Here is a 56105-nt window from a genome sequence, read left to right as displayed (position 1 = left end):
AGCAGCGGCATGGCCTCTCTGAGGGGTTGGACTTCGGGGGACTCCCCGGTGGTCCACCGCTTGCTGGACTGCTCCCGTGCGCTGTTTGCGTCCACGAGGGCGTACGGGACCTTGGGTGGTGAGGCTGCGTCCAGGCGCTGCGCGACGGCAGCGAGGAAGCCGTTGGCACCAGACTCGCGCTGCAGGCAGAGCAGCGGCAGCGGCTGGTCGCCGCGCAGTTCGTACTCCGGCGGCCGGGCCAGGAAGCGCGGTCGCTCGGTCAGGCCCTTGATGAGGGCTAACAGCGTTTGGGCGCCGACGAAGACGGGGCCGCTGGGTTCTGTCGCCACCGTTGATTCCCCCTGAGTCACGGAGTCCGAGCGGAAGACCAGGCGCTGTCGGCGAAGGGCGAGGCGTGGCGGAGGGCGATGCGGAGGTGCGCGGCCGTCGAGCGGTAGTCCTGTTGTCCCATCGCCACCCGTTAGGGGGCATAAGTCTTCAGCTATTAACTTTTCATCCCATCGAAGCCAGCAAATTATAAGTTCCGCTGCCGCTCATGGAGAGGAATCTACGGGGTTTTAACCCAAATGTATGGTGAGTTCGAAGATTGTGCGATTGTCACCCAGGCGGCCGGGGCATGAACGGCCCGTGTGGCGCGGGGCCGGAGGAGATTCGCTTCGAACCGGCGGCCCTGTCACCTGGCGAATGAAGAAGTGCGAGCAGCGTGAAGGCGCCGCAGCGGCGGGGGGTGGCCGGCGTTGACCCAGGGCAATTGCCAGGGCCCTCCTTCTGGGCCTTCGATGCGGGCGAAGATCAGTGGCGCTATCGGTGCTGAGCTGGTCTACCTCGTGTGCCTGACAGGGTGCAGAAGGACAGGTTGGGTCGTGTGGCTGGAGATCTTTAACGGTGCTGGTTACCTGGGGCGTGACGGCTGCCGCGGTCGCGCCGTGCCGGGAGAATGAGGAATCCCGATGGAGGCGGACTGACGGCCGTGGCACGGGCTCGGCGTGAGCAAGTCCGGCTCACAGCTGCTGACTTGATCGAAGCCGCGGCCAGTGATCGGGAGGCGGTTCGGCGGTTCAGGGTGCCCCGGATGTCGATGCATCACCGGCGGCGGACGTTGGCTTCGGGCGGTCGGCAAGCCGTGGCCTCCTCTCGAAGATTGCCGGCCACCCGGCGGCGCCCTTGGAACTCGCCCAACCCCGGAACTGGTGTCGTTGATGTCGGCAGACATGGACGTCAGCGGGACGTCGACCAGAGCCGCTGACGGGTTCCGGGGGCAGCGACAGTGGTCAGCCGCTAGGGTCGCGCGCATGGGTGCCACGACTGCCGCCATGGTCACTGCCGTTGTCGGAGTACTCGGCACGCTCCTGGCGCCTGTGATCACGACACGGGCGACGAAGCGCCAGCGGGCAGAAGAGAGGCAAGCTGAGGAGGGAAGGCGGGTCTTTGAGGAGCGACGCGCTGCGTACAGTGCTATGAATCGCGCCTCCCGCCACTTCCACACCGTGCTGAAAGACGCCCTCCATCGCATGCGAGACGGTGTCTACACGGACGACGACCGCGCCCAGGTCGAGGAGGCGCGGCGGGACTACCGGGATCGCTACGCCGAGGCTCAGATGATCGTTCCCGAAGCGGTGCTCAGGGCATCTCGCGAGTTGAACGTCGTCCTGGCCGGGATCGACGCTACTGCCAAGCGCATTGATCGGGGTCTGGCTCGAGAAGGGGAGAGCGCGGATCATGCACTCATCGACCTCAAGGCCGCGGAACCCGCGCTGACTTCCCTGCGCCGGATCATGCGTGAGGACCTGGGCGTGACTGACTGACTTTGTCTTGTCGGCGGGACTGCTTTGTCCCCAGACAACTTGAGTGAGGGCTCCGGCTTGGGCTGGGTGATTCCTCACCTGCGTTGCAGGTCCGCCGGCGTCCGTGCTCGTTTGTTGTCCCCCAACCTGGAGGCGCACCCGGACGACTTCTGTGAGGAGACCCCCCGTCGACGTGGTCCGCGCGGTCAGTAGGCCGTGGGTGCACTACCTCTACTTACGAGACCGAGGCCGTCGAGGCACTGCTCGGCCACCGCTGCTGGGCGATGCGCTCAGGACGGGCCACCGCACCGGCCGCGGGGACAAAAGCGAGGGAAAAAGCGAAGGCAAGGAGTTGACCCACTCCTTGCCACTCTCAACTTATAGCGCACCGGGGGGCTTGCGGCAAGGCCCCCATCGTGCCGCAGAATTCCCGTCCGAAGCCGAGGACCTGCGGAAACGGGAGTCGTAGAGTGCGTGTGCTGTTGTCGACGTATGGATCGCGCGGGGACGTCGAACCGCTGGTGGGTCTCGCCGTGCGGTTGCGGGAACTCGGAGCGGAGGTGCGGGTGTGCGCACCTCCGGACGAGGACTTCGCACAGCGGTTGGCCGGTGTCGGCGTGCCGATGGTGCCGGTCGGTCCGTCGGCCCGCGCCCTGACGAAGGCGGCGCCGCGGCCCTCGTCACTGCCCCAGCGTGCGGCCGAGGTGATCGCCCGTCAGCTCGACGCGGTCACCTCGGCGGCCGAGGGATGCGACGCCATGGTGGTGACCGGCATGATGCCGGCCGCAGCCGGGGCGCTGTCGGTGGCCGAGAAACTGGGCATCCGCTCCGTGTCCGTGACCTTCCAGCAGATCACCCTGCCGTCGCCGCAGCGGCCGCCGCTGGCCTATCCGGGCCGGCCGCTGCCGCCGGAGGTGACCGACAACCGGGTGCTGTGGGACCTGGACGCGCAGAACGTCAACGAGCTGTTCGGTGAGGCGCTCAACACCAACCGGGCGTCGATCGGGCTGCCCCCGGTGGACGACGTCCGCGGCTACGTCATCGGCGAACGGCCCTGGCTGGCGACGGACCCGACCCTGGACCCGTGGCAGGAGACTCCGGACCTCGACGTCGTGCAGACCGGTGCCTGGATCCTGCCCGAGGAGCGCCCACTGCCGATGGAGCTGGTGGCGTTCCTGGAGGCCGGCGAGCCGCCGGTGTACGTGGGCTTCGGCAGCATGCCCATGCACACATCGACGGATGTCGCCCGGGTGGCCGTCGAGGCGGTCCGCGCGCAGGGGCGCCGGGTACTCCTCTCCCGCGGCTGGGCCGACCTGGCCCTGATCGACGATCAGGACGACTGCTTCGCCGTCGGGGAGGCCCATCACCAGGCCCTGTTCCGCAGGGTGGCCGCCGTCGTGCACCACGGCGGCGCGGGCACCACGACGACGGCCGCCCGGGCGGGCGTGCCCCAGGTGGTGGTGCCCCAGCTGGCCGACCAGCCGTACTGGGCCGGCCGGGTGGCCGCACTCGGCATCGGCGCGGCACACGACGGTCCCACACCGACCTTCGCGTCCCTGTCGGCCGCGCTCGGCACGGCCCTGACCCCGGAGACCCGCGCCCGAGCGACCGCCATGACCGGCCTGATCCGTACCGACGGAGCAGCCTCGGCCGCGAAGCTGCTGCTCGAGGCGTCCAGTTGAACGCGACCAGTTGAAGGCGACCGGCCGAACGTGACCAGTCGAACGCGACCGGTTGAACGCGTCCGGTGGGGCAGGGCCGCGGCGCCCGCGTGAACCACGCGGCAACGGCCGGCCCCTGAACACGAGAACCCGCATCCGACCGCAAGCCGTATCACATCGGAGCTGATCAATCTGAACTCTCTGACCACCAGCGCGTTCGACCTTCCCGACCGCCTCTCCGCCAAGGCCGACCCGACGCTGATCGGCGGCGACGAGCAGCACTTCGCGGCCGTCGCGGAGTGCCTAGAGCAGTCGATCGTCGAAGTGTCCGGCCGCCTCGCAGCCGAACGCAGGGCGCCCGGCGGCACCGGGCGGCAGGCGATGGACCGGGACGCGGAGATCCACCGGCTGACCGCTCGGCTGCGCACCCTGCGCCGCTTCGGTCTGGATCTGTGCCTCGGGCGCATGGTCGGCGCGGACGACCCCGAGCCCGTGTACGTCGGACGGCTCGGCCTCACGGACAGCTCCGGTCGTCGGCTGCTGGTCGACTGGCGCTCGCCCGCCGCCGAGCCGTTCTTCGGCGCCACCCACGCCAACCCGATGGGTCTGGCGAGCCGCCGCAGGTACCGCTGGACCGGCGGCCGGATCGGCGACTACTGGGACGAGGTGTTCACCTCGGACGGTTTCGCCGGGCACGCCGCGCTCGACGACCAGTCCGCCTTCATCGCGAGCCTCGGCAGCGACCGGTCGCCCCGGATGCGGGACGTGCTCGGCACCATCCAGGCCGATCAGGACGCCGTCATCCGCGCGGGATCACGCGGCGCCCTCGTCGTGGACGGCGGCCCGGGCACGGGCAAGACCGTGGTGGCCCTGCACCGCTCCGCCTACCTCCTCCACGCCGACCCGCGCCTCGGTCACCGCCGGGGCGGAGTGCTCTTCGTAGGTCCGCACCGGCCCTACCTGACGTACGTCTCCGACGTCCTGCCCAGCCTCGGAGAGGAGGGCGTGCAGACCTGCACGCTGCGGGACCTCGTCGCCGAGGGAGCCGTGGCGGAACCCGAGACCGACCCGGACGTGGCCCTCCTGAAGTCGTCCGCGGACATGGTGAAGGCGATCGAGAGCGCCGTCAGGTTCTACGAGGAACCGCCCACCGAAGGGATGACGATCACGACCCACTGGTCCGACATCCCGCTCGGCGCCGACGACTGGGCCGTGGCGTTCGAAGCGGCGGAACCCGGGACTCCGCACAACGAGGCCCGCGACCAGGTCTGGGAGGAGTTGCTCGGCATCCTGGTGGACAAGCACGACGGCGACGCACCGACCGAGCTGCTGCGCAGGTCGCTCGGGCGGAACAGGGAGCTGCTCACGGCCTTCGGCCGCGCGTGGCCCCTGCTCGAAGCGGCCGATCTCGTCGGAGACCTGTGGTCGGTACCCGCCTACCTGCGGATGTGCGCTCCCTGGCTCGGTCGCGACGACGTCCGCAAGCTGCAGCGCGTGGCCCCCCAGGCGTGGACGGTGTCCGACCTGCCGCTCCTGGACGCGGCACGGCAGCGGCTCGGAGATCCGGAGGTGGCACGCCGAAAGCGCCGGCGTGAGGCCGTCCTCGCCGCCCAGCGCGAGCGCATGACGCAGGTCGTCGACAACCTGATCGCGGCCGCGGCCGATTCCGGGGCCGACGGCGACGACGGCGAAGGCCTGGTGACGATGCTGCGCGGCCAGGACGCCCGGGTCAGCCTGGTCGATGAGTCCGAACTGCCCACCGCCGACCCGGACCTGCTGGCCGGCCCGTTCGCGCACGTCGTCGTGGACGAGGCCCAGGAACTGACCGACGCCGAGTGGCAGATGCTGCTGCTGCGGTGCCCGTCCCGGAGCTTCACCATCGTCGGGGACCGTGCCCAGGCCAGGCACGGGTTCACCGAGTCGTGGCGGGAACGGCTCGAACGGGTCGGGTTCGACCGGATCGACCTGGCCTCGCTGAACATCAACTACCGGACGCCGGAAGAAATCATGACGGAAGCCGAGCCGGTCATCCGGGCCGCGCTGCCGGACGCCAACGTGCCGACCTCCATCCGCAGCGGCGGGGTCCCCGTCGTGCACGGATCCGCTGCGGAGCTGGGCTCGATCCTCGACTCCTGGCTCGCCGCCCACGCCGAGGGGATCGCCTGTGTGATCGGCGATCCCGCGTTCCGGTCGACGTTCCGCGTCCGATCGCTGACCCCCGAGCTGTCGAAGGGGCTCGAGTTCGACCTGGTCGTCCTCGTCGACCCGCAGGGGTTCGGCGAGGGCGTCGAAGGCGCGGTCGACCGCTATGTCGCGATGACCCGGGCGACCCGGCAACTCGTCGTCCTCACGAGCGCCTGACGCCGACCGGGCGAACGCTCGCGTCCGGTGACGGCTTCGCGGAGCCGGAGTGTCGCTGTCAGGGGCAGGGCGGTGCGTCCGGCAGGTGCTTCTTCGCCCACTCGCCGAGCTCCCTCAGGGAGGACTCCAGGGCGGCTCCCGAATCGGTCAGCCGGTAGGAGACCCGCAGCGGTGGTCCTTCGTCGACCTCGCGCACCACGAGTCCCGCGGCACCGAGCTCGGCGAGCCGGTCGGAGAGCATGCGCTCGCTGATGCCGGGGATGGCCCGGCGCAGGTCGGCGAAGTGCGTCGGCTGCCCCAGCAGGACGGCCACGATCGGGCCGTTCCAGCGCTTTCCGAGCACTTGGAAGACGCGAGTGATGCCTTCGTCCACGCGTTTGCACTCTGCCGTGCCGTGGGTCTGCTGCGCCGCCATGACGTCAGGGTACTACCTCACCGTTGGGGGATGAAAAAAAGTAAGTGACTGTGTTAGACATAGCTGAGTACGAAACCTCAGCCCCTGCGTCTCGCTACGGGCTCGTTCTTCTGGAGACCCCCATGGCCACACTGCTCCACATCGACTCGTCCCTCCTGCCGGGTGAGGCGTCCGCCTCCCGTGCCGTGACGGACGCCTTTCGCAAGGCGTGGCAGGAGCAGCACCCCGACGGCACGGTGATCTACCGCGACCTGGCGGTGGACCCCGTGCCGCACATCACCGCGGCGGCCCACACCGCCGGCTTCGCCGACCCCGCCGCGCACTCGCCCGAGCAGGCCACCGCCTTCGCGGACCGCGTGAAGCTGATCGAGGAGCTCGAGCAGGCCGACGCCGTGCTCATCGGCGCCCCGATGTACAACTTCACGATCCCCTCGACCCTCAAGGCGTGGCTGGACAACGTGATCCTGTTCGGCCGTACCGCGGGCGAGAACCCCTCTGCCAAGGGCATTCCCGTCACTGTCGTGGCCAGCCGCGGCGGCTCCTACGCCCCCGGCACCCCGCGTGAGCCCTACGAGTACGTCCAGAACTACCTGACGGCGGTCCTCGCCGATTTCCTGGGACTCGAGCTCGACTTCATCGTCCCGGAGCTGACCATGGCCCCGCACAACCCGGCCATGGCCGAGCTCGTACCCCTCTTCGAGGCCTCGCGCGAGCGCGCCCTCCAGGAGGCGGATGCCAAGGCGAAGAGCCTGGCGGAGCGCTTCGCCGCGTAGGCCGTAAGGGCCACGGGAGGCTGCGGTCGCGTGTACGTCGGCCGCAGCCGCGCTTTCCCGGGGTGGCTGACCGGGGTGGGGCAGCTGGCTTGAGGCCGGAGGTCCGGCTGCCGTGTGCAGCGGGACTGGTTGCGGCAGGGCTGAGCCGAGGTCGGCGGTGGGCGGCGTGGTACGGGTGGCGGCGACGATGTACGAGTCACGTCGGCCGCGAGCAGGTTGCCGGGCCTGCCGGGGGAGAGGGCCGTGTCCTGGAGTCCGAGGCGGGTGTCGCCGAGCACGCCCGGCGATCAGGGGGCGGGGGAAGGCGGTCCGACTCAAGCGGCATCAGCGGGAAAGTGGCCTGCGACGCAATCGAGTTCGGGCATCGGCTCTGATCGCCCCGGGCAGGTCGTGGGCGCGCGGGAGGTGGTTCGCCGCAAGCGGCATCAGTGGAAGTGCCTCGTGGCTCGATCGAGTTGCGGCGCTGCCGCTCCACTCGCCCAGGCCGGCATGGGCCGCGTGTGAGGCGGTCCGACTCGAGCCGCATCAGTGGAAGTGCCTCCTGGCTCAATCGAGTTGCGGCACCACGGCTCCACTCGCCCAGGCCGGCATGGGGCCGTGTGTGAGGTGGTCCGCCTCAAGCGGCGGCGGCGGAAAGTGGCCTGCCGTGCAAGCGAGTTGCAGCACCCCACCCCGCCGACCACCCCCGCCCGTCGGCCGGCAGCCCGGCCGCGCCGGACAGGCCGAGGCCGGCCGCCCCCGCACTGGACCACGGTTCACTGGGACTTGTGGCGCTGGTAGTGGCGGGCCACGCGCATGCGGTTGCCGCAGCGAGCGGGTGAGCACCAGCGGCGGCGTGGATGGGCGGGCAGGAAGAGCATCACGCAGTCGTCGGCCTCGCACTCGCGGACGTTCATGACCGCAGGATCGGTGAGCAGTGCGGCGGCGGCCTCCGCGAGGCAGGCGGCGAGCCGCCGGCCCGGTGAGCCGTCGCGTCGGCGCGTGGCGGTCACCGTCGAGCCGTTCCACGCCAGTTCGTCGACCGCCGGGGCGGCACGCTGTGCCTCGCTGAGTGCCCGCAGGTCGGCGGCGGGAGGCTCTTCGCCCCGGCGGACGTGATCGAGGGTGCGGGCGATGCGCTCGCGTACCGCCAGCACGTCGGCCAGATCCGCCGCGGTGACTTCCCGTGGCACCTCCTCCGGGAGGCGGTCGGCCTCGAGAGTCCACCAGTTCCGCAGGTCGCCGGGGGTCGCGAGCAGGTCGGCCGCGGTCGGGCGCGTGTTGACGAGGTCCAGCGCCAGGGGTTCTCCGGTCAGGGGCACGAGATCGCTCATGTGAGTAATGGTACATCTGCGGGTTGACGCATTAGGTGGGTCTCGCCTATACCTAATGCATAACCAGACGGACAAAGGATTAGCATGCTTGCTTCGATCGCCCGTACCGTCCACCGCCACCTCGACGTCGACGGCGTCCGCGTCTTCTACCGGGAGTCCCTGCCCGACCGCGCCGACGCCCCCGTACTCCTGCTGCTGCACGGCTTTCCGTCCGGTTCCCACCAGTTCCGCCGCCTCATCGACGTCCTCGGCCCGCACTACCGGCTGATCGCCCCGGACTACCCGGGCTTCGGCCACACCGAGACGCCGAACGGCTTCAGTTACTCCTTCGACCGGCTCGCCGACATCACGGAAGGCTTCGTACAGCGCCTCGGCCTCGACCGGTTCGTGATGTACGTCTTCGACTTCGGCGCGCCCATCGGCTTCCGTATCGCCGAACGCCATCCCGAGTGGGTCGCCGGGCTCGTCGTGCAGAACGGCAACGTCTACGGGGAAGGGCTCTCGGACGCGGCCCGGGGCCTCATCGCCCTGACGCCCGGGACCCCCGGCGCCCAGGACGCGATCCAGGGCATGCTCACCCTCGCCGGCACCCGCGGCCAGTACGAGACGGGCGTCGCCGACCCCGAGCTGATCGCCCCGGACGGCTGGACCCTCGACCAGCACTTCCTGGACCTGCCGGGCCGCAAGGAGGCCCAGGAGGCACTGGCCTTCGACTACCACTCCAACGTCGAGCGCTACGGCTCCTGGCAGGCATGGCTGCGCCGGCACACTCCGCCCGCCCTCATCATGTGGGGCAGCCGCGACCCCTTCTTCACCGAGCCCGGCGCGCACGCCTACCTCCGCGACCTGCCCGACGCCAAACTCCACCTCTTCGACACCGGCCACTTCGCCCTCGAGACCCATCTGCCGGAGATCGCCCCGCTGATCGCCGACTTCCTGGACCGCGCCTGGAAGTGATCAGTCCTCGCTGCCCAACGGGTGTCTGAAACCCTGGTCGGAGATGAGCCGGGCGCCCCGGGCGAGTTCGGCGGCGAAGCGTTCGACGGCCTCGTAGGGGAAACGGTGGCTTGGGCCGCTCAGCGACAGGGAGGCCACGACCCGTCCGGTGCGGCCGGTCACGGGCACCGCCACGGCGGTCAGCCCCTCGTCGAACTCGCTGCTGCTGACCGCGTAGCCGCGCTCGGCCGCCTCGGCCGCCCAGATTCGCAGCCGGTCGGCGTCGGTCCCGCCGCCGGGTGAGGCCGCCGCAACGCGGCGCAGCAGTGCCTCGGAGGCGTCGCGCAGGAGGATCTTGGAGGAGGCACCGGTCCACAGGGGCTGCTCGTCGCCGACGTCGACCACGTGCCGCAGCGGGTGTGGGCTCTCCTCGTGGGCGACGCAGATCCGGTGGACGTCACGGGCCACGAAGAGGTTGACCGTCTCGCCGAGCCGGTCGGCCAGGTCGCGCATGACCTTGCGGGTCTCCTGGGGCACCTCCCAGAGGCTGCGGGCGAGATAGGCCCAGCGCCACAGCCCGGGCCCGGCCGTGTAGCCGGCCGGGTGCGACCACAGCAGGCCGCTCTCCTCCAGGGTCTGAGCCAGTCGCAGCGTGGTGGTCTTCGCCAGCCCGGTGGCCTCGGTGATCTCCCGCAGCGTGATGACCGGCCGTTCCTCGCTCAGCAGGTTGAGAATGTCGAACGCCCGCCGCACGCTGCGCACCCCGGTGGGCTGCCGCTCCGGGTCGCCGCCCGCCGGCTTCGCTGGCTCGATCACCTGGTGCCTTCCGCTAGTGGCCGACCGGTCTCTCCTCGTCGCGCCGGTCCATCCGTCCCCCCCGACCGTAGTCCGCTGCGTGGAACGGGGAAACCGCACTCAGGTGGCCCCCCGCCGGAACCTGGCCTTGTTGAAGGCTTCACCACGTGGCTAGGGTGACCGCACAGTGGAACGATCGAACCGCCTAGTGGTCAGGTTGGAGTTTCCGTGACAGCACCAGTCCCCACGGCGACGGACCGGACCGGCACGGCGCGCATGCGCAAGTCGATCGCCACCGTCTGCCTCAGCGGCACCCTGACCGAGAAGCTCACGGCCGCCGCACGGGCCGGCTTCGACGGCGTCGAGATCTTCGAGAACGACCTGCTCGCGAGTCCCCTGTCGCCCGAGGAGATCGCCGCCCGCACGGCGGACCTGGGCCTGAGCATCGACCTCTACCAGCCGATGCGGGACATCGAGGCCGTGCCCGAGGCGGATTTCGCCCGCAACCTCCGCCGGGCCCGGCACAAGTTCGAGCTGATGGCACGCCTCGGCGCCGACACCGTGCTGGTCTGCTCCAACGTCTCGCCGCAGGCGGTGGACGACGACGCGCTGGCCGCCCGGCAGCTGAGCCAACTGGCCGGCCTGGCAGAGGACTTCGGTGTCCGGGTGGCGTACGAGGCGCTGGCCTGGGGGCGGCACGTCAGCACGTACGACCACGCCTGGCGCATCGTCGAGGCCGCCGGCCACCCGGCGCTGGGCACCTGCCTGGACAGCTTCCACATCCTCTCCCGGGGCTCGGACCCCAAGGGCATCGAGGGCATCCCCGGCGAGAAGATCTTCTTCCTCCAGCTGGCCGACGCCCCGCTGCTCGCCATGGACGTCCTGCAGTGGAGCCGCCACTACCGCTGCTTCCCCGGCCAGGGCGGCTTCGACCTGGCCGGGCTCCTGCGGCAGGTACTCACCACCGGCTATGAGGGGCCGCTGTCACTGGAGGTCTTCAATGACGTGTTCCGTCAGGCGGACGCGGGCCGCACCGCCGTGGACGGTCTGCGGTCCCTGCTCGCCCTGGAGGAGAGCGCCGGAGCGTCCTCCCTGCCGGCGCCGGCCGTGCCGTCCGGCGTGGCCTTCGCCGAACTCGCCGCGGCCGATCCCGAGCCCGTCGGCGGACTGCTGGCCGCGCTCGGCTTCACCCGCACCGCCCGGCACCGCCGCAAGCCCGTCGACCTCTGGGAACAGGGAGAGGCCCGGGTACTCGTCAACGCCGCAGCCGCCACGCGCCGGGCGGGTACGGCCCTGGTCGCCCTCGGTCTGGAGGCGCCGGATCCGGAAGCGTCCGTCCGCCGGGCCGAGGCCCTGCCGGCTCCCGCCCTGCCCAAGCGTCGCGGCGCGCAGGACGTCCAGCTGGAGTCGGTCGAGGCGCCGGACGGCACCGAGGTGCTGTTCTGTCCCCGCCTGCCCGGCTGGAGCGAGGACTTCGCGTACTCGGCGGAGAGCCGGGCCGGCGGCGTCACCGGTATCGACCATCTCGCGCTCACCCAGCCCTGGCACCACTTCGACGAAGCGGTGCTCTTCCACCGTGCGGTACTGGGGCTGCACCCGCACGACACCGTCGAACTGGCCGATCCCTACGGCCTCTTCCGCAGCCGTGCCCTGTCCGCCCCGGACGACGGACCACGGCTGGTCCTCAACCTCGCCCCCGGACCGACGGACGAGGCCGGCGCACGGACCCAGCACGTGGCCTTCGCCGTGGCCGACCTCGTGACGGCGGTACGCCGCTTCCGGGCGGCGGGCGCCAAGCTGCTGCCGGTGCCCGCGAACTACTACGACGACCTGGAGGCGCGCCACGAGTTGCCCGAACACGAACTGGCCGTGTACCGCGAACTCGGCATCCTCTACGACCGGGACGAGCGCGGCGGCGAGTTCCGGCACTGCTACACGGAGACGGTCGGGCACGTCTTCTTCGAGTTCGTGCAGCGAAGCGGCGGCTACCGCGGCTACGGCGCCGTCAACGCACCGGTACGACTTGTCGCTCAGCGCAGGCAGCCCGCCGGCCGGGGAGCCTGAACGGACTCCCGGGCGGCTGGACTGCGCGGGGGCGATGACTTAGCCTAACTGTCCAGAATTGGAAAAACAGTCGAGTTGCGCGGGTGGGGGACCGCCCGGAGACCCGCTGCCCAGGTCATCGGGAGGCCGTGATGGACCACCTGACGGACACCGCCCAGGCCGAGGCCGAGGAACATCTCATCCGCGAAGCGGAGAAGATCGCCGTCGCCCTGGGCCGGATGTTCCCGGGCCTGTGCGAGGTGGTCCTGCACGACCTGCGCGATCCTCGGCACGCGATCCGGGCGATCGAGAACAATCTCTCCGGCCGCCGGATCGGGGACTCCGCCACCGAGCTGGGACTGGCCCGCATCGCCGACCCGCAGTACCCCAGCGTCATCCAGAACTACCCCAACCGGTTCCCCGACGGCCGCCCCGCGAAGAGCACGTCGATCGGCATCAGGAACAGCGCCGGCGAGTACATCGCGGCCCTCTGTCTGAACCTCGACGTCTCCGTGCTGTCGCCGGTCACGCTCGCCCTGTCCAACCTCGTCGCCACCGACACCGAGCACCGCGAACAGCCACTGGAGACACTGCGCGACCGCAACGCCCGCGAGCTGCGCCAGGCGGTCGAGGCGCTCGCCGCGGACCGCGGGAACACCCCCAGATCACTGAGCCGCGAAGGCAAGAGGGCGCTCGTACGGCAACTGCACGCGGACGGCTACTTCGACTCGCGCGATGCCGCGCAGACCATCGCGGACCTGCTCGGCGTGTCCCGGGCGACGGTCTACAACTACACCAAGTGAACGGCCGTTCATGAACTCCTCCCCTCCGCCCGCGTCTTCTGCGGCCTGCCCGAACAGGCCCGCCGCATGCAGGACCTCCACCTGGGCCCGGCACTACTGAAGAAGATGGACATCACGCTGTGACCACCACCCCGCTCCCGGCCCACGTCAGGACGCTGGCCGACCCCGACACCCCGTTCGCCGTGGTGGACGCGGACAGGGCACGACGCAACATCGAACGGCTCGCCCGGCGGGCGGACCGACTCGGAGTCACCCTGCGCCCGCACGTCAAGACGGCCAAGAGCCTCGACGTGGCCGCGCTCCTGCACGACGGTGCGCCCTGCCCGGTCACGGTCTCGACCCTCGCCGAGGCCGAGGCGTTCGCCGACGGCGGCTACACCGACATCACCTACGCCGTCGGCATCGACCCGCACAAGCTGCCCCGCGTGATCGCCCTGCTGCGCCGGGGTGTCACCCTGCGCATCCTGCTCGACAGCACCGAACAGGCGACGTCCGTCGCCGACGCCGCGCGTGCGGCGGGCATCGCCGTCCCCGCCCAGATCGAGATCGACTGCGACGGTCACCGCGGGGGCCTCGGGCCGGACGCGCCGGGACTCGTCGGCATCGGCCGCATCCTGCACGAAGCGGGCTGCCTCGACGGGGTACTGACCCACGCGGGCGAGTCCTACTTCGCCCACGGCGCCGAAGAGCAGCGCCTTGCGGCGAGGAACGAGCGCGACGCCGCCGTCGCCGCGGCCGGCCGGCTGCGCGCCGCCGGCCTGCCCGTGCACGTCGTCAGCGTCGGCTCCACGCCCACCGCCCACGCGGCCGAGGACCTCACGGGCGTCACCGAGCTGCGCGCCGGCAACTACGTGTTCTTCGACCTGGTCATGGCGGGCCTCGGCGTCTGCGACATCGACGACCTGGCCCTGTCGGTGGTCGTCACCGTCATCGGCCACCGACCCGAGTACGGATGGATCATCACCGACGGCGGATGGATGGCGATGTCCCGCGACCGCGGCACCTCCGCCCAGCCCCAGGACCAGGGCTACGGTCTGGTCACCGACCTGACCGGGCGGCTCGTTCCCGGGCTCGTCATGACCGCCGCCAGCCAGGAGCACGGCACCCTCACCGCACGCGCCGGCGCGCTCCTGCCCGACCTTCCCGTCGGCACCCGGCTGCGCATCCTGCCCAACCACGCCTGTGCCACGGCGGCCCAGCACCACGGCTACCACGTCATCGACGGCGCACGGCCCCGGCACCCCGGGGTCCCCGCGCCCGCGATCCAGGCGACCTGGAACCGCGTCAGCGGCTGGTGACCCGTCCGCCGGAGACCGGTCTGCTCGCCGCCCCCGCACCCGTCCGTATCCCTCTCACCGCAAGGACTGCCATGGCCGCCGCCCCGCCCGTAACGTTCGACGACGTCCGTGAGGCCGCCGGGCGCCTCGAGGGCGTCGCGCACCGCACCCCCGTCCTCACCTCGCGCACGCTCAACGCCCTGGTCGGCGCGGAGGTGTTCATCAAGTGCGAGAACTTCCAGCGGATCGGCGCCTTCAAGTTCCGCGGCGCCTACAACGCGGCGGCCCAGCTCTCCGACGAGCAGCTGGCCAAGGGCATCGCCGCCTACTCCTCCGGCAACCACGCACAGGCCACCGCCCTGGCCGCCCGTGAACTGGGCACCAGCGCCGTCATCCTGATGCCGGAGGACGCCCCCCGCTCCAAGAGGGAGGCGACCGCCGGCTACGGGGCGGAGATCGTGACGTACGACCGCTACACCCAGGACCGCACCGCGCTCGGCGAGGCCCTGGCCGAGGACCGCGGCCTGGCCCTGATCCCGCCCTACGACCACCCGCACGTCATCGCCGGCCAGGGCACCGCCGCCCTCGAACTCCTCGAGGACACCGGAGAACTCGACGCGCTCGTCGTACCCGTCGGAGGCGGCGGCCTCATCGCCGGCAGCGCCACCGCCGCCAAGGCGCTGCACCCCGGCATCCGGATGGTCGGCGTGGAGCCCGAAGCGGGCGACGACACCAAGCGCTCCCTGGAGATCGGTGAGCGCGTCACCATCCCCGTGCCCCGCACCATCGCCGACGGCCAGGCCCTGCCCACCCCCGGCGCGATCCCCTTCGAGATCAATCAGCGTCTGGTCGACGTCATCGCCCTCGTCAGCGACGAAGAGATCGTCCGGGCCATGAGGTTCGCCTTCGAACGGCTGAAGATCGTCCTGGAACCCAGCGGCGCCACGGGCCTCGCCGCCCTCATGGCCGGACGCGTCGAGGACCTCCCGCGGCGGATCGGCATCATCGCCTCGGGCGGCAACATCGACGCCGAGAGGTTCACCGACATCGTCGGCCGCTGACACCCGGGGCGGGGCCGGACCCCCGTCCCGGCGCCGTCCCGCCGCCCGGGACAATCTTCGCCATGACCGAAGACACGGGTGACGCCCAGAACCGCCTGGCCAGGCTCGAACGGCTGCTGGAGAGCGGCGAGCGCGATCTGGTCCCCGCGTGGCGGCGGGCGACCCGCGGTGAGCCGCGCTGGGCCGTGACCGCCGTGATCCTGCTGGCGGTCGCCCTGCAACTGATGCTGCCGCACCGGCTCACGCTCCGGCCGTACTGGGCGCTGCCGGTGCTGGAGCTGGTGCTGCTGGCCGGGCTGATAGCCGCGAACCCGCGCCGGGTCGAGCCCCGCACGCGCCGGCTGCGGTGGCTGGGCCTGGCCCTGATGGGCGTCATCAGCCTGGCCAACGGCTGGGCCGCGGTCCGGCTCGTGGTGGACCTGGCCGGCGGCAGGGCGGGGACGGACGCGGTGCCGCTGCTGCTGACCGGCGGCGGCATCTGGCTGACCAACGTCATCGTGTTCGCCCTGTGGTACTGGGAGTGGGACCGGGGCGGCCCGATGGCGCGGGCGCTCGGCCGGCAGCAGTTCGCCGACTTCCTCTTCGTGCAGATGCAGAGCCCGGACGTCGCGCCGACGGACTGGGAGCCGGCGTTCCTGGACTACCTGTACCTCTCGTTCACCAACTCCACCGCCTTCAGCCCGACCGACGTGATGCCCCTGTCCCGGTGGGCCAAGATGCTGATGATGCTCCAGTCCTCGGTCTCCCTGGTGACCGTGCTCCTGGTGGTCGCGCGGGCCGTCAACATCCTGAGGTGACGGCGCGAGAGGGGCGCCGACCTGCTGTGACTTCCCCCACCTGCTCTTGCCTCGGCGGGAAAGGCCTACCTACGTTCGGTGGTATGTCCTCCTTTGGCCCCGCCCTCCCCGGTGAGCCGGACGAACCCGCCGCGGCGAGCGAGCCCGCGCCGGACCGGTCCGGCTCCTCCGCGCCGGTCGACTTCGTCGTCGACCTGACCTCCCACGAAATGCTCCGGCGCACCCACGCCCTGGCCGCCCTGGAGCCCGACTGGGATCCCGTGGCCGCGCTGCGCGGTGAGCAGGAGGCCTACGACCTGCTGTACTCCGGGCTCGACGCGGAGCAGCAGCGCCTGTACGACGAGCTGGTCGCGGCCGGGGTGCTCCCCGGGCGCGGGGGCGGGCATGCTGCCGCTTGACCCGCAGGCCGACATCGGTCGCCGCGCCTGGGTGGACTGCCCGAACTGCGACGACCGCCGTGGGTGCGCCACCTGTGAGCAGAGCAGCGAGTGCCGTGGCCACTGGCGCTATCTGCTGTCCAACACCGGCAGCCTGCTCCACCTGCAGTGCCCCTCGTGCACCCATGTCTGGACGCACGAGACCCACTTCGGCGCCACCCGCTCGCAGGGGTGAGGCCGCTCAGGGAGCGGTGAACAGGGTAGGAAAGCGGGGCGCCAGCCAGGGCCTGGATCCCCAGGCGAGGACGTGCCCCCGGGCGATGGCACGCCAGGGGTTGAGCCGGCCCAGCGCGATGAGCAGGAAGGCCGTGGGCTCGATGAGGATGGTGCAGTCCGGGCGGTCCGGCGGCCCCGGTGTCACCTGCACGCTGCCGTCCGCCAGCGATACGCCGAACGCCTCGCCCCCGCGGAGGCGGATCGCGTAGCGGGCGGTGAGCCCGGCGACGGCCGCGGTGTCGGTGACGCGCGGCATGACCGAGAGCATGAACGGCATGCAGAGGCTCACCCGCGCACGGTCGATCATGTGCGGGCGGTCCAGAGCGCGCGCGAGATCGTAGCCGTGGCCCAGCATGTGGGTGAGCAGGTAGGACGCCAGAACAGAGCGGTCCATCGGGCCCAGGGGCGTGCTGGGGGCCGGAGCGTCCGCAGTCCCGACCGTCCCGCCGGCCCCATCGGCCGCGGCCGAGGCCATGGCGTCCAGGAACACCCCGGCCTGTTCCGTGATCATCGTCGCCAGCGGCTCCGCCCGGCGCTCCCCGAAGACGGCGAGGGACTGCGCGTTGGCCGCGGCCAGACTCTGCGGTGTGCCGTCACCGTAGGGGCGCTCGCGCCCGGCCGCGAGGTCGGCCATCAGCTCGTTGGCCAGTGCCAGATGGGCGGCCGCCTCGCCGACGGTCCACTCCGATCCCGGTACGGGAACCGCCGTGTCGCGAACGCCCCGCAGCAGCGCGGCGATGTCCTCGGCGGTCCCTCGTATCGCCTGATCGAGCCCTTCGGGCAACGCGGCCCCGCTGTCCTGCCGTACCGTCGCACGCACGCCGACCGCCCCTTCCGCCCGACACGCCCTGTGCGCGCGTGGCGCCGGTACCCAACCAGACTCGGGGGCCCGCGGCAAGCCCCCGCAGCCGCACGGTTCGCTCAGCGGCTGCCGGTCCAGTTGTGGGCCACGTCGACCACCACGTGCCCCGGCAGCTGGATCACCCGGAACGGCAGACGGGCGCGGACGCCGAGACCGATCTGGGTCTCGCCCTCGAAGCTGCCGGCGAACCGGGCGTCCCTGAAGGTGCGGTAGCCCGCGAGATGCACGCCCGGCAGGGTGCGGCCCACCCGCCCCGGGTAGCTGGGTGCGCCGGTCTCCGGGTCGTAGCTGGGCGCGCCGACGTGGACGTCGAGCACGGCCCCGCCGCCGACCGGGATGTATCGGCCGCTGGCGGTCTGGTGGAGCCGGGTGACGTACCCGACGTGGTAGCCGATGGAGCTGCCGCCGCCGGGCACGTCGAACACCATGCGGTCGTAGCAGTCGTGCCGACCGGTCCTGATGTTCTTCAGCGGTACGGCGCCGGTGGCGTCACCGCCCTTGTCGCCGCTGCCCCAGCCGGTCGGACAGGCCGTGGCACGAGCGGCGGCCGCCGGCGCGGCTCCCGCCGCGGTCGATGCCGCTCCCCAGCCGGTTCCCGCCAGAACGAGCGCCGCCATCGCCGCCCATATTCGTCGCATGATGTCCCCCTTGGTCGATGCATGCTCTTATGCCATGAGACACGCAGGTATGGCGAAAGGTTGCACGCAGAGGAAGCGAATGTTCCAAGGGCTTCGGCATTGCTGTAACTCTCGGTAATCGGGCTGGTGGCATAGAGTCGAGGCCGGGGAGGGTGCAGCGAAGGGGGCGGCATGCCGCAGGAGCCGACCGTGCGGTTGGCGGTGCTGGGACCCGTGCGGGCCTGGCGGGGAGAGGACGAGCTGGATCCCGGAGGACCCCAGGCGCAGGCGCTCCTGGCACTCCTGCTGCTGAGGGCGGTCAGCCCGTACCCCTGCCCGAGATCGTCGACGCGCTCTGGGGAGGGCAGCCGCCGCCCACGGCCGTGAACGTGATCCGACGCCATGTCGGCCTCCTGCGCCGTCTGCCGGGGCTGCCCGCCCGCGCGCCGGGCCGCTGGCTCGTGCGCGGCGCGGGCGGCTACCGGCTGGTCACCGACGGCGACGCCCTGGCGCTCGACCTGCTGGCGCTGCTGATCGACGAGCGGCGCGGCCGCCTCACGCCGCCGTCCCCGGAGGCCGCCCGGGCCGGCCTGGTGCGCGTGAAGGACCACATCATGCGCAACCTCTCCGACCCGGGCCTGTCGCCGTCCGGCATCGCCGCGGCGCACTTCATGTCGGTCCGCTCCCTGCACAAGCTGTTCCAGTCCGAGGGAGCGACCGTGAGCGGCTGGATCCGGCTGCAGCGGCTGGAACGCAGCCGAAGGGACCTGCTCAGGCCCGACGCGCAGTCGGGCGGGGTGGCGGCCGTGGCCCGCCGCTGGGGATTCGTGAGCCCCAGCCACTTCAGCCGCTCCTTCCGCGCCGCCTACGGGATGACGCCGAGGCAGTGGCAGGTCGACGGCGCGTCGGACGAACGGAGCATCGCCGTGAGGGTGTGACCGGCAGTCAGAGGGCGTGGTGCTACGTGATATATACATCCTCCATATCTTCTGCACCGTCTCTTCACGCACTCCTGGGGGGAGTTCCATGGCGGAACACGGACTGCTCGCGCACGCGGCGCCATCGGGAGGAGCGGACCGCCCGTGAGCAACCCCGACGCCGGCGGGCGAGTTCAGCCCGCCCACCCCGGTGACCCCGCCCGCATCGGCCCGTACCGGATCATCGGCCGTCTCGGCTCCGGCGGCATGGGCACGGTCCACGCCGGCCTCACCGCCGACGGCTTCCGGGTCGCGGTGAAGGTGATCCACCCCGCGCAGGCCCAGGACCCGGAGTTCCGGGCCCGGTTCCGCCGCGAGGTGCAGCTCTCCGCCCGTGTGCAGGGACCCTGCCTGGTGCCCCTGCTCGCCGCCGACCCCGAGGCCGCCGAACCCTGGCTCGCGACCGCCTACGCTCCCGGCCCCACCCTCAACCGGCACCTGAGCGAGTACGGGGCCCTCACCGGTGGCACCCTGTACGCCTTCGCCACCGGGACCGCCCAGGCGCTGGCGGCCATCCACGAGGCCGGTGTGGTCCACCGCGACGTGAAACCGCAGAACGTCATCCTCACGCCGGCCGGGCCGCGCGTGCTGGACTTCGGCATCGCCCACGCCGCCGACGGCACCAGCGTGACCCGGACCGGGGTCATCACCGGCACCCCCGGCTGGATCAGCCCCGAGTACTACCGCGACGGTACGGCCGGACCCGCGGGCGACATGTTCGCCTGGGGCGCGCTGGTGGCCTACGCCGCCACGGGCCGTCTCCCGTTCGGCGCCGGCGCGCCGGACGCGGTCGCGTTCCGTGTCATGACGGGAGAGCCCGATCTGGGCGGCGTCCCGCGGGAGTTGCGGGAGGTCGTGGAGACATCCCTCGCGAAGGACCCCGCCGACCGGATGCGGGCGGCCGCGGCGGCGGAGAGGTGCGCAGGGCTGCTCGCCGCGCAGGCCACCCAGGTCGTCGGCGGCGAACCGGGCACGGAGCCCACGCGTGCCGGCGAAGCGGTCATGGCGCAGTGGGACATGCCCACCCTGGACGACCCCCGCTGGCATGCCCCGGCACCGTCCTCCCGCAGGCGCACCATCACGACCGTCCTCGTCGCCGCGGCGGTGGCCGGCGGCCTCGCTGGAGCCGTGATCGCCTTCCCCGGCACCGGCGGCGAACACGCCCGGGACGCGGACGGCAAGGGCGCCACGGGTGCGGCCTCCGCTTCCCCGGCCGCGCACGGGAACGGCACCGCTCGGCGGACCGGGTCCGCCGCTCCCGACGGGACGACGGACCCGGTGGCCGATCCGCGCCGGGCGCTGGTTCCGACCGATCCGCTCGCCGGGGTGCCCGACCCCGCCTACACCCGTGCCGGTGACGAGAGCCGGCCCACCGATGACGAGTGGAGAGCCGGCACCGGAGCGGCGACCGCGGCCGAGAAGGACGTCGCGAAGGCGGTCCAGGACGGCATGGTGACCATGCTCGCCACCAAGAACATGGCCTTCATGGAACCCACGGTCACGTTCAACAAGAGCGCGCAGACGCTGGTGGTGACCGGCGGCCCGATCTCCCAGCTGCCCGAAGAGCAGCAGGAAGTGTTCCGCAGGAGCGGGGAGATGGCGGCCTGCACCACCCTCGCCCGCCGGCTCGAGGAGGACCCCACCGCCTGGCCCTACGGCCGCTACTCGGTCTTCTGGAAGGACTCGGACACCGATCCCCAGGCGAACATCCTCGGCTTCGGCGAGGCCACCGACGGGTGCTACACCCTGATCGCCGGGCAGTGGCAGGGGGACGAGTCCGGCATCGCGACCGCGGAGATCCCGAGCAGCGACAAGGCGGAGATCCGCGTCGCCGACGCCACCGACAAGGCCATCACCGCAGCCTGGAAGGCGAGGGTCGCCGAGGGCAATGGGGTGGATCCCGCGGCCGCGGACAACGAGATCAGCCTCGGGTTCGACCCCGTCGAGAAGGCCGCCTACGTCTGGATCGACGACTCCGACGCCCAGGTGCTGGGGCGTGCCCAGCGGGCCAACTTCCAGGACGTCGTCACCAGGACCGCCTGCCGGAAGCTGCTGGCCGAGTACGGCAGCAACAAGGCCTGGCGGTACACCCGTTGGTCGGTGGCCGTGTTCGAGGGCAACAGCGGTGTGCCGGAGTTCACGGGCTCGGGCGACTGTATGCGCTGAGGCGTCGCGCCGCAGGCGCGGGCGTGATCCACGCCACAGCTCAATTATCTGCGCGATGCAGTGAAACTCCGGCTATTCTTCTGTGTAACGCAGTCAATGTGTAACGCAGAACTTTGAGGAGCCCCCATGCTCACGATCGCAGTGACCGGCGCGACCGGCGCCCAGGGCGGAGCGACGGCCCGTGCCCTGCTGGCCGCCGGGCACCGGGTCCGCGCCCTCACCCGCGCCCCCGGCTCACAGGCGGCCGAGGCCCTGCGCCGGCTCGGCGCCGACGTCCGGCAGGCCCACTTCGACGACCGCCCCTCCCTGGACGCCGCACTCGCGGGCACCGACTCGCTCTTCGCGGTCACGACCCCGTTCGGCACGGACACCGCCACCGAGGTCCGCCAGGGCAGGGCCCTGCTGGACGCGGCGGCGGCCGCCCGGGTCGGCCACATCGTGTTCACCTCGGCGGCGCACGCGGACCGCGGCACGGGCATCCCGCACTACGACAGCAAGGCCGAGATCGAGCGCCACCTCCACGCGACCGGCGTCCCCTGGACGATCATCGCCCCCGCTGCGTTCATGGACAACTTCGCCTCCGGCTGGACCCTGGAGAGCCTGCGCGAGAACACCTTCGCCTGGCCCATGCCTGCCGACCGCCCCCTGACGCTCATCCCCGCCGAGGACATCGGCGCGTTCGCGGCCCTGGTCCTGCGGCACCGTGCCGCGTTCACCGGCCGCCGAATCGACATCGCCTCGGACGAACTCACCGCCGCACGGATCGCCGGGGTCCTGTCCACCGCCGCCGGCCGTCCCGTCACCCACCGCGAGGTGCCCCTGTCCTACGTGCGCACCCATTCGCGCGACCTCGCGGCGATGTTCGCCTACTTCACCACCACCGGTCTCGACGTCGACGTCACCGGCCTGCGCCGCGCCCACCCCGAGGTGGGCTGGCACACCTTCGCCGACTGGGCCGAAGCCCGGAACTGGCCCGCCCTGCTCGCCCCGAACCCGAAGGAACCCGCCACGACCCACTGAAGGGGGCGAGGGCCGCTCACTCCTCGTGGGTCGGCGTCCAGTGGTGCTCACAGAACCAGCGGCCGAACAGCGCGCCCCCGTAGACGACGAACCCGACGCCGATCAGCCAGGACTCCACCACCAGCACGGTCCCGACCGCGCCGTAGTTCAGCGCGTTGGTCACGATGAGCGGGGTGAAGACGAGGTACGAGAAGCCCCGGAGACCGACGAGGCCGGCGACGGTGGCGATCGCGCCCGGCAGCAGGGTGCGCCAGTGGATCTGGCCGCCGAGCAGGAAGCGCTGCCCCCACCAGAAGAACAGCACCGCGCTCACCACGGACAGCACGATCCGTTGCGTGCCGCGCAGGGCGGTGCGCGTCTGCACCTCCTGGTAGAGGTAGGCGGTGAGCACCAGCAGCCAGGTCGCCTGCCGCCAGACCCGGTGCCAGGGACCGGAAGCCAGGCCCCAGATCCGCTCGTAGCCGTTCTGCACGCTGCCCGCGAACGACACACCGAACACCGCGAGCAGGACCAGGCTCAGCACGCTCGTGGTGCCGATGACCTTGGTGGGCGGACTGATGATGCCGGTGAGCGCGTCGGCGGACCGCCCGGACAGCCCCATGCCGTCGGTGAGCCACGACGCGAAGCCTCCCCGCACCAGCGGATCGGCCGCCGCCACCACGATGAGCAGCGGGGCCAGCGTCACCAGGGCCAGCGTGGCGAACCCCATGGCCCGGTGCATCAGCTCCAGGTCGCGGCCACGCCGGAGCAGGGCACGCAGGCCGAGCCACTCCCAAGCGCGGTGGAGGCCGCGCCGCCACTGCCTCACGGGTCCCTCCCGTGCTCGCCGCACCAGGGTTCGTCGCCGACGGTCGTGCGCCGCCGGCGGCACGCCGGGCGGCCCTCGATGAGTTCTCTGGTGACATGATCGGACGAAAGGACCCGAGCTGCGCGGCTGGACATGCCGAGGACGGTCGGTCGGAGGACCGGACCCGTCGGTCCGTGTTCTCCGGAGTTCTCCGGACGCTCACCCTCGGGGCCGCGCCGCGCCGCCGACGAGGCTCTTCAGCAGGAGCCCGAGTGGCGGAGCCGGCGCGCGAGGACCGATGGTCAGTCCTTGCGCAACGCCGTCCCGGCCTGCCGGGAGCGCCACTCCTCGACGACGCCCTGCTGCCGCCGGGCCCGTTCGAGGAGTGTGTCGAGCTGCTGGGCGTCCAGCCGCTGCTCGGTCGGGGCGAGGCCGCGCAGGGTCTGCCACCCGGCCACCTTGCCCTCCACGCCCAGCCGCAGCGCCTCCAGCTCCAGGACCGTGCTGAGCGGAGAACGCCGTACCAGGCGGCCGTTGCTCTTGAGCCGCGCCACCTTCTCGGCCGTCCAGCCCGCACAGACCTTGTAGCGGCGCACGGGGACACCGAGGTCGCGCATGATGCCGAGCAGGGCCGTCCGGTCCTGGGCTATCTCGGCGCTGACGGGACGGAGCGCCTCGGCGAGCGCCGGATCCCTGGTCGAGCGCGCCAGATGGCGGGCGCGCTCCGTGCCCGCGGTGGCGCCGGCCAGATGGTCGTTGAGGTAGATGCCGAGCAGGTCCAGATCGGTGCCGGTTTTCTCCGGCCCCGGGGCGCCGGAGCGCGGTCGGTCGTGCATGACGTGCTGCCTTCGTCCGTTCGCCGGGGGACGGGACCGGGGCCCCGCCGGTTTCTGCTGCGGGTACCCACGGCGCGGCCGCGCGCACCGCCGGCGGAGACGGGGCGGGTGCGGTGCCAAGACTGTGGTGCCGCACCGGCGGCTCAGACGGACGGGTGCGGTGCCAGGACCGTGGTGGTGACGCGGGTGAGGGAGGGCCTGCGGGGCGTCGAACCGAAACCGAAGCGCACCGGCGGGACGACCGTCGCGAGCACGCCGAGGTCCCGGCCCTCGTACGTGGCGGTCGCGGCGGTGATCGGACGCAGGTCGCGCGCGCCGTACCACTCGCGCCGGCCCCCGCCCGCGCTTCCCCGGGTCCGCACGCCCAGCAGCAGACGCGCGACCGGGTCCGTCACGACGGTCCAGGCCGGCCGGGCGGCCAGCGAACCCGGAACGGCCCTGAGCAGCAGTCCCGTCACGCCCCGCCGCCCGACGGTGAAACGCAGGTGGAGCAGCGGTTCGGCCACGACGGTCCAGCCGTCTTCCCCGGCGCGCACCCGGACGGGTACGACCCGTGTCTCGTCGAAGGCGTAGGTGTCGCCGACGAAGCGCGCGGTCTCCCGGGTGGGGGCCAGCAGCAGCCGGTGGCCGTCGGGCCGTTCGAGCATGACATCGCTGAACCGGCCGAACGGCGAGCCGGCCCAGTGCCCCACCACCAGGCGGGTGCCGGAGGTCGTCCCGACACCGGCGATCCAGCCGTCGAACCGCAGCGGTCCCGGCCCGCCGGAATCCGTGGCGGGGCGGCTCATCGGACCGCCGCGGACCGGTTGCCGAGCCGGCCGGCGAGGCCGTGGGCCCCACGCACGGGGCGCGAGCCGCCCAGGCGCACCTGTCGGACCCCGTCCGAGAAGTGCACCAGCGGCTCCGCGCCGGGCGGGGGCAGCCCCACGGCCCGGGTCAGGGTCTCCCGCAGCGAGTCGACGGAGGCGGCGCGCAGCGGCACGGGCTCGTGCTCGACGGGCGTCTCCCAGAGGACGCCCAACCGCCGGGTGAAGGCCCGCCAGCGCGACGTCAGCCACACGTCCCGATGTGTGGGCGTGACCGGTTCACCGAGCCGGACGGTCAGCCGGTACGAGGGCCCGCCGCCCCGGCGGGAGCCGGTGTAGGTCACCGTGTCCGGACGCCGCGACACATCGAGGCGGCCCAGGTGACACGGGGCGCCGATCGCGCGGACGGCCAGCATCGCGGGGCAGCCCACCTCGAGGGAGAGGAACCACAGCCCGTCCCGCCCGTCGGGCAGCCGCACATAGGTGCGCAGATTGGTCTCCGGGAAGGACGGCAGCCGAACGGACGCCGGGAGCCCGGGCGGGCGCAGACCCGCCATGACGAACGCCGTGAGGCTCACCCACGCGGCTCCGTCGTACGTGTCCACCGCCAGACCGTCCGGCAGCAGGCGCTGGACCTGATCCGGGGACACGGCCCAGTGGACGAACGTCTGGGTCAGCCAGCCGGCCCGCAGCGCCGGCATGTACACACGCCGCTCCGGCCCGTACGAGACCACGCGCACCGACTGCCCTGAGCGACCGCCGTGAAACCCGGGCGCGCCTCGCCGGCGTGCGCCGAGTGGGGCAGCCGGCCGGACGCCGGAAGGGAACCGGCCGGCGCCGTCACCGGGCCGCTGTCGTCGCCCGCGACCGCGTCAGGGCGCCGGTCAGACCGTGCCGCTCGCGGAGATCGTGACCTTCGCGCCGGGCGCGCCGCTCCGGCTGCCGACGCCCTCGATCCGGTCGACCAGGTCCTGGCCCTCGACGACCTCGCCGAAGACGACGTGCTTGCCGTCGAGCCAGTCCGTGACGATCGTGGTGATGAAGAACTGAGAGCCGTTGGTGTTCGGACCCGCGTTCGCCATGCTCAGCAGGTACGGGCGGTCGTGCTTGCGGGTGAAGTTCTCGTCGGCGAACTTCTCGCCGTAGATGCTCTTGCCACCGGTGCCGTTGCCCCGGGTGAAGTCGCCGCCCTGCAGCATGAACTGCGGGATGATCCGGTGGAACGAGGAACCGGCGTAACCGAAGCCGTGCTCCCCGGTGCACAGCTCACGGAAGTTCTTGGCGGTCTTGGGAACCACGTCGTCGTACAGCTTGAAGACGATCCGGCCGGCCGGCGCGTCGTTGATCGTGATGTCGAAGTACACGTTGTCACTCATGGCGATCAACCTACCGTCGAGCGGTGCCGCGACGTGCGGAAGGGTCCCCTTGGGCGTCTGGTGTCGCCGCGCGGGCCCACGATCGGGAAGGCGGAGGAGTCTGTGGTGATCGAGGGCTGGGAGTGGGACGAGACCCTGTTCGCGGGGACCGCCGCGTACTACACGCGGGGCAGGCTGCCGTACGCCCCCGGCCTGGTGCCGCTGCTGGCGGACGTGCTCGGGCTCGACGGCACCGGGCGGCTCCTCGACGTGGGGTGCGGGCCCGGCACGGTGGCCCTGCCCCTCGCGCCGGTGTTCCGCGAGGCGGTCGGTGTGGACCCCGACCCCGGCATGATCGCGGAGGCCGGACGCCGGGCCGCCGACGGGGTAGCGGCCGGGCGGACGCGGTGGGTGCGGATGCGGGCCGAGGAACTCCCCGCGGGGCTGGGCGCGTTCAGCGTGGCCGTCTTCGCCCAGTCCTTCCACTGGATGGACCGCGACCTGGTGGCCCGCGCCGTGCACGGCATGCTCCAACCCGGCGGGGCGCTGGTGCATCTGTCCGACCTGAAGGGCGAGCGGCGCGGCAGCGAGGGGCTGCCGCATCCCGGTGTGCCCTACGGCGCCATCGACGCGTTGGTCAGGAGATACCTGGGTCCGCTCCGTCGTGCGGGGCGCGGAGTGCTGCCGAACGGGACACCGGGCGGCGAACCCGCCGTGCTCGCGCGGGCCGGTTTCCTGGGGCCCGAGCGGCATGTCGTCCCCGGCGGGCGGGTGCTGGAACGCGCCGAGGACGACGTCGTGGCCGGAGTCTTCTCGATGTCCTACTCGGCGCCCGGCCTGTTCGGCCCGGACCGTGAGGCCTTCGAGGCCGACCTGTGCCGGACGCTGCGCAACTGGTCCTCGGCGGGCCTGTTCAGCGAACGCGCGCCCGGCACCGAGGTGTTCGTGTGGCGGAAACCGTCCGGGCCCGCGGCGGACGAGGCACGCGGGTGACGTGGCCCGGCCTGACGTCCGACCCTGACCCTGCCCCCACGCCACGCCGCCCGCCTCTTCGAGGCCCAGGAGTCCGGCGCCACCGAGGACCAGCTGCGGCGGATCGCGGCAGAGGTCCTGGGCGAGGTCTACTTCCGTGACAACGGCCGCCGTGCCCATGGCCTGGAGGTGGAGTACACCGAGCTCGAACACGTGGAGTTCGACCTGTGACACGAGGCCCCGCCGCACCGGTTGACCGGCTGTGGCGTAGCGTCCCTCTCGGTCTGGAGACATGAGGGGGACGTCGGTGCAGGTGCAGGTGCAGGTGCGGGTTCGTGGGTCGCGTGCCCGCCGGTGGATCGTGTTCGTGGTGGTCGGGTTCGGGGCGCTGTTCCTGACCATCGGACTGATCCTGGCGGGGGTGTCGGTCTCCTACCTGGCGGACGCGAAGCGCACTCAGGGCACGGTGGTGGCCCTGGACTGGCGGAAGGACCACGACAGCGGCACTCGCAGGAAGCGGGTGGACGACAGGCCCGCGGCGTACCCGGTGGTCGAGTTCACGTCGGCCGACGGCACCCGGAGGACGTTCCGCAGCTCCACGGGTTCCAACCCGCCCTCGTACGACGTGGGTGAGCACGTCGAGGTGCTCTACCGCGCGGATTCCCCCGACGACGCGCGGATCAACGGGTTCGCCTCGCTGTGGCTGCTGCCGCTCATCTTCGGTGGGATCGGACTGGTGATCACGGTGATCGGCACGGTCGTCGCACGAGTGACGCGGCGACGCTCCTAGACCGGGACCGGCCACGGCGTTCGGTCACACCGGGGAACGATCCGTCACGGCTCGCTGCGCGCATGCCGCTGCGCGCGGAGTGTCTCGTGCAGCCGCAGCCAGATCTCGCTGGCGGTCGGGTAGCTGGGGACCACGTGCCAGAGCGTGTCGAGCGGAATCCGGCCGACCACCGCCATCGTCGCCGAGTGCACGAGTTCGGCGATGCCCGCACCCACGAAGGTGGCTCCCACCACGACGTCGTCGGCGCGGTCGACGACGAGTTTGGCGCGGCCACGGTAGCCGGCGCGCATGACGTAGGTGCCGGCCAGTGCGGCGAGGTCGTACTCGACGACTTCCACGTCCATGCCGGCCTCTCGCGCCTGGTGCTCGGTCATTCCGGCGCTGCCGACCTCCGGGGAGGTGAAGACGACCTGGGGCAGCCCGATGTGTCCCGCCTCGGCGGAGGGCAGTTCGGCGGATCCCCGGGCGCGTGCCGCGATGACCTCGCCGGCGATACGGGCCTGGTACTTGCCCATGTGGGTCAGCAGGGCACGGCCGCACACGTCGCCGATCGCGTAGAGCCAGTCGCCGTTCACCCCCCGCACGCACTGGTGGTCGTCGACGGGCAAGTACCCGCCGGGGCCGAGCCCGACGGTGTCGAGGCCGATGTCGTCGGTGTTCGGCACGCGCCCGGTGGCCACGACGACCTCGTCGGCGACCAGCACCGTGCCGTCGTCCAGCGTCGCGCTGATCTCGCCGCCGTGGACGTGACCCTGGCCGGTGTCCCGGGCATCGGACCTCTTCACCTGGGACAGGGTGCGTCCAGGGTGCAGCCGTACCCCGCTGTCCCGCAGCGCCTCGCCGACGAGTGTCCCCGCGAAGGGCTCGTTCCTGGCCAGCAGCCCCTCGCCGCGGTACACGACCGACACGTCGGTCGCCCCCAGCCCACGCAGCCAGGTGGCCGCCTCACAGGCGACCACACCGCCGCCGACGACGATCACACGTCGGGGCACCTCGCGCATCGTGGTCACGTCGCGCGACGTCCACGGCAGAGCGGCGCGCAGCCCCGGAACGTCCGGCACGGCCGGGCGGGAGCCGGTGTCGACGACCACGGCGTGGCCGGCCGTCAGCATCCGGTCCGGACGGTTGGGGCCGCCGACCACCACGGTGCGCTCGCCCGCCAGCCGCCCGTAACCGCGTACGACGTCGATACCGGTGCCCAGGGCCCAGGACACCTGTGAGGTGTCGTCCAGGTGGTTGGTCACCTGATCGCGCCGGGCGAGGACCTCGGCGGCCTCCAGACGGGCCGACACCCCCGGCAGATGGGCGGCCGCGTCCACCACCTCGACCGGGCGCAGCAGTGCCTTGCTGGGCATGCAGGCCCAGTAGGAGCACTCGCCGCCCAGCAGGCTGTTCTCGACGAGCACGGTGGACAGCCCGGAGAACTGGCCGGCGTACTGCGCCGCGTTCTCCCCGGCCGCGGCGCCGCCCAGCACGATCACGTCCCAGTGCGAGCGGTCCGGATCCACCGTCGGGGTCATGACGGCTCGCCCGGTGTCATCGGCCCGGCAGCCGTTCCGTGATCTCCTGCAGTACCCAGCCGTTGCCGTCGGGGTCGCTGAACGAGAGGAACGAGGCGTAGCTGCGGCGCTCGGGATCCGGGCCGGACACCCGATTCTCGGCGCCCGCATGGTGGAACACACCGCCCGCGTCGTGGAAGACCTCGCTCACCTGGACGCCTTTCCCCTCCAGTTCCTTGCGCGCCGCCTCGATGTCCGAGACCACCAGGTGCAGGCCCTCGGCGGATCCCGGAGCGGCTGAGCTGACTCCGTCGCCGAAGATCACCGAGCACCCGGAACCCGGCGGGGTCAGCTGCACCACGCGAAAGCCGTCGTCGGTGGGGAAGTCGGCGTCCAGCCGCCATCCCAGCCCCTCGTAGAAGCCTTTCGCCCGGTCGACATCGGAAACCGGGACCACCACGACCTCGAGTTTCATGTCCACGATCGGAACCCCTCCTGTCGTTCCGGCGGGCGAGCCGGTACCTGGGGCGCGAAGACACCTTCACGATACTGCTCGGTCACAGCGACGCCACTCGTGCCGAGCGCTCCCGCGTGCCGGTCCGCCGCCGCCCGTGCGGCGCGGCGGACCGGCGATGCGGAGGCAGCGCGTCAGGGGTACGACACCACGGTCGACGGCGTCGTGGAGGTGCCCGAGGTCGGCGATCCCGTCTCGTTGATCACGTGCTCGTACTGGCCGTTGCCGCCCAGCGAGACCACCAGCAGGTCGTGGAACCTCACACCCGGACGGTTCGGGGCGGAGAAGCCGTTGTGCTGCACGATGGACGGATCGGCGTTGTAGTAGCAGTAACTGCCCAGGCCCCAGCCCTCGTGTGCGGTCACGCCGTCGCCGACCTTGTAGGCCGCGTAGCCCTTGACGGAACCGTTCTGGATCGCGGCCTGGTTCGGGGCGTCGTACGCCTTCTCGTTCTGGAAGAAGATCGTGCGGCCCCGCTGGCCGTTCCACTGCACGTCGTACTTGTTGAAGTGCTCCACGAACAGTCCGGTGCACAGCACGTCGTCGCCGCCCACCACGACCCCGTAGTCGGCGCGGTTGGTCTCCCAGCCGACGCCGGTGCCGTGGTCGGCGCGCCACACCCAGGTGTGGTCGACGATGGTGTTCCGGCTGTTGATCACCATGCTGGTGGTCGCCTTGCCGGCGCCCGCGCCGCCGATGCGCACGAAGACGTCCTGCACCGTGGTCGGATTGGCCGAGTGGTCCTTCGACGCGCCCGCCGGACCGACCTCCAGCAGGGTCGCGGAGTTGACCGGCCCCGCGTCGACGAGGAAACCGGCGAGCCGTACGCCGTCGACGTCGGCGACCTTCAGCACCGTGGTGCCGTTGTCCGGCACAAGGGTGCCGTAACCCAGCCCCAGCACCACGGTGTTGGGGCGGCTCACCTGGATGGGCCGGTCCACGTGGTAGATGCCCGGTGTCAGCAGCAGGTGCAGCCCCTGGGCCAGCGCCTGGTTTAGGGTCGCCGCGCTGACGCCCGGCTTGGCGACGTAGAACTGCGACAGCGGCAGGGACGTGCCCCGGGGTGTGCCGCTGCCCCACGTGACACCGCGGGCATTGGTCCGCTTCTCCGGCAGGAAGACCCGGAACTCACTGCCGCTGACGTACAGGAACGGCTTCTCGCGGGAGACGGGCGTGGTGTCGAGCGTGGTGTACGGCGGGTTCGGGAAGCTCTGCGCCGGGGCGCCCTGGACGCCGGAGAACACCATGTTCCACACGCCGTTGAGCCAGCTGCCGATGACGCTGTCGCGGGTGTACCACTGCTGCTGCGAGTACGGACCGACCTGACCGTCGATCCGGCTGTCCGCGATGTAGCCGCCGCTCGCCCAGCCGTAGCCGGACGGGGCGAGATTGAGCCCGCCGCGCACATGCATACGACGGAACGGCGCGGCCTGGGCCACCGCCCAGCGATTGGTGCCGTTGGCCGGCACCAGGGCCAGGTTCTCCGCCGAACGCCAGAAGTTCTGGGTGGCGTTGCCGTTGAACCACCCCGCGTCGACCGTCACATCACCGTTGATCGTCGTGTCGTCGGGGGAGAGGCCGAGGCCCGCGATGGAGGTGTAGAAGCCGATCTGGGCGTTGAGGCCGTTGTACGTGCCGGGCTTGAACAGCAGCGCGTAGCGGCCGGTGCCGAACTGGGCCGACTCCTGCTGCCGGAAGACCTGGTCCAGCTTGGCCTGGATGCCGGGCGTGGCGGGGTCGAAGACGAGCACGTTCGGGCCGAGGTCGCCCCCGCCGGGCAGGGCGCGCGGCGACTTTCGGGATGCGGTGGCGGCGCTGGCCGGCGCGGACACGCCGGCCAGCACGGGCACCGCCGCGGCCGCGGCACCGAGCACGGTCCGGCGGCCGACGGACGCCGGGGGTGGTGACGAGGGGGAGGGGGCGGACGGGGAGGAGGGGGAGGAGGGGGGCATGCGCGGCTCTCCTTGTTCAGGAAATGAACGAAGTGGGGTCGGGGAGCGCTCTCTTGCCGTTGGATGCTTCATTGGCGTGAACGATGCGTCAAGAGTTACGACCGAATTTCCGTGCGACGCTCCTGAGTAACCGTCATGTTGCCGCTCCTGCCTTCGAGAAGTGAGCGAAAGGGTCTTCTGATCCTTTGGTCGATTCCCTTGACGCCCTCACCTCACCGCCCCAACACTCCAGCGGTGGGAGAGCGCTCTCCCATCTCCGTACGACCGCAAGCCCCCACCTTTCGTCGAGGAGCCCCCATGCCACGGAGATCGAAGATCCTCTCGGGAGCGCTGGTCACCTCCGCGCTGCTGCTGACCACACTCGGCCTCACCTCGGTCGCCGCGTCCTCAACGCCCCGGACCACCGCCGCGATCGCGCACCCCGGCCATGCCATGGCGCCGTCGACGGCCTTCTCACCCGAGGACCCCGACGGCGACGGCTACATCCCGGCCGACCCGCCGGTCACCGGTGTCACCCCGTCCACGCAGGACCCGCCGCACCGCCTACCGGGGTCATTCGCAGTGCTCCGCCGCTCAGAGGGGAGGTGAAGGGAATCACTAAGCCTGCTCTGACCTCAGCCGTGGGCACGGATGTGCACTGTTGTCGCGTGAGCGACCGGGCCTGAGAGCCGCTGATCGTTTCAGAATGAAGCGCTTGGCCAGAAGTGTCGGCTCTTGCGGCTCGCATAGGCTGGCCGGTCTTGTCCGACGCACCGCGATGAGGATCAGCCCATGCACAACAGCACCAGGATCCGCCTGATAGAGCCCACCGATGCCACCCCGATCGCCGCGCATAGGGTGCGGGACTTCGAGGCTTTCCGTCCGTGGGAACCGGCCCAACCGGCTGACTTCTTCACCCCGGAGGGCCAGGCGGAGCGGATCGACAGGTTGCTGGCCGGATACCGGGCCGGCGTGGTCTGGCCGGGCGTGGTACTCGCCGACGACCGGGTGATCGGGCAGGTCACCATCGGAGGCATCCTGCCGCAGCCGCACCTTCGCCGCGGTTCCGTCGGTTACTGGATCGCCGGCGTCGCCCAAAATGAAGGGCACGCCGGGCGCGCCGTCGGGCTTGTAGTTCGGGTGATGACGGACGAACTCGGGTTGCACCGCGCCGAGGCGTCCACCAATCTGGAGAATCTGCCGTCGCAACGGGTGCTGCGCCGCAACGGGTTCAGCCCGTACGGCGTGGCGCACTCCTCAATCTTTCTCGATGGGAGCTGGCGGGACGGGCTGCTGTGGGAGCGGGTCCTGGGCGACTGACCTGGCTAACCGACTTGGAGAGCGCTCTATCCTCCCAGGCCGCCGCGCGGTTAGGGTGCGGGCATGAGCAGACAGGCCCCGACGCTGGAGGACGTCGCCCGGGAGGCCGGTGTCTCCCGGGCGACCGTGTCCCGGGTCGTCAACGGCGTACGCAACGTGGACCCGGCGATCCAGGAAGTCGTCCGGCGTGCGATCGAGCGGATCGGATACGCACCCAACAGGGCCGCACGCTCCCTGGTCACCCGGCGGGCCGAGACGGTGGCGCTCGTGGTCTCCGGCGCGGGGGGCGCCCCGGACGAGGCTCAAGCCGCCTTCGCCGCCCGGGTGTTCGCGGACCCGTTCTTCGGACGGGTGGTCGCCGGGATCGTCGGCTTCCTCCGACCGCGCTCGGTGCACCCGGTGCTGATGTTCGCCGAGTCGGCCGACTCCCGCCAGGAGGTGCTGACCTACCTGCGGCAGGGCCGGGCCGACGGCGCGCTGGTGGTCTCCAGCCACGCCGACGACCCCCTGCCCGCGCTGCTCGCCGAGGCCCGGCTGCCCGCGGTGCTCTTCGCCCGCCCCTCCCGCCCGGTCCCGCTCAGCTATGTGGACCTGGCCCACCGGGACGGGGGCCGGCTCGCCGCCGAGCACCTGCTCGCCCGGGGGTGCCGCGAACTCGCCACGATCTCCGGTCCGTTGGCGGTCGGCGCGAGTCAGGAGCGGCTGGCCGGCTTCCGCGACACACTGGCCCGCCACGGGCAGCCCTACGTCCCCGTCGCCGAGGGTGGTTTCACCCTGGACAGCGGAGCCGCGGCCATGGCCGATCTGCTCGCCCAGCACCCCGACCTGGACGGCGTGTTCGCGGCCAACGACCTCATGGCCCAGGGGGCCTGCCAGGTGCTGCGCGAGCAGGGCCGCCGCGTGCCCGAGGACGTCGCGGTCGTCGGCTTCGACGACTCCACGGTCGCCGGCGTCTGCCGGCCCCGGCTCACCACCGTCCGCCAGCCCGTGGAGGACATGGCCGCCGACATGGCCCGCCTTCTCGACGAGCACATCCACGGCACCCGCACCGAGCCCACCTCGGTCGTCTTCGACCCGGAGCTGGTGGTGCGGGAGTCCGCCTGATCCCCGGCTCGCGCCCGCGCCCTCAGGCGGTCTTGCGGGCCACGCCCCCGTAGAAGCCGATCTCGTGCGAGCGGGGCGGAGGCGTGGTGTCCGGGCGCCAGAACGGGACCTGGGCCAGGCCCGGTTCGACCAGGTCGAAGCCGTCGAAGAACCGTTCGACCTCGCCGCACGAGCGCAGATTCAGCGTGGCGGTCGCCTTGGTGTAGACGGCCTGTGCCGCGCTGCGGTCGGCGAAGTCGCCGGTGGCGTGCGAGAGCACCAGGAAGCTCCCGGCCGACAGCGCGTCGCGCAGGGTGGCGACGGCCCGCTCCGGCTGTTCGGCGTCGGTGAGGAAGTGCAGGACGGCGACGAGGAGCAGCGCGACCGGCTCGTCGAAGTCGATGGCCCGGCGGACATCGGGATGGTTCAGCACGGCCCGCGGGTCGCGCACGTCGGCGAGCACGACGCTGGTCGTGCCGGAGCCGCTGAGCAGCGCGCCCGCGTGCGCGGCCACGATCGGGTCGTTGTCGACGTACGCGACGCGTACGTCCGGCGCCGGCTCGCGGGCGATCTCGTGCACGTTCGGCGAGGTGGGCAGCCCGGTGCCGATGTCGAGGATCTGGCGTACGCCGCTGCCGACGACGTACCGGACGGCGCGCCGCAGGAAGGCGCGGTTGGCCCGCAGACCGATGCGTACCTCGGGTGCGGCGGCGGCGAGTTCGTCGCCGGCCCGCCGGTCGACCTCGTAGTTGTCCTTGCCGCCCAGCAGGTAGTCGTAGATCCGCGCGGGTTGCGGCCTGCTGGTGTCGATCTCGGCCACGCCGAAGCCGCCGTCCTGCCCCACACCGCGCCCCTCTCCATCACCGCCACGGCCCCATCCGTGGACGGTTCAGGACAGCTTCGCACATCAACTGTCCTGTTCAAGCAGGCAGTTGTGTGCGGCGTGCAGGAGTAGCACCGTGACGTCGTCCGTGCGCCGACCGGTGGGAGCGGACACCGAAGGCCTCCGCGTGCACGGCGACGAACCCGCTCCTGGAAATCGACAGCCGGTATGTTCATCACGTTGCGGTCCGCCCCGGCGGACGGCGGCGTTCGCGGCGGGACGGGGAGATCGCGGCGACGTTCGAGGCAACGAGCGGGGGATCCATGGAACGTCATGACCACAGACGCGTGCTCCGAGTCGACCGGATCGCCCCGCAGAGCGACGGGGAGCCCGGATCACCCTCCCCAACCGGCCGGTCCCACGGCCGATGTCACCGTTCGATTCCATGGAGGCGCCTTGTCCACGTCCTTTTCCGGTCCGTCGTCCCGCCCGTCGCGTCGTCATCTCCTCGCCGGGGGCGCGGGCCTGGCGCTCGCCGTGTCCGCCGGATCGCTGGTCTCGCCCGCGCGGGCCGCCGCGGCGGAGCCGGCCACCGCCGGGCTCTACAAGCTCAAGCCGCCGCACCTGCTGGAGGCCGAGACGCTGGTGGAGTACCTGCGGCTGCGCGCCGACCAGTGGAGCCACAACCGCTACAACGTCGAGCAGACCAACGGGGAGAACCTCGGCAGAACCCAGGTGGCCTGGGGCCGTCCCGGGCGCCCGGAGGAGTTCGAGAACCTCTCGCAGTGCGCGTCGTTCATGACCTCGCTGCTGCAACGCTCCTACGGCGCCGACACCGCGTACGGCTGGGCCACCCCGGCGTACTTCAACCAGTACTTCCCGCCGAAGGACGGCTCGACCCGGACCACGTCCTTCCCCAACGCCGAGGATCTGCAGGCCGGATTCCTCAACGCCTCCGATGTGCCGCACTTCGACCCGGTGACCAAGCCGGTGAACCTGCGCCCGGGCGACATCGTCGCCTGGGACTACGACCCCGCCGTCAAGAGCACCCCCTACACCGGGCACACCGTGCTGATCCGCGAGTACCTGGGCACCCTGTCCTCCTCCGTGGACGGCAAGCTGGGCATCACCGGTGTGGTCCCGCACCTCTTCCAGGTCGTGGACTGCACCAACAGCCCCCACGGTGGCCCCGACCGGACCAGCCAGACCAGCGTCGACCACTACCGCGCCTATCCCGACACCCGGGCCGAACTCGCCGACGACGACAGCGCGTACACCGAGTACAGCGGGGTCGGCTACGGCCACATGATCTTCTACGCCGACCCCGGCACCTCCCTCTTCGCCGGATACCGCTGGAGCGTCAACTCCGCCACGCCTCAGCCCGCGGTCGCGCAGCCGGTCACGGGCAAGAAGCAGATCGCCGCGGGGCGCGTGAACGCCTTCGTGGTGTAGCCGACGCGCCCGGGCGGCAGCCGCTTCGCCCAGCGGGCCGGTGACCCGTACGGCGTACGGCTCCCGGGGGCTCTCCCGTGGGTCCCACGGGAGAGCCCCGCCCGTCAACTCGTGGCCGGTCCAGACGGGTTGGCCACTCGGGCCGATGTCACGGCAGGGTGCGGCACAGCAGGGCATCGGGTCCCGGGCGGCTGCCGAACCGGGTGGTGAAGGCGATCCCGGCGGCGTACTCGTCCGCCCCGCACTGGCCCTTGTAGTCGCCGTAGGCGAAGTCCCCGCCCGGGGCGCCGGTGGGACGGTTGTCGGACCGGTCGAACCACACGGTGCGCGTGGCTCCCGACAGCGGGGTGCGACCCGGCACGCACAGGGCCGCCGACAGGCGTTCCCCACGCAGGCTGTAGCCGATCAGGAAGTTGCCTGCCGGGCACTGGAGTTTAATGTACCCGGACGCCCAGTCGCCGCCCGCGGGCACGTACCGCTCGTCGGTGACGACCGTCTGACCCGCCTCGGAGGTGCGCGGCTCGGCGGCGCCGCTGTCGGTGCACAGGCCGCGACCGGTGGTGTGGCTCAGACCGATGAGCCGCAACCCGTCGGGGCAGGCGGCCTTGTGGGCTCCCGGATCCCAGTCTCCCGCGGCCCGCACGCGCAGGGACTCCACCGCGTCACCGTGGTCGGTGCCGAGCATGCGCCAGACGGGGACGGAGGCCACGGGGCCGGTCGTGCTCGGCGCGTTCACGAGGTGCTGCCACGCCGCACCGCGCCAGTCGCCGGAGTCGAGGACTCCGGTGCGGTGGCCGGCGCCGTCGTAGCGCAGCAGTGCCCAGTCGTCGTGGCCCTCGAAGCCCACCAGCGGCCAGAACGCGAAGTCGGCGTCGTGCTCGGCGAAGTAGTCGGTGATGTTGCCGAACCAGGTGCGGGCGGCCGGATTCGTCTCGCTGGTGCCGATGCCGAACTCGCTGACCCAGACGGGCGCGGTGTAGTGCCGGCCGGTCTCCTCGACGAAGAACGCCTCGTCGTCGAGAGCCGTGTCCAACTGCTCACGGTTCAGGTCCTGGTAGCGGGGATCGTGCGTCTCGCCGATGCCGGTGGCGCCGCTGTGGTGCGGTCCCGTGTAACCGTAGAAGTGGGCGGAGTACACCAGTTTGTGGGCGTCCACGAGGGTGTGCGAGAGCGTGCGCACGGGGGTGAGCTGCGGTCGGCCGTGCGGGAGTCCGTCGACGGGCACGCCGGTCCAGTTGATGCCCTCGACGACGACGAGGAGACGGGGGTCGGCCTCGGTGAGGATCCGGTCGGCGGCCAGCTGGGCGGCGGAGTACCAGTCGTGGTCGTCGCCGAGGCCCCAGTTGGGGTCGTCCAGAACGTCGCGTCTGACCTCGTTGTACAGGTCGGCGCCGACCACGCGGGGCACGGCGGCGTAGCGGCGGGCCATGAAGACCCAGTCGTCGGCCCACTGCTGTGTGGACTGCCCGCTGTTCCAGCGCTCGTTGCCGTCGATCCCGCAGCACCACCGGGACGTGTTGGTGTGGTTGTTGAGGATGACGGCGAACCCGCTCCGGCTGAGCGCGTCGACGACGGCGTCGTAGACCTGCAGGGGCGTCCTCCCCCGCAGTCGGGGGTTGGCGCCCACGGCGGCGTCGGGCACCGGGGCCGTGGCGTGGATCATCTCGTTGGAGAACGGCAGCCGGACGGTGTTGATCCCCAGCTCGTGGAAGTCGGCGAGCAGCCCGTCGAGCGGCACGCGGTCCAGGCCGAGAGGTATGCCGTAGGAGTTCTGGCCGGCGTGGTGGTTGGCGGGGTCGGTGACACTGCCGTTGCCCGTCCACGACCCCTGCGCGCCGTCCCAGTTGGCGGCCTTCAGCCGGAAGCGGTTGCCCTGGGCGTCGACTATGTAGCGGCCCTGGGTCGACAGGGGTGGGGACCAGGTGGCGGAGGCCGCCGCGGTGACGGGTGGAGGGGGCGGCGGAGCCGCGGCGGCCGGTACCGTCTGAGCGGCCACGAGGAGTAACCCCGCGACCGTTCCGCCCAGACGAAGGACAACGGGTGCGATCGACATGGCCCGAGTCTGTACGGTCGCACCGCGACTGGGAAGGTTCATGTCAAGCGTCTTCGTCATGGGCGGCCCGGCGCGCCGGCGGGGGCTACGGCAGTTCGACGAAGGGGGAGAGGAAGGCCCGGGCGCCCGGGGTGTCGAGCCGGTAGACGACGTTCGTCGCGTAGCACGGGGTGTCACCCGTGATCGTGGTGGCGGCGAGGACGTTCCTGCCGCCCAGGACCGCGAAGTTGGGTCCGCCCGAGTCGCCGTAGCAGGCACCGCCGTTGCCCTGCGGCGCCGTCATGCCGAGCCGCACCCAGGCGTTGTTGAGGGCGTTGAAGGTCACGGGCGCCTTCATGCGGACGCCGCCGCCCGGATGTGTCTGGCCGCCCGGTCCGTTGACCGCCTCCTGCGTTCCGTACCCGGCGACGAACCAGTCGGTGGAGTTCAGCCCCTTCGGGCCCATGGCGCCCAGCTGGTTCGCGGCCGGCAGCGCGGCGGGCGTGAAGGACCAGCGGGAGGCGACCTTCGCGGCGGGCAGTTCGATCACCGCGATGTCGTGCGGGTCGGAGGCGGGGCCCGGGTAGTCGGGGTGGGTGTGGGCGGTGCCCGCCACGGCGACGGCGTTCGCCTGGGCGGCCGGATCACCCGGGTACTTCTTCGCGGCCGCGTCGAGTCCGGCCTGGACGTTTTGGTCAAGCGACACGTAGAACCGCACGTCGTCGGGCCAGTCGGTGGTGCAGTGCGCGGCGGTCAGGAACGTGTTCGTGTCGACCATCGTTCCGGAACACACCCAGTCGACGCGGTCCGGGGTCGCCGGATCGCCGTCGTCGTCCCAGGTGGCCACGAGGGCCCCGACCTCGGTGCGTTCGGGCGCGGGTGCGGCGTTGTACGAGTTGATCGCGGAGGAGGGCAGAGCGGCGGCGAGCACGGTGGCACAGGCCGCTGCGGTGACGGCGGTGGCGCGTACGGCGGTCAAGAAGAACCCCTTCACTGGGTGTGTGGGACAGGTGTTCTCCTGTGGGAGGTAGGGAGCATTGAAGTGCCTGATGCGCCCCGCGACAAGACCCGGCAGGACCACGGAACGAGCCGTGGGACCGGGTGAACCGACACCGGACGGCGCAGTGAGGCGTTGCGATCGCACAGGATGCCCCCTGGCCCGTGTCTAAGGTGGAGCGTGATCAGCAGCGACACGGAGACTCACCGCCGGGTGCGAGGCCGGCCCGGCTACAAGGCCGCGGCGGCCGTCTTCGCCATCGGGATGATGGGCACCACCCTGCCCACACCGCTGTACGGGTTGTACCGGGAGCAGATCGGCTTCTCCGAACTGATCGTGACGGTGGTGTTCGCCGTCTACGCGGTGGGCGTCATCGCCGCCCTGCTGATCGCCGGCGGCTTCTCGGACGTGCTGGGGCGGCGCCCGGTGCTGCTGGCCGCACTCGGCCTGGGCGCGCTCAGCGCGGTGTGCTTCCTGGCCGAGGCAGGGCTGCCGCTGCTGTACACCGGCCGGGTGCTGTCGGGCTTCTCGGCCGGTCTGCTGAGCGGTACGGGCACCGCGGCCGTCCTCGAGCTCGCCCCGCCCGGCCGTCGCGGCCGTGCCGGACTGGCGGCGACCGCGGCCAACATGGGCGGCCTGGGACTCGGCCCCCTCGTGTCCGGCCTGCTCGCCGAGTACGCCCCGTCCCCGCTCAAGCTCCCGTTCGACGTCCACCTGGTGCTCCTGGCGCTCGCCGCGCTGGTCGTCTGCCTGCTGCCCGAGACCGTGCGCCGCTCCGATCCGCGGCCGTCGCTGCGGCCCCAGGGCATGAAGGTTCCGCCGGAGGTGCGCGGGGTGTTCGCGCCGTGCGCCCTGGCCGCCTTCGCGGGCTTCTCCATGCTCGGCCTGTTCACGGCCGTGGCCCCGGCATTCCTCACCCAGACGCTCGGGGAACGCAACCTGGCGGTTGCCGGTGCCGTCGTCTTCTGCGTGTTCTGCGCCTCGACCTGCGGGCAGCTGCTCATGGGGCGGATCGGCGCGCGCCGGGCCCTGCCCCTGGGGTGCACGGTGCTCGTCGCCGGACTCCTCCTCATCGGGGCCTCACTGTTCCTGGAGTCCCTCGCGCTCCTGCTGATCGGTGCGGTGACCGGGGGAGTGGGGCAGGGAATGGCGTTCCGCGGGGGCCTGACCGAGGTGAGTGCCGCGGCGCCGGAGGCACATCAGGGCGCCACCATCTCGGCGTTCTTCGTGGTCGCCTACGTGGGGATCTCATTGCCGGTCGTCGGGGTGGGCGCCCTGACGGTGGCGCTGGGGCTGCGCGGGGCCGGCCTGGTGTTCACGGCGTGCGCGGTGCTGCTGGTGACGGTGGTGGGGATCTGGGTGAGGCGCAAACTGCCCCCGGAGGCCGCCCGGACATGAGGCGTGTGCGGGCCGGGTGAACGTCCCGCCGGCCGCCGGCGTCGAAGGAGAAACAGCCGGCGAAGGCGAAAGGCCCCGACATGCGATCCGTCCGACCCGTTCACCGTTCCCCGCTGCCGCGCATGGTGCTGATCGCCGGACTCGCCTGGGCGACCGCCGCCTGCCAGGGTGAGGCCCGGTCGACCGAAGCGGCGCGGGCCGAGAGCACCGCCTGGAAGGAACCGTCCGCGTACACCTACACCCTGCGCTCGACCGGGGGAGAGCGGCTCCTGAACGGCGCCTTCCGGGTGACAGTGCGCGACGGGAAGGTGGCGCACGTGACGGGGCTGGACGAGCCGGGCCGCAGAGTGGTCCGACGGTCGCCCGAAGCCGTGCCCACCATCGGCGGCCTGCTGAAGCAACTCAGAGAGGCGCGGCGCGACGGAGCGGACACGGCGGAGGCCCGCTACTCGACCGCCGGCTACCCACTACGGATCACCCTGGACTGGTCGGCGAACGCCGCCGACGACGAAGCCCGGTACGTGATCAGCGAGTACTCGCCGGGCGACGGTCCTCCAGGAGGATGATCGGGAGGCGAACCGCCGTCGGAACCGGGTCGCGGCTGGTCGGCGGCAGTGGTCTCCGGTGGGTGGACGCGACCGGCCTGACGGTTGGTCACCGCCGCTGCCGGCGCGGGCAAGGACGGACCCACGGACACGGGCCCCGTCTGGACGGCGTTCCGGGCCCACGCCCCGGGCTGGAACCGTCAGCTCCGGCTGCGCGGCGCCGAGCACGCCTCGTTCACGGACACGGAAGTCCTGCTCCCGCAGCTGAAGCTGTCACCGGCCACCCTGGCGGAGGACATCGGTACCGTCGACCCCGCCACGGCCGTGCGGACCAACGAGGCCTACGTGGCGGCGTTCTTCGACCACTGGCTGCGCGGGCGGCACGACCGCTTGCTGGACGGCCCCTCTCCCCGGTACCCGGCCATGGAGTTCGTCGAGTCACCGTCACCTGAAGTGGACGAGGATGCGCCCGGCGTTGCCGGAGTCGACCTCGCGGCGGACGTACAGCTTCCTGATGTGCTTCTGGTCGAGGAACGCGAGGACCCGCTCCTTGAGCCGGCCGGACCCCTTGCCCGGAATGATCTCCGCGACGGGCTCACCCGAATTGTTGGCGCGGAAGAGGAACTGACGCAGCGCAAGTTCGATGTCGCGGTTGTTGCGGAAGATCGGATGGAGATCGAGCGACATCATGCGGAGCCTCCGGCGGTCTGCTTCTTGCGGGCGCGGTAGGCGGCTGCCTTGATCTTGTTGCCACAGGATTCCATGCCGCACCACTGGCGGCGCGTGCCGCGGGAGCGGTCGACGTAGATCCGGGTGCACTCGGGGTTGCCGCATTCCTTGAGCAACGGTACGTCGGGCCCGCTCAGCAGCTCCACGGCTTGCCGGGCGACGGTGGACAGGGCCGCTTCCGGGGTGGCGACGGTCCATCGGCCGGTCGCGGTGAGCTGGGGTGTGGCGGGGGGCTTGCGGGCGGCGCTGTTGAGCCGGGTCAGGCACTCCTCGTCGTACGCCTCGCCGAGGCGGCGCGCGGTGACGAGGCGGTACAGGGACTCGCGCACGGCGACGGCCTGCTCGACGTCGCTGTCCTGGCTGGGGGAGATGGCGTCCACGATGCCGGACTCCACGTACCAGGCGTCCAGGCGTTCGGGCGACACGAACATCTCGAAGCCCACCGTGCGGCGCGCGCGGAGGGTCGCGGCGAAGTCGAGGGCGGGGTGTCCGCAGACGAAGACGTGCTCCAGGTTCACATCACCATTCTGGCAGGTGACGATCGGGTCTGCAAGGCTCGTCGGTGCGCCGCGCACGCCGCACGTCCGCCTTCACCGCGCGCCCAGCCCCTGTCCCCGGCTCAGAGGCCCAGGTCCGCGGCGAGGCAGGAGTAGGACATCCATGACCCTTCCGGGGAGTACGAGTCCCGGGACGGGTCCCTCGGTGTCGCGGCCCGCTCCTCGACCATGTCCTCGTAGCGGATCCGCTCGGGCAACGTGCCGAACCGCGCATGCCGTGCCGCCGCGGCGGTCTCCGTGACGCTGTTGTTCTCCATGCTCTGCCTCCATCGGGTCGAAGTCGGTGTCGGGCGCGTCGGGGTCAGAAGTGGTCCACGTCGACGACGGCCCGGGCGAAGGCCGTGGGTGCCTCCTGCGGCACGTTGTGGCCGATGCCTGTCAGGGTGCGGTGCTCGTACGCGCCGGTGAACCTGTCGCGGTACGACGCCCCGTTGCCCGGAGCGGTGAAGGGGTCCCGCTCGGGGTCGAGGGTGATGGCCGGCACCTCGACGACCGGCCGTGCGGCGAGCCGCTTCTCCAGGCCGTCGTAGCGGCGCTCGCCGTCGGCCAGGCTCAGTCGCCACCGGTAGTTGTGGATGACGATGTCGGCGTAGTCCGGGTTCTCGAAGGCCGCGGCCGTGCGCTCGAAGGTGGCGTCGTCGAAGTCCCACGTCGGGGAGACGGTGTCCCAGACCAGCCGGGTCAGCTCACGGCGCTTGGTCCTGTCCTCCATGGCCAGCCGGCCCCGCTCCGTCGCGAAGTAGTACTGGTACCACCAGGTGTGTTCCGCCGCGGGGGCCAGTGGCCTCAGGTTGGCCTCGAGGTTGGTGACGAGGTATCCGCTCACCGACACCAGGGCCTTGCAGCGCCGCGGCCACAGCGCGGCGATGATGTCGGCGGTCCGCGAGCCCCAGTCGAAGCCGGCGAGAACGGCCTGCTCGATCTTCAGGGCGTCCATCAGGGCGATGATGTCGAGCGCGACGGCCGACTGCTGGGCGTTGCGGAACGTCCGGGAGGACAGGAAGCGGGTCGTGCCGTGACCGCGGAGGTAGGGAACGATCACCCGGTAGCCCTCGGACGCCAGCAGCGGTGCCACGTCCACGAAGCTGTGGATGTCGTACGGCCAGCCGTGCAGGCAGATGACCGCGGGGCCGTGCGCGGGTCCCACCTCCGCGTAGCCGACGTCCAGCAGACCGGCCCTGACCTGCTTGAGCGAGCCGAACGGGGTGTGCGTGCCCCGGCTGACCGCGGGCGACACCGGTGTCCCGCTGTCCTCGCGCGGGGCGGCGGAGGCGGTGGCGAGTCCCTGCGGGGCGGCCAGTGACGCGGCGGCCGTGCCCGTGCCCAGACCCAGGACCTTGCTGAAGGTACGCCTGTTGATCATCCGAAGCCTCCCGTGTGCTTCCGGTGCCGAAGTGCGCGCATGCCGACTGTGGCACAGTGAGCGTCACCGGTCAAACCGGTGACGCCGAAATTCCAGGGTCCACGTGGGGCCTTGCGGGGCGGTGCCGGCCGCGTCGTACCGCAGGCGCGTGTCCACGGGTTCCCTCCGCCCGTAGGCTCCCCTGGCGTTCACCTCTCCGGGTGCTGAGCGCCCCGGCGTCTCGGCGGCCGGCCGGGCCGGGGAAGCCGGCGTGGGGCTGCGGCTCCCTCCTCGCCCGCGCACGCTGTGACTGAGGGTCACGGCACGGCATAGGGTGAATGAACGGGTGGCAGTGGAGGGGGAGCGGAGTGGTGCCGGAGACAGTGCGGTTCACGGTGCTCGGGCCGGTCCGCGCCCGGCGGGCGGGGACCGAGCTCGACCTCGGCGGCCCACAGGAACGGGCGCTGCTGGCAATGCTGTTGATACGGGCAGGTCAGCCGGTCGAAGTGGGCGAGATCGTCGACGTGCTGTGGGGCGGGCGCCCGCCGGGCACCGCGGTCAACATGGTCCGCCGACACGTCGGATCCCTGCGCCGCCTGCTGGAGCCCGGGCTGCCCGCCCGGGGACCGGGCCGCTGGCTGCTGAGGGGCGCCGGTGGATATCGGATGGTGACCGACGGTGACTCCCTGGACCTGCTGCACTTCCGCGCGCTGCGGGGGGAGGCCCGGCGGGCCCTGTCGGACGGGGAACCGGCCCGGGCCGTGGAACTCCTCACCGAGGCGCTGTCGTTGTGGCAGGGACCGGCAGCCTCCGGTATCGCTCCGGAGTCCCGCGCCCACGCGGCGTTCGGCTCACTGGACGGTGAGTACCTCGCGGCCCTGAAGGAGGCCGCCGATGCCGCGCTCGGCGCCGGTGTCCCGGACACGGTCCTGCCCCGGCTCCGGGAGGCCGCTGCCGGCAGCCCGCTGGACGAACCGCTCCTGGCCCGGCTGATGCTCGCCCTCTCGGCCACCGGTGCGCGGGTCGAGGCGCTCAGCACCTACCAGGTCGTGTCGGACCGGCTCGCCGACGAGTTGGGCATGGACCCGGGAGTGGAGCTGCGCGACGCCCACGCCGCGGTGCTCGGCCGTCGGGCGTCGTCGCCCGCCGCGGCGGAAGCCCCGGACGAACATCCCGGCGACGGACCGGCGGCCTCCCGGCATGCCACCGCGCAGGCGGTCTCCGTGCCCGCCCAACTGCCGTACGACCTGGCCACGTTCACCGGGCGCCGGGCCGAACTCGACGAGGCGCTGGGGCTGCTGTCCAGCGACGCACGGTCCGCCGAGACGGTGGTGATCAGCGCCATCGGCGGCATGGCCGGGGTCGGCAAGACCACGCTCGCCGTGCACTGGGCCCATCGGATCAGGGACCGTTACCCGGACGGGCAGCTCTACGTCAACCTGCGCGGCTTCGACCCGTCGGGCGCCGTCATGACCGCCGACGAAGCGGTCCGGGGTTTCCTGGACACGCTGGGGGTGCCGCCCGAGCGCATCCCGCACGATCCGGACGCCCGGACCGCCCTCTACCGCGGCATGCTCGCCGGCCGCCGCTTCCTCCTCCTGCTGGACAACGCCCGGGACACCGACCACGTACGGCCGCTGCTGCCCGGCACGCCCGGCTGCCTCACGATCGTCACCAGCCGCAACCAGCTGTCCTCCCTGGTGGCGGCCCACGGAGCCCATGCCCTCACCCTGCGCCCGCTCGACGCCGAGGAGGCACGCGAACTCCTCGTCGGCCGGGTGGGCGCCGAGCGCGCCACGGCCGAGCCGCAGGCGGTGGCGGAGATCACCGCCCGGTGCGCCGGACTTCCGCTGGCCCTGGCCTGCGTCGCGGCCCGCGCGGCCGCCCATCCGCACTTCGCGCTGTCGGCCATCGCCGCCGAGCTGCGCGAAGCCCACGGCAGCCTGGACGCCTTCAGCAGGGCCGACACGTCCGCCGACGTCGGCGCGGTCTTCTCCTGGTCGTCCCGCGCCCTCTCACCCGCCGCCGCCCGTCTCTTCCGCCTGCTCGGGCTGCATCCCGGCCCCGACGTCACGGCGCCTGCGGCGGCCGCCCTCACCGGGCTCACCGTACCGGCGGCACAAGCGCTGCTGACCGAGCTGATCCGAGTGCACCTCGTCAACGAACACACCCGCGGCCGCTGCTCCTTCCACGACCTGCTGCGCGCCCACGCCGCCGAACTGGCCCACGCCGAGCACGGCGGGTCCGAACGCCGGGCAGCGCTCGACCGGCTCTTCCAGCACTACCTCCACACGGCGCACGCCGCCGGCCTGCTGATCGCACCGTACGCGGACGGGATGCCGCTCGACCCCCCGCCGGAGGGGGCCCTCCCGCAGCCGCTCGCCGACGACGAGCGGGCCCTGGCCTGGCTCACGGCCGAGCACGCGGTGCTGCTCGCCGTCGTCCACGCGGCCGCGAACTCCGGCTCGGAGCGCGTCGCCTGTCTGCTCGTCTCGTCCTTGGAACGGTACTTCGACCGGCAGGGACACTGGCACGACTGGGTGGCCGCCCAACGGGCCGCACTCGACGCGGCTCTGCGCCTCGCCGATCCTGTCATGGAAGCTCACAGCGTCCGCGGACTGGCCCGCGCCGAGGGGCGACTGGGCCTGCACGGCGAAGCCGCCGTCCACCTCGACCGCGCTCTGGAACTCTTCACCGGGCTCGGGGACGACGCGGGGCGGGCCAGCGTCCACCGCAGCCTCGCCTGGGAAGCCGAGCAGCGCGGCGACCTCCACGGTGCGCTGCGGCACGACCAGTTGGCCCTGGACGTCCTCCGGGCCGGCGGCAGCCCCGCCGCGCAGGCATCGGCCCTCAACGCGGTCGGCTGGTCCCACGCCACGCTCGGGGAGTACCAACAGGCCCTCGAGCACTGCTCCGAGGCCCTGACCATGCTGCGGGAACTCGGCGACCACGTCGGCCAGGCCGCCACCTGGGACAGCATCGCCTACGCCCATCACCACCTCGGCAACCACCCGCAGGCCCTCACGGGCTACCGCAACGCACTGGCCCTGTACCAGGAAGCGGGGGTCCCGGCCGAGGAGGCCGGGTCCCTGGTCCGCATCGGCGACGTCCACCGGGCGACCGGCGACCACGAGGCCGCCCGCGCCGCCTGGCGGAGCGCGCTCGCTCTCTACACCGAACTCGCCCACCCCGAAGCCGAGCGCATCCGCGCCCGGCTGGCACAACCGGCGGAGACACACGGACCGGCGAACGTCTGAGTGTCGTGCGTCGGGACGACCGCCCGCGTCGCACGAAGCGTGAGCGGGCCCGGGAGCGGTATCCGATCCCGGGCCCGGCCGATGTTCGGGGACTCAGGCGGTCGAAGGGGGGATGTTCTGGTTGAGGCGGAACAGGTTCGTGGGATCGTAGGCGTCCTTGACCCTGACGAGCCGCTCGTGCACCGCGTCGGGGTAGGAGGCGCGCACCTTGTCCTCGGCGCCGTCGCCGGTGAAGTTGACGTACATCGCCCCGCGGCCGTGGCGCGCGATCTCCTCGCGGGTGTCGCGGGCCCAGGCGACATGGGAGTCGAAGTCCGTCGCGTCCGGGGAGCGCGCGATCACGTTGCACAGCATGCTCGAATCGCGCTGACTGAAGGCGGTGGAGTCGGCGGGGACGCGGGCGAAGGCACCGCCCAGCTGGTGCAGATGCATCTCGCTGTTCGGCGTGGGCGTCGTCAGGTGGCGGCGCAGCACGGCGTCGAGCGCGGCGTCGGACGGCTCGATGAACGCCGAGGTGAAGTAGTTGTGGGCACCGGCCGTCCACAGCGGGTCGAGCATCGACTGCATCCCCGTGTACGGCATGGGGCCCATGAGGTCGGCGATGGGCGTCCCGAGCCTCCGCAGCGGGCCGACGGCCGCCTCGCCGGCCGCGAGGTCGCCCGCGTACATTCCGACCAGCACCACGACACGGGTGCCGTGGACTTCCGGCGGCAGGAACGGCAGCGGCGGAGCCGTCGTCAGGTTGACCAGCGTCGTCAGGTCGTCGGGCATGTCCCTGGTGAGTTCACGCCAGCCCGTGATCACCTGCCGGGCCTGGGCCGCGGGATAGACGATCAGGCCGCCGAGGACCTGCGGCCCCACCGGGTGCAGCTGGTACTCGAGCGAGGTCACGACACCGAAGTTGCCGCCGCCGCCGCGCAGGGCCCAGAACAGCTCGGAGTGCTGCTGCTCGTCCGCCCGCACCACGCGGCCGTCCGCGGTGACGACCTCGGCCGCCGTCAGGTTGTCGGAGGCCAGCCCGTGCCGCCGCACCAGCCAGCCCACTCCGCCGCCGAGCGTGAAACCGGCGATGCCGGTCGTGGACACCAGGCCACCGGTCACCGCGAGGCCGAACGCCTGGGTCTCATGGTCGAGATCGCCCCACGTCATGCCCGTCTGGGCGACCACCCGGCGGCGTACGGGATCGACGACGGCGCCCTTCATGGGCGACAGGTCGATGACGATGCCGTCGTCACAGGTCGAGAACCCGGCGATGCTGTGGGCGCCGCCACGCACGGCGACCAGCAGGTCCTGGCTGCGTGCGAACTCGACGGCGCGGATCACGTCCGCGGTCCCGGCGCAGCGCACGACGAGGGCCGGGTGCTTGTCGTGCGCCCCGTTCCAGACCGCGCGGGCCTCGTCGTACTCGGCATCGCCCGGGCGGACGACGCTGCCGCGCAGGCCTGCCTCCAGTTCGGCGATGGTGGCGTCCCCCAGAATGCCCTTTGCCGTATCGATCGACATGGTCGGCTCCTTGGATCGAGTGCTTTGACCGACACCAAGGACGCTAGGCGGCGCCTCTTAGCACTCACTCAGCAGCCGCTTTGCCGACCGGTGCCTCCGGCACCGCGCGCCGCAGGACGGCCGGGCCGCGGACGTCGCCGAGGCGCGCGAAGAGGTCACCGGCCCGGGCGGCCGTCGCCCGGGCGCCGTCGCGCTCACCGGCCTGCCACAGCAGGCGCGCCAGCATGAGGTCGACCCATCCCGCGGCGGACGGCGACCCGGCGACCTGGTCCAGGCACTGGGCGCGGGCCAGCAGGCCGCGGGCGCGCGCCGAATCGCCTGCGGCACGCGCCACGAGCCCCAGATGCAGCAGGCTGTTGGTGGTGCCCGGGATGTCGTCGGTCTCCTCGAAACCCGCGAGGACCCGGGCCAGTGTCGCCTGCGCGCCGTCGGTGTCCCCGTCGGCCAGGTGCAGCAGGCCGAGACAGCCGAGGGTGATGCCCTCCTCCCGGCGGTCGCCGAGCCGGCACCTGATCGCAAGCGCCGCGTCCAGGTACTTCCGTGCCGCGTCGTGGTCGCCCCGGCTGCGGTGGATGTTGCCCAGAGCGTTGAGGGCCAGGGATTCGCCGTGCGGGTCGTCCAGCGCGCGGAAGCGGTCGGCACTGTGCTCGGCCGCCGCGGCGGCGGCCTCGCCGTCGCCGTCGAGCCGGCTCGCCCACGCGAGATTCGCCAGGGCGTAGCCGCGGGCCCGGGACGAGCCGACGACGCGCCCGGCGAGCACCGTCTCCTCGAAGAACAGCGACACCTGCCCCGCCGCGTCCTCCTCGACCGCGTAACCCGGCGTCATGACCGGGAAGAACGGGCCGTTCGCGGCCTCGACGTCGTCCAGCAGCCGCAGACACTCCTCGCAGGCCTCGCGGGCCACCGCACCCTCGCCGCGGCAGACGGCCCACACCCCCTCCAGATGCGCCGCGACGGCCGGCACCGAGGGGTCGCCGGCGTCGCGGGCGAGGGTGCGGGCCAGGTCGAGGGCGGTGCGGGCACGGTCCCAGGTACCGCGCATCCACAGCAGGATCGCCTGCTGGCACCGGGCGTACGCCAGCGCCGCCGGGTCCTGCCGTCGCCGGTGGATGCCTACGATCTGCCCGGCGATGTCCTCCAGCGGAGAGCCGTCACCGAGGCGGACCGCCAGCACGGCCTGTCCCATCAGCGCTCGCGCGCGCTGCGGGGTGGGCTCCGGCGCGGCGGCCAGGGCGTCGTCGAGCCAGCGCCTGCCCTCGGCGAGCCGCCCCCGTTCGGGCCAGAACGAACGCAGGGCGACGGCCAGCCGCAGCGCGTCGTCCGGTTCGTGGCGCAGGAAGGAGCGCAGGGCGGCCCGGAGATTGCCGTAGTCGGCCTCCAGCTCCAGCGATGTCGCCCCGGACACGCCGGTGGCCGGCTCGTGGTCCTGGGCTTCGGCGAGCGTCAGGTAGAAACGCCGGTGCCGGGCCTCGGTGGCCGCAAGTTCCCCGGCGGCCAGCAGGCGCTCGGTTGCGTACTGCCGGATCGTCTCCAGCAGCCGGTAGCGGACCTCGTCCTGCCGCGGCTCCGCCCACACCAGGGACTTGTCGGCCAGCCGGCCCAGCAGGTCGAGCACCGCCGAGCCGTGCGTACCGTCCGCGCACACCTCCTCGGCGGCGGTGAGGGAGAAGCCGCCCACGAAGACCGCGAGCCGGCGGAACAGGCGCCGTTCCTCGTCGTCGAGCAGGCGGTGACTCCACTCCAGGGTGGCCAGCAGTGTCTCCTGGCGGGTCGCACCGTGCCTGCTGCCCCGACCGAGCAGGCCCAGGGCGTCGTCGAGCCGCTCGGCGATCTGGCGCGGGGCCAGCACGTGCACCCGCGCCGCCGCCAGCTCCAGGGCCAGGGGCATTCCGTCGAGCCGGAAGCAGATCTGCGCCACGGCCGCCGCGTTCCCCGGGGTCAGCCGGAAACCGGGGGCCGCGTCGGCGGCCCGCTCCACGAAAAGGCGCACGGAGGCGAAGCGGCCCAGTTCCTCCACGGTCGGCAGCCGGCGCGGATCCGGCAGCCCCAGGGAGGGCACCCGGAAGGCGCGTTCCCCGTAACTGCGCAGCGGCTCCCGGCTGGTCGCCAGTACGAAGACGCCCGGGCAGCGGGCCAGGATCTCCGAGGCCAGCGCGGCACACGCGTCGATCAGGTGTTCACAGTTGTCCAGCACCAGCAGCAGCTCCCGGCCGTCGAGCTGGGCGACCAGCGCTTCCCGGGACCCACCGGACGGCGGGAGGTGCAGCCCCAGCACGGCCGCGACCGCCTCGGGCACGAGGTGCGGCTCCGCCAGCCCGCCGAGGTCCACGAACCACGCCCCGTCCCGGAAGCCGGTGCTCCGACGGGCCGCCACGGCGAGCGCGAGCCGGGTCTTGCCGCAGCCGCCGGCGCCGGTCAGGGTCAGCAGCCTGCTCCGCCCCAGCAGCTTCTCCACCTCGGCCATCTCGCGTTCCCGGCCGATGAGGGCCGTCGCCGGCGCCGGCAGGTTGTGCCGCGGGGGCTGCGGCCGCCCCTGGTCCCGCGCCTCGACCGAGTCGGCCAGCAGCACCCGGTAGAGGCGACGTGTCTGCGGGTCGGGGTCGGCGCCGGTGTCACGGCCGAGCGCGTCCCGCAGGTGCTCGTAGGCGGCCAGCGCCTCCCGGCGTCGCCCCGCCCCGGCCAGGACCCGCATCAGCGCCCGGTGACCGGGCTCGTTCAGGGGGTCCTCGGCGATCAGCGCCCGCAGCACGTCCAGGGCCTCGTCCGTGCGGTGCTCTTGCTCGAGGGCCTCACCCAGTCCGAGCCTGAGCGCCGTACTCCGCGTCTCGAGCGCCTCGGCCGCCTCGTTCACCCAGGGCTCGTAGCGGTCCTCGGGCAGCAGACCCGGAGCGGCCAGGGCGAGCGCGGCACGGTAGTCCTCGGCCCCGCCGCCGTCCGAGGCCCGCCGGGCCGCCTCTTCGAAGGCGTCGACGTCGATCCGCACCCCGCCCTCGGGACCGAGCACCACCATGTCGTCGCGGAGCACCACGACGTCGCCCGGCGCCCCCGCGGAGGCCAGGGCACGCCGCACGGCGTGCAGCACCTGGTGGAGGTTGTTCGACGCGGCCGCCCCGTCCAGGTCCGGCCACAGCAGGTCGTAGAGCCGCTCCCGGTGCACCCGGTGGCCCCGTGCCAGACACAGCAGTTTCAGCAGGCTGCGGGCCTTGCGCAGCCGCCACGCCCCGGCGGCGACCGGGCGGTCCTCGACCGTCACGGCGAAACCGCCGAGGAGCCGGATGCTCACCTCATCGGCCATGGCTGCCCTCACGAGCAGGCTACCGCCTGGACTCGATCGGGACCCGGGGGCCGCGTGGCGCCCAGATGCATGATCATGGTTGCTGCAGAAGGATCGGCAGGGGCGGTCCACGCTCCGCGACGCGGCGCGGGGCGCACCGCCGACCGGTGCCTCGGCGGCTGTCCGAGCTGGGGGCAATACCCGTTCCGGCGTCTCTTACCGGAGCATCGACATGCATACGAAACGCATCCTGCACCGTCCTTCGACTTCCACCGGATCGCCTGCCCACGTCGGCACCACGGCCACGTCGTCCGCCGCCGACTGGGGCCTGCTGCTGATCCGGCTGACCTTCGGTCTGGTGATGGCCGCTCACGGCGCTCAGAAACTCTTCGGGATCTTCGGGGGTCACGGCCTGACGGCGACCGGCCGGGCGTTCGCCGGCCTCGGCTACCGTCCGGGAAAGCTCTTCGCCTTGTTCGGTGGCCTGTCCGAGTTCCTCGGCGGTCTGGGCCTGGCCGTCGGTCTGCTCACTCCGCTGGCGGCCGCCGCCCTGATCGGCACGATGATCAATGCCATGGCGACCGTCACCGGGGCCCATGGTCTGTGGGAAGCGGACGGCGGTGTGGAGTACAGCGTCTGCATCACCGTGGTCGCCCTGTCCGTCGCGGCCATCGGCCCCGGCCGCCTCGCCGTCGACCGGTTCTTCCCCTGGGGTACGGGCGGCTGGGGCGAGGCCGCGTTCGCGCTGGGTCTGGGAGGTGTCGCCGCCGCGATCACGCTGAGTCTGTGAACCGCGTGATCGCGGTGAGGGCCTGCTGGAGCGGGGCGTCGCCCGCTGGGCGGTCGCGCCAGCGGGCGCCGACGTGGCCGTCGGGGCGGACGAGCAGCGCTCCCCGCGGGCCGAGGCCGCAGCGGTCCCTGTGCTTCTGGGGAAGGGGCTGGATACGAAACGGCCATGGCGCGGTGGTGAGTTGCGCCCATTCGGTGGGCTCCGGGGTGAGCAGCGTGAACCATTCGCCGAAGGCGTCGAGCGTGGACCGGTCGGGTGCGAGCCGTAGGTGTGGCATGCGGTGCCCCGGCTCGGCGGTGGGGACGTAATCCGTGCTCCCGTCGGCCGGCTCGGGTGGGCTGCTGCCGTCGGCGAGGACGGCGTCGGAGCGGTAGCCGCCGCCGAGCACCAGACCGAGTTGCGCGAAGTACTGGTCGGACCAGGGGAGTTCCACCTGGTCCGGCGCCGCTTCGGGGGCCCGGAGCTGCTCGCGCCGCCGGTTCTGCACCTGCACGAGGAGCTGGGTGTTGGCCACCGCCTGGCGCAGGGTCCGACGGGCGACGGGTCGCCGCTCCGTCTCGTAGGTCTCCAGCAGGCCGGGCGCGGCCCAGCCGCGGAGTACGCCCGCCAGTTTCCAGCAGAGGTTGTGCGCATCGGTGATTCCGGCGTTCATGCCCAGGCCGCCGATGACGGGGATCGCGTGCGCGGCATCGCCGGCCAGCAGGGTCCGGCCGCGCCGGAAGCGTTCGGCGACGAACGCGTTCATCACCCAGTGCTGAACGCGCAGCACGTCGGCTCGTACGCCGGTGCCGGGACCGATGGCGTGCGCGACGAGTCCGGCCCAGTCGGTGCGTGCGGTGTCCGCGGGGGTGGCGCCGAACCAGGCCCAGCCCCCTTCGGGGTAGAGCGGGATGAAGGATCCGTGCGCGGTGAAGTAGACCCCGGCGGGCTGCCGGGCGCACCAGCGGCCCAGGTCGGCGTCGAAGACGACGGTGGTGAAACCGCCCATCGCTCCGGGGCCGGTCGTGTCGATGCCCAGCAGTTCTCGTACGGTGGAGTGCGCGCCGTCGGCGGCGAGTACGTACCGCGCGCGCACGTGGGTCTCGTCACCGCTCTGCCGGTCGACCAGCAGGGCCACGACGCCGTCGGCCTCGTCGGCCAGGCCGACGAGCTCGACCCCGAACCGCACCGGTGCCTCCGCCGCGCCGAGCAGGACGGGTTCCAGCCGGTCCTGCGAGGTGAGGACGCCGATCGCGGGGCTCTCGGGTACCGGCCCGCGGATGCCGACCATCGCCGCTGTCGCGAAGTCGTGGTCGTGCAGGGTGTCGCGGAAGCGGATGCGGCCGTACTCCGGCCCGAACGCTCCGGCCGTGATCCTGGCGGCGAGCCCGAGCTGCCGGTAGATCTCCATCGAGCGCACGTTGACCAGCCGTGCCCGAGGGAAAGGCGACAGCTCGTGGTGTCTCTCGACCAGCAGCGCCCGCACGCCCCAGCGTTCCAGCAGCGCCCGGGCGGTGAGCCCGACCGGCCCGCCACCGACGATCAACACCTCCACCTCGGCGTCCGCGACAGGCATGGCGAGCTCCTTCTGCCGCGACGGCCGCCCCGACGACGACCGATGCGCCCTGTGATCAATCTTCCGCGCCGGCCCGCCGGCCGCAATGTCCGCGCGTCGGCGTACACCCGAACGTGCCGGGCAGCCACATGGTCGTGTGCCCGTCCGCTTCGTGCCGCCGTCCTCGGCGAAGCCGGCCGCGTCGCCGCTCAATGCCCGTGCCGTGGCCTGCCGAGCCGGGTGGGCATCGCCGGTGCGCGGTGCGCGGTGCGCGGTGCTCGGTGCTCGGTGCGCCGGTCACCGACCGGGCGCCCCCGTGCGCAGGCCGTCCATGACGAGGTCGAGGAGCCGGGTGGCGCGTGGCTGCCAGTCCTCGTGCGGGGCGAGCTGCCACAGGCCCGCTATGGCGAGGAGGAAGTCCTCCGCGGTGACTCCGGCCCGGATGGTGCCGGCCTCCTCGTTGGCGCGGAGCAGCAGCTCCGCCGCGGCGGCGACCGGCGTGGGGGACGGCTTCGCCGGGCCTCCCGGGGCGCCGGTGACCTGCCGTATCGCGTCGGCCAGGCCGGCCTTGGCCATGGCGAACTCGGCGAGCCGGTCCATCCAGGCACGCAGGGCCTGTTCGGGCGGCCGGGTCCCGAGGAGCTGCGTCGCGCTGTCGGCGACCTGGTGCATCTCGTGGCGGTAGATCTCGAGGACGAGGGCCTCGCGGTTGGGGAAGTTGCGGTAGAACGTGCCCTGCCCGACGCCGGCCTTCTTGGCGATCGCGCTCAGCGGTGCGTCGGCGCAGTGCGTCAGCTCGGCGAGTGCCACTTGCAGGATGCGCTCGCGGTTGCGCTGCGCGTCCGAGCGCAGGGGCGCGCCCTTCCTCTGTTGCACTCGTCCTCCTCGAGGGTCGTGGCCGAACCTCGCCCTTGCTAAGCGGACAGCTGTCCGGTAAGTTCTCGGCTAACGGACAGCTGTCCGGTTGTGTCCACGATAGCCGTGGACGCGGCCCCACGGCAGTCGGCAGTCGCCATCTCCGGCCCCAGCACTCCGCACATTCGGTTCACTCCCGCGTTGTCTCCCGCACCTTCCACGGCATCCGGTACGCCGGCCGCCTGACCCCCCAACTGTCCTGGAAACGCGAAAGAAGCTGCTCATGGCCCAATCGACGTCCAGTGTCATCACCCTGAGGATCAACGGCGAGAAGTACACACTGCCCGTCGACCACCGCACCACCCTGCTCGACGCACTGCGCGAGCGCCTCGATCTGACCGGCACGAAGAAGGGCTGCGATCAGGGGCAGTGCGGTGCCTGCACCGTCCTGCTGGACGGGCGCAGGGCCGTCGCCTGCCTGCAGCTGGCCGTGGCGGCCGAGGGCCGTGAGATCACCACCATCGAAGGCGTCGCCGACGGCGAGCGGTTGCACCCCGTGCAGCAGGCCTTCCTCGATCTGGACGGCTTCCAGTGCGGGTACTGCACCCCGGGACAGATCTGTTCCGCCATCGGGGTGATCGAGGAACACGCGGCGGGCTGGCCGAGCGCCGTCACCGACGACGTCCGGCCCGAAGCCGGAGCACCACCGCTGACGGCCGAGGAGATTCGCGAGCGGATGAGCGGCAACCTGTGCCGGTGTGGTGCCTACGTGGCGATCGTGGAGGCGGTGGCCCGGGCGGCCGACGCCGG

General features: G+C 72.1%; 50 protein-coding genes and 3 pseudogenes (1 of these 53 running past the window's edge). 28 read left to right on the top strand and 25 right to left on the bottom strand.

Going from position 1 to position 56105, the window contains the following annotated elements; translation table 11 throughout:
- On the bottom strand, window positions 1-329 hold the 5' end (the start) of the coding sequence (locus AC07CM_RS19055; RefSeq protein WP_478877564.1) for a type 1 periplasmic-binding domain-containing protein. Its footprint begins 2536 nt before the window's first position; 329 of the gene's 2865 nt are visible here — the first part of the coding sequence; its start codon is at window positions 327-329; its stop codon lies beyond the left edge, outside the window.
- Between the two features lie 608 nt (window positions 330-937).
- On the opposite strand from AC07CM_RS19055, the pseudogene AC07CM_RS19050 reads away from it, so the two are divergent.
- The 4 genes and pseudogenes from AC07CM_RS19050 to helR all read left to right on the top strand — a co-directional run.
- Window positions 938-1132 (top strand): annotated as a pseudogene (locus AC07CM_RS19050) (IS630 family transposase); the annotation flags it as partial.
- 160 nt (window positions 1133-1292) lie between these two features.
- Window positions 1293-1805 carry a hypothetical protein gene (locus AC07CM_RS19045; protein ID WP_478877563.1) on the top strand — a complete coding sequence of 171 codons (513 nt, stop codon included), beginning with the start codon at window positions 1293-1295 and terminating at the stop codon, window positions 1803-1805.
- A gap of 449 nt (window positions 1806-2254) precedes the next feature.
- Window positions 2255-3466 (top strand): glycosyltransferase, encoded by a 1212-nt coding sequence (locus tag AC07CM_RS19040; protein ID WP_478877562.1) that lies wholly within the window; start codon window positions 2255-2257, stop codon window positions 3464-3466.
- Window positions 3467-3637: 171 nt separating this feature from the next.
- Entirely contained in the window at window positions 3638-5806 is a 2169-nt protein-coding gene (gene helR, locus AC07CM_RS19035) for an RNA polymerase recycling motor ATPase HelR (protein ID WP_478877786.1), read from the top strand.
- A gap of 58 nt (window positions 5807-5864) precedes the next feature.
- Here helR and AC07CM_RS19030 read toward each other — a convergent pair whose 3' ends face one another.
- Window positions 5865-6221 (bottom strand): winged helix-turn-helix transcriptional regulator, encoded by a 357-nt coding sequence (locus AC07CM_RS19030; RefSeq protein WP_478877561.1) that lies wholly within the window; start codon window positions 6219-6221, stop codon window positions 5865-5867.
- A 122-nt stretch (window positions 6222-6343) separates the two neighbouring features.
- Here AC07CM_RS19030 and AC07CM_RS19025 point away from each other — a divergent pair, with 122 nt between their 5' ends.
- The gene (locus tag AC07CM_RS19025) at window positions 6344-6994 is read left to right on the top strand and encodes an FMN-dependent NADH-azoreductase (protein ID WP_478877560.1); all 651 of its coding nucleotides are present in this window, start codon (window positions 6344-6346) and stop codon (window positions 6992-6994) included.
- 755 nt (window positions 6995-7749) lie between these two features.
- On the opposite strand, the gene AC07CM_RS19020 is transcribed toward AC07CM_RS19025, so the two are convergent.
- Complete coding sequence (locus tag AC07CM_RS19020) at window positions 7750-8307, bottom strand: CGNR zinc finger domain-containing protein (RefSeq protein WP_478877559.1); 558 nt, start codon at window positions 8305-8307, stop codon at window positions 7750-7752.
- 84 nt (window positions 8308-8391) lie between these two features.
- On the opposite strand from AC07CM_RS19020, the gene AC07CM_RS19015 reads away from it, so the two are divergent.
- Window positions 8392-9264 carry an alpha/beta fold hydrolase gene (locus AC07CM_RS19015; RefSeq protein ID WP_478877558.1) on the top strand — a complete coding sequence of 291 codons (873 nt, stop codon included), beginning with the start codon at window positions 8392-8394 and terminating at the stop codon, window positions 9262-9264.
- Here the strand turns inward: AC07CM_RS19015 and AC07CM_RS19010 are convergent, their stop codons facing one another.
- Entirely contained in the window at window positions 9265-10059 is a 795-nt protein-coding gene (locus AC07CM_RS19010; protein WP_478877557.1) for an IclR family transcriptional regulator, read from the bottom strand.
- A 255-nt stretch (window positions 10060-10314) separates the two neighbouring features.
- Between AC07CM_RS19010 and AC07CM_RS19005 the strand changes: the two genes are divergently transcribed.
- The 7 genes from AC07CM_RS19005 to AC07CM_RS18975 all read left to right on the top strand — a co-directional run bounded on the left by AC07CM_RS19005 (window position 10315) and on the right by AC07CM_RS18975 (window position 16631).
- Complete coding sequence (locus AC07CM_RS19005; RefSeq protein WP_478877785.1) at window positions 10315-12102, top strand: bifunctional sugar phosphate isomerase/epimerase/4-hydroxyphenylpyruvate dioxygenase family protein; 1788 nt, start codon at window positions 10315-10317, stop codon at window positions 12100-12102.
- A gap of 131 nt (window positions 12103-12233) precedes the next feature.
- Window positions 12234-12884, top strand: coding sequence for a helix-turn-helix transcriptional regulator (locus tag AC07CM_RS19000; protein WP_478877556.1), 651 nt, complete (start codon window positions 12234-12236; stop codon window positions 12882-12884).
- Between the two features lie 119 nt (window positions 12885-13003).
- The gene (locus AC07CM_RS18995; protein WP_478877555.1) at window positions 13004-14182 is read left to right on the top strand and encodes an alanine racemase; all 1179 of its coding nucleotides are present in this window, start codon (window positions 13004-13006) and stop codon (window positions 14180-14182) included.
- A 71-nt stretch (window positions 14183-14253) separates the two neighbouring features.
- Window positions 14254-15222, top strand: a complete 969-nt coding sequence (locus AC07CM_RS18990) for a threo-3-hydroxy-L-aspartate ammonia-lyase (RefSeq protein ID WP_478877554.1) — start codon at window positions 14254-14256, stop codon at window positions 15220-15222.
- Window positions 15223-15284: 62 nt separating this feature from the next.
- The gene (locus AC07CM_RS18985; RefSeq protein ID WP_478877553.1) at window positions 15285-16019 is read left to right on the top strand and encodes a hypothetical protein; all 735 of its coding nucleotides are present in this window, start codon (window positions 15285-15287) and stop codon (window positions 16017-16019) included.
- Window positions 16020-16102: 83 nt separating this feature from the next.
- On the top strand, window positions 16103-16417 hold the full coding sequence (locus AC07CM_RS18980; protein WP_478877552.1) for a DUF6400 family protein: 315 nt from the start codon (window positions 16103-16105) through the stop codon (window positions 16415-16417).
- A complete protein-coding gene (locus AC07CM_RS18975; protein ID WP_478877551.1) occupies window positions 16404-16631 on the top strand; it encodes a hypothetical protein in 228 nt (75 codons plus the stop codon). The genes AC07CM_RS18980 and AC07CM_RS18975 overlap by 14 nt, the downstream gene beginning before the upstream one ends.
- 6 nt (window positions 16632-16637) lie before the next feature.
- On the opposite strand, the gene AC07CM_RS18970 is transcribed toward AC07CM_RS18975, so the two are convergent.
- Window positions 16638-17492 (bottom strand): maleylpyruvate isomerase family mycothiol-dependent enzyme, encoded by an 855-nt coding sequence (locus tag AC07CM_RS18970; RefSeq protein WP_478877550.1) that lies wholly within the window; start codon window positions 17490-17492, stop codon window positions 16638-16640.
- Window positions 17493-17593: 101 nt separating this feature from the next.
- Complete coding sequence (locus AC07CM_RS18965; RefSeq protein WP_478877549.1) at window positions 17594-18172, bottom strand: AMIN-like domain-containing (lipo)protein; 579 nt, start codon at window positions 18170-18172, stop codon at window positions 17594-17596.
- A gap of 488 nt (window positions 18173-18660) precedes the next feature.
- On the opposite strand from AC07CM_RS18965, the pseudogene AC07CM_RS18960 reads away from it, so the two are divergent.
- From AC07CM_RS18960 to AC07CM_RS18950, 3 genes and pseudogenes are all read left to right on the top strand, one after another.
- Window positions 18661-19089, top strand: a pseudogene (locus AC07CM_RS18960) (helix-turn-helix domain-containing protein); the annotation flags it as partial.
- Window positions 19090-19233: 144 nt separating this feature from the next.
- Window positions 19234-21294, top strand: a complete 2061-nt coding sequence (locus AC07CM_RS18955; RefSeq protein ID WP_478877548.1) for a serine/threonine-protein kinase — start codon at window positions 19234-19236, stop codon at window positions 21292-21294.
- Between the two features lie 126 nt (window positions 21295-21420).
- Complete coding sequence (locus tag AC07CM_RS18950; protein ID WP_478877547.1) at window positions 21421-22314, top strand: NmrA/HSCARG family protein; 894 nt, start codon at window positions 21421-21423, stop codon at window positions 22312-22314.
- Window positions 22315-22330: 16 nt separating this feature from the next.
- Here the strand turns inward: AC07CM_RS18950 and AC07CM_RS18945 are convergent, their stop codons facing one another.
- The 5 genes from AC07CM_RS18945 to AC07CM_RS18925 form a co-directional block, all read right to left on the bottom strand.
- Window positions 22331-23122 (bottom strand): ribonuclease BN, encoded by a 792-nt coding sequence (locus tag AC07CM_RS18945; RefSeq protein ID WP_478877546.1) that lies wholly within the window; start codon window positions 23120-23122, stop codon window positions 22331-22333.
- Between the two features lie 281 nt (window positions 23123-23403).
- Window positions 23404-23937 carry a hypothetical protein gene (locus AC07CM_RS18940; protein ID WP_478877545.1) on the bottom strand — a complete coding sequence of 178 codons (534 nt, stop codon included), beginning with the start codon at window positions 23935-23937 and terminating at the stop codon, window positions 23404-23406.
- Between the two features lie 143 nt (window positions 23938-24080).
- Window positions 24081-24725 (bottom strand): hypothetical protein, encoded by a 645-nt coding sequence (locus tag AC07CM_RS18935; RefSeq protein ID WP_478877544.1) that lies wholly within the window; start codon window positions 24723-24725, stop codon window positions 24081-24083.
- Window positions 24722-25483, bottom strand: coding sequence for a YqjF family protein (locus AC07CM_RS18930; protein WP_478877543.1), 762 nt, complete (start codon window positions 25481-25483; stop codon window positions 24722-24724). Before AC07CM_RS18930 ends, AC07CM_RS18935 begins: the two co-directional genes overlap by 4 nt.
- Window positions 25484-25627: 144 nt before the next feature.
- On the bottom strand, window positions 25628-26119 hold the full coding sequence (locus tag AC07CM_RS18925; protein ID WP_478877542.1) for a peptidylprolyl isomerase: 492 nt from the start codon (window positions 26117-26119) through the stop codon (window positions 25628-25630).
- 105 nt (window positions 26120-26224) lie between these two features.
- On the opposite strand from AC07CM_RS18925, the gene AC07CM_RS18920 reads away from it, so the two are divergent.
- The 3 genes and pseudogenes from AC07CM_RS18920 (at window position 26225) to AC07CM_RS18910 (ending at window position 27860) form a co-directional block, all read left to right on the top strand.
- Window positions 26225-27091, top strand: coding sequence for a class I SAM-dependent methyltransferase (locus tag AC07CM_RS18920; protein ID WP_478877541.1), 867 nt, complete (start codon window positions 26225-26227; stop codon window positions 27089-27091).
- A 21-nt stretch (window positions 27092-27112) separates the two neighbouring features.
- Window positions 27113-27301: pseudogene (locus AC07CM_RS18915) on the top strand (telomere-protecting terminal protein Tpg); the annotation flags it as partial.
- Between the two features lie 61 nt (window positions 27302-27362).
- On the top strand, window positions 27363-27860 hold the full coding sequence (locus tag AC07CM_RS18910; protein WP_478877540.1) for a DUF3592 domain-containing protein: 498 nt from the start codon (window positions 27363-27365) through the stop codon (window positions 27858-27860).
- 44 nt (window positions 27861-27904) lie between these two features.
- On the opposite strand, the gene AC07CM_RS18905 is transcribed toward AC07CM_RS18910, so the two are convergent.
- From AC07CM_RS18905 to AC07CM_RS18895, 3 genes are all read right to left on the bottom strand, one after another.
- Complete coding sequence (locus AC07CM_RS18905) at window positions 27905-29380, bottom strand: dihydrolipoyl dehydrogenase family protein (RefSeq protein WP_478877539.1); 1476 nt, start codon at window positions 29378-29380, stop codon at window positions 27905-27907.
- 16 nt (window positions 29381-29396) lie between these two features.
- Window positions 29397-29840: a VOC family protein gene (locus AC07CM_RS18900; protein ID WP_478877538.1), complete on the bottom strand. Its 444-nt coding sequence runs from the start codon at window positions 29838-29840 to the stop codon at window positions 29397-29399.
- A 167-nt stretch (window positions 29841-30007) separates the two neighbouring features.
- The gene (locus AC07CM_RS18895) at window positions 30008-31825 is read right to left on the bottom strand and encodes a coagulation factor 5/8 type domain-containing protein (RefSeq protein WP_478877537.1); all 1818 of its coding nucleotides are present in this window, start codon (window positions 31823-31825) and stop codon (window positions 30008-30010) included.
- A gap of 297 nt (window positions 31826-32122) precedes the next feature.
- Here AC07CM_RS18895 and AC07CM_RS18890 point away from each other — a divergent pair, with 297 nt between their 5' ends.
- From AC07CM_RS18890 to AC07CM_RS18880, 3 genes are all read left to right on the top strand, one after another.
- On the top strand, window positions 32123-32413 hold the full coding sequence (locus AC07CM_RS18890; protein ID WP_478877536.1) for a hypothetical protein: 291 nt from the start codon (window positions 32123-32125) through the stop codon (window positions 32411-32413).
- 183 nt (window positions 32414-32596) lie between these two features.
- A complete protein-coding gene (locus AC07CM_RS18885; RefSeq protein WP_478877535.1) occupies window positions 32597-33124 on the top strand; it encodes a GNAT family N-acetyltransferase in 528 nt (175 codons plus the stop codon).
- 63 nt (window positions 33125-33187) lie between these two features.
- Window positions 33188-34228, top strand: a complete 1041-nt coding sequence (locus AC07CM_RS18880) for a LacI family DNA-binding transcriptional regulator (protein ID WP_478877534.1) — start codon at window positions 33188-33190, stop codon at window positions 34226-34228.
- A gap of 22 nt (window positions 34229-34250) precedes the next feature.
- Here AC07CM_RS18880 and AC07CM_RS18875 read toward each other — a convergent pair whose 3' ends face one another.
- Window positions 34251-35051 carry an SAM-dependent methyltransferase gene (locus AC07CM_RS18875; protein ID WP_478877533.1) on the bottom strand — a complete coding sequence of 267 codons (801 nt, stop codon included), beginning with the start codon at window positions 35049-35051 and terminating at the stop codon, window positions 34251-34253.
- A 435-nt stretch (window positions 35052-35486) separates the two neighbouring features.
- Here AC07CM_RS18875 and AC07CM_RS18870 point away from each other — a divergent pair, with 435 nt between their 5' ends.
- Window positions 35487-36482, top strand: coding sequence for a hypothetical protein (locus AC07CM_RS18870; RefSeq protein WP_478877532.1), 996 nt, complete (start codon window positions 35487-35489; stop codon window positions 36480-36482).
- A 148-nt stretch (window positions 36483-36630) separates the two neighbouring features.
- Here the strand turns inward: AC07CM_RS18870 and AC07CM_RS18865 are convergent, their stop codons facing one another.
- Together AC07CM_RS18865 and AC07CM_RS18860 are read right to left on the bottom strand one after the other, a co-directional pair.
- Window positions 36631-38535 carry a glycoside hydrolase family 5 protein gene (locus tag AC07CM_RS18865; protein WP_478877531.1) on the bottom strand — a complete coding sequence of 635 codons (1905 nt, stop codon included), beginning with the start codon at window positions 38533-38535 and terminating at the stop codon, window positions 36631-36633.
- Window positions 38536-38620: 85 nt separating this feature from the next.
- Window positions 38621-39493, bottom strand: a complete 873-nt coding sequence (locus AC07CM_RS18860; protein ID WP_478877530.1) for a trypsin-like serine protease — start codon at window positions 39491-39493, stop codon at window positions 38621-38623.
- A 201-nt stretch (window positions 39494-39694) separates the two neighbouring features.
- Between AC07CM_RS18860 and AC07CM_RS18855 the strand changes: the two genes are divergently transcribed.
- The gene (locus AC07CM_RS18855) at window positions 39695-40909 is read left to right on the top strand and encodes an MFS transporter (RefSeq protein ID WP_478877784.1); all 1215 of its coding nucleotides are present in this window, start codon (window positions 39695-39697) and stop codon (window positions 40907-40909) included.
- 80 nt (window positions 40910-40989) lie between these two features.
- Entirely contained in the window at window positions 40990-41475 is a 486-nt protein-coding gene (locus AC07CM_RS18850; RefSeq protein ID WP_478877529.1) for a DUF6174 domain-containing protein, read from the top strand.
- Between the two features lie 423 nt (window positions 41476-41898).
- Here AC07CM_RS18850 and AC07CM_RS18845 read toward each other — a convergent pair whose 3' ends face one another.
- The 4 genes from AC07CM_RS18845 to AC07CM_RS18830 form a co-directional block, all read right to left on the bottom strand.
- Window positions 41899-42144: a Smr/MutS family protein gene (locus AC07CM_RS18845; protein ID WP_478877528.1), complete on the bottom strand. Its 246-nt coding sequence runs from the start codon at window positions 42142-42144 to the stop codon at window positions 41899-41901.
- Entirely contained in the window at window positions 42141-42701 is a 561-nt protein-coding gene (locus AC07CM_RS18840; protein WP_478877527.1) for a CGNR zinc finger domain-containing protein, read from the bottom strand. Before AC07CM_RS18840 ends, AC07CM_RS18845 begins: the two co-directional genes overlap by 4 nt.
- 101 nt (window positions 42702-42802) lie before the next feature.
- Window positions 42803-42997: a hypothetical protein gene (locus AC07CM_RS18835; RefSeq protein WP_478877526.1), complete on the bottom strand. Its 195-nt coding sequence runs from the start codon at window positions 42995-42997 to the stop codon at window positions 42803-42805.
- A 44-nt stretch (window positions 42998-43041) separates the two neighbouring features.
- On the bottom strand, window positions 43042-44103 hold the full coding sequence (locus tag AC07CM_RS18830; RefSeq protein ID WP_478877525.1) for an alpha/beta fold hydrolase: 1062 nt from the start codon (window positions 44101-44103) through the stop codon (window positions 43042-43044).
- Between the two features lie 317 nt (window positions 44104-44420).
- On the opposite strand from AC07CM_RS18830, the gene AC07CM_RS18825 reads away from it, so the two are divergent.
- Entirely contained in the window at window positions 44421-47339 is a 2919-nt protein-coding gene (locus AC07CM_RS18825) for an AfsR/SARP family transcriptional regulator (RefSeq protein ID WP_478877524.1), read from the top strand.
- Window positions 47340-47432: 93 nt separating this feature from the next.
- Here the strand turns inward: AC07CM_RS18825 and AC07CM_RS18820 are convergent, their stop codons facing one another.
- Window positions 47433-48842, bottom strand: a complete 1410-nt coding sequence (locus AC07CM_RS18820; protein WP_478877523.1) for an FAD-binding oxidoreductase — start codon at window positions 48840-48842, stop codon at window positions 47433-47435.
- A gap of 64 nt (window positions 48843-48906) precedes the next feature.
- Window positions 48907-52137 (bottom strand): BTAD domain-containing putative transcriptional regulator, encoded by a 3231-nt coding sequence (locus AC07CM_RS18815; RefSeq protein ID WP_478877522.1) that lies wholly within the window; start codon window positions 52135-52137, stop codon window positions 48907-48909.
- A 211-nt stretch (window positions 52138-52348) separates the two neighbouring features.
- On the opposite strand from AC07CM_RS18815, the gene AC07CM_RS18810 reads away from it, so the two are divergent.
- Entirely contained in the window at window positions 52349-52906 is a 558-nt protein-coding gene (locus AC07CM_RS18810) for a DoxX family protein (RefSeq protein WP_478877521.1), read from the top strand.
- On the opposite strand, the gene AC07CM_RS18805 is transcribed toward AC07CM_RS18810, so the two are convergent.
- Complete coding sequence (locus AC07CM_RS18805) at window positions 52890-54461, bottom strand: FAD-dependent monooxygenase (protein WP_478877520.1); 1572 nt, start codon at window positions 54459-54461, stop codon at window positions 52890-52892. The genes AC07CM_RS18810 and AC07CM_RS18805 overlap by 17 nt on opposite strands.
- A gap of 276 nt (window positions 54462-54737) precedes the next feature.
- Window positions 54738-55316 carry a TetR/AcrR family transcriptional regulator gene (locus AC07CM_RS18800; RefSeq protein WP_478877519.1) on the bottom strand — a complete coding sequence of 193 codons (579 nt, stop codon included), beginning with the start codon at window positions 55314-55316 and terminating at the stop codon, window positions 54738-54740.
- Window positions 55317-55578: 262 nt separating this feature from the next.
- On the opposite strand from AC07CM_RS18800, the gene AC07CM_RS18795 reads away from it, so the two are divergent.
- Window positions 55579-56105, top strand: a 527-nt coding sequence (locus AC07CM_RS18795) for a (2Fe-2S)-binding protein (RefSeq protein WP_478877518.1), incomplete at its 3' end; no start/stop codon positions are given.

It is taken from the genome of Streptomyces sp. NPDC044061, from assembly GCF_056434305.1.
The sequence above is the reverse complement of the archived record's forward strand: the minus strand, read 5'-3'. Positions and strand labels throughout refer to the sequence as shown.

What these genes read in the sequence shown, in the direction of transcription:
- AC07CM_RS19020 (WP_478877559.1), bottom strand. Translation starts at nt 8,307, where the DNA reads ATGAGCGATCTCGTGCCCCTGACCGGAGAACCCCTGGCGCTGGACCTC.
- AC07CM_RS18965 (WP_478877549.1), bottom strand. Translation starts at nt 18,172, where the DNA reads ATGCGACGAATATGGGCGGCGATGGCGGCGCTCGTTCTGGCGGGAACC.
- AC07CM_RS18910 (WP_478877540.1), top strand. Translation starts at nt 27,363, where the DNA reads ATGAGGGGGACGTCGGTGCAGGTGCAGGTGCAGGTGCGGGTTCGTGGG.
- AC07CM_RS18935 (WP_478877544.1), bottom strand. Translation starts at nt 24,725, where the DNA reads ATGAGCCGCCCCGCCACGGATTCCGGCGGGCCGGGACCGCTGCGGTTC.
- AC07CM_RS18975 (WP_478877551.1), top strand. Translation starts at nt 16,404, where the DNA reads ATGCTGCCGCTTGACCCGCAGGCCGACATCGGTCGCCGCGCCTGGGTG.
- AC07CM_RS19045 (WP_478877563.1), top strand. Translation starts at nt 1,293, where the DNA reads ATGGGTGCCACGACTGCCGCCATGGTCACTGCCGTTGTCGGAGTACTC.
- AC07CM_RS18985 (WP_478877553.1), top strand. Translation starts at nt 15,285, where the DNA reads ATGACCGAAGACACGGGTGACGCCCAGAACCGCCTGGCCAGGCTCGAA.
- AC07CM_RS18865 (WP_478877531.1), bottom strand. Translation starts at nt 38,535, where the DNA reads ATGTCGATCGCACCCGTTGTCCTTCGTCTGGGCGGAACGGTCGCGGGG.
- AC07CM_RS18850 (WP_478877529.1), top strand. Translation starts at nt 40,990, where the DNA reads ATGCGATCCGTCCGACCCGTTCACCGTTCCCCGCTGCCGCGCATGGTG.
- AC07CM_RS18830 (WP_478877525.1), bottom strand. Translation starts at nt 44,103, where the DNA reads ATGATCAACAGGCGTACCTTCAGCAAGGTCCTGGGTCTGGGCACGGGC.
- AC07CM_RS18905 (WP_478877539.1), bottom strand. Translation starts at nt 29,380, where the DNA reads ATGACCCCGACGGTGGATCCGGACCGCTCGCACTGGGACGTGATCGTG.
- AC07CM_RS18895 (WP_478877537.1), bottom strand. Translation starts at nt 31,825, where the DNA reads ATGCCCCCCTCCTCCCCCTCCTCCCCGTCCGCCCCCTCCCCCTCGTCA.
- AC07CM_RS19030 (WP_478877561.1), bottom strand. Translation starts at nt 6,221, where the DNA reads ATGGCGGCGCAGCAGACCCACGGCACGGCAGAGTGCAAACGCGTGGAC.
- AC07CM_RS18925 (WP_478877542.1), bottom strand. Translation starts at nt 26,119, where the DNA reads ATGAGTGACAACGTGTACTTCGACATCACGATCAACGACGCGCCGGCC.
- AC07CM_RS18990 (WP_478877554.1), top strand. Translation starts at nt 14,254, where the DNA reads ATGGCCGCCGCCCCGCCCGTAACGTTCGACGACGTCCGTGAGGCCGCC.
- AC07CM_RS19025 (WP_478877560.1), top strand. Translation starts at nt 6,344, where the DNA reads ATGGCCACACTGCTCCACATCGACTCGTCCCTCCTGCCGGGTGAGGCG.
- AC07CM_RS18820 (WP_478877523.1), bottom strand. Translation starts at nt 48,842, where the DNA reads ATGTCGATCGATACGGCAAAGGGCATTCTGGGGGACGCCACCATCGCC.
- AC07CM_RS18980 (WP_478877552.1), top strand. Translation starts at nt 16,103, where the DNA reads ATGTCCTCCTTTGGCCCCGCCCTCCCCGGTGAGCCGGACGAACCCGCC.
- AC07CM_RS18825 (WP_478877524.1), top strand. Translation starts at nt 44,421, where the DNA reads ATGAACGGGTGGCAGTGGAGGGGGAGCGGAGTGGTGCCGGAGACAGTG.
- AC07CM_RS18810 (WP_478877521.1), top strand. Translation starts at nt 52,349, where the DNA reads ATGCATACGAAACGCATCCTGCACCGTCCTTCGACTTCCACCGGATCG.
- AC07CM_RS18805 (WP_478877520.1), bottom strand. Translation starts at nt 54,461, where the DNA reads ATGCCTGTCGCGGACGCCGAGGTGGAGGTGTTGATCGTCGGTGGCGGG.
- AC07CM_RS18880 (WP_478877534.1), top strand. Translation starts at nt 33,188, where the DNA reads ATGAGCAGACAGGCCCCGACGCTGGAGGACGTCGCCCGGGAGGCCGGT.
- AC07CM_RS18885 (WP_478877535.1), top strand. Translation starts at nt 32,597, where the DNA reads ATGCACAACAGCACCAGGATCCGCCTGATAGAGCCCACCGATGCCACC.
- AC07CM_RS18950 (WP_478877547.1), top strand. Translation starts at nt 21,421, where the DNA reads ATGCTCACGATCGCAGTGACCGGCGCGACCGGCGCCCAGGGCGGAGCG.
- AC07CM_RS19005 (WP_478877785.1), top strand. Translation starts at nt 10,315, where the DNA reads ATGCGCAAGTCGATCGCCACCGTCTGCCTCAGCGGCACCCTGACCGAG.
- AC07CM_RS19000 (WP_478877556.1), top strand. Translation starts at nt 12,234, where the DNA reads ATGGACCACCTGACGGACACCGCCCAGGCCGAGGCCGAGGAACATCTC.
- AC07CM_RS18940 (WP_478877545.1), bottom strand. Translation starts at nt 23,937, where the DNA reads ATGCACGACCGACCGCGCTCCGGCGCCCCGGGGCCGGAGAAAACCGGC.
- AC07CM_RS18835 (WP_478877526.1), bottom strand. Translation starts at nt 42,997, where the DNA reads ATGGAGAACAACAGCGTCACGGAGACCGCCGCGGCGGCACGGCATGCG.
- AC07CM_RS19015 (WP_478877558.1), top strand. Translation starts at nt 8,392, where the DNA reads ATGCTTGCTTCGATCGCCCGTACCGTCCACCGCCACCTCGACGTCGAC.
- AC07CM_RS18815 (WP_478877522.1), bottom strand. Translation starts at nt 52,137, where the DNA reads ATGGCCGATGAGGTGAGCATCCGGCTCCTCGGCGGTTTCGCCGTGACG.
- AC07CM_RS18890 (WP_478877536.1), top strand. Translation starts at nt 32,123, where the DNA reads ATGCCACGGAGATCGAAGATCCTCTCGGGAGCGCTGGTCACCTCCGCG.
- AC07CM_RS18845 (WP_478877528.1), bottom strand. Translation starts at nt 42,144, where the DNA reads ATGATGTCGCTCGATCTCCATCCGATCTTCCGCAACAACCGCGACATC.